The 42873-nt window shown below is 69.5% G+C and carries 28 protein-coding genes; 14 read left to right on the top strand and 14 right to left on the bottom strand.

All coding sequences use genetic code 11. From position 1 onward, the window contains the following. From F8M74_RS29315 to F8M74_RS29325, 3 genes are all read right to left on the bottom strand, one after another. Positions 1-3286, bottom strand: a 3286-nt coding sequence (locus F8M74_RS29315) for an exodeoxyribonuclease V subunit beta (protein WP_141257097.1), incomplete at its 3' end; no start/stop codon positions are given. Next, positions 3283-6522 (bottom strand): PD-(D/E)XK nuclease family protein, encoded by a 3240-nt coding sequence (locus F8M74_RS29320; protein ID WP_141257098.1) that lies wholly within the window; start codon positions 6520-6522, stop codon positions 3283-3285. The genes F8M74_RS29315 and F8M74_RS29320, both read right to left, overlap by 4 nt. Positions 6523-6684: 162 nt before the next feature. After that, entirely contained in the window at positions 6685-7506 is an 822-nt protein-coding gene (locus tag F8M74_RS29325; protein ID WP_141257099.1) for a GNAT family N-acetyltransferase, read from the bottom strand. A gap of 86 nt (positions 7507-7592) precedes the next feature. Here F8M74_RS29325 and F8M74_RS29330 point away from each other — a divergent pair, with 86 nt between their 5' ends. Next, positions 7593-8501 (top strand): phosphatase PAP2 family protein, encoded by a 909-nt coding sequence (locus tag F8M74_RS29330; protein ID WP_141257100.1) that lies wholly within the window; start codon positions 7593-7595, stop codon positions 8499-8501. Here the strand turns inward: F8M74_RS29330 and F8M74_RS29335 are convergent. Further along, positions 8498-9430, bottom strand: a complete 933-nt coding sequence (locus F8M74_RS29335) for a metallophosphoesterase (RefSeq protein ID WP_141257101.1) — start codon at positions 9428-9430, stop codon at positions 8498-8500. The two genes, F8M74_RS29330 and F8M74_RS29335, sit on opposite strands and share 4 nt — an antisense overlap. Positions 9431-9624: 194 nt before the next feature. Between F8M74_RS29335 and F8M74_RS29340 the strand changes: the two genes are divergently transcribed. Together F8M74_RS29340 and ogt are read left to right on the top strand one after the other, a co-directional pair. Next, positions 9625-11217, top strand: a complete 1593-nt coding sequence (locus F8M74_RS29340; protein WP_141257102.1) for an AlkA N-terminal domain-containing protein — start codon at positions 9625-9627, stop codon at positions 11215-11217. Beyond that, positions 11171-11698, top strand: coding sequence for a methylated-DNA--[protein]-cysteine S-methyltransferase (gene ogt, locus F8M74_RS29345; RefSeq protein ID WP_141257103.1), 528 nt, complete (start codon positions 11171-11173; stop codon positions 11696-11698). The genes F8M74_RS29340 and ogt overlap by 47 nt, the downstream gene beginning before the upstream one ends. Positions 11699-11759: 61 nt before the next feature. On the opposite strand, the gene F8M74_RS29350 is transcribed toward ogt, so the two are convergent. Further along, positions 11760-14705, bottom strand: coding sequence for a choice-of-anchor D domain-containing protein (locus tag F8M74_RS29350; protein ID WP_141257104.1), 2946 nt, complete (start codon positions 14703-14705; stop codon positions 11760-11762). 453 nt (positions 14706-15158) lie between these two features. Here F8M74_RS29350 and uvrA point away from each other — a divergent pair, with 453 nt between their 5' ends. Together uvrA and F8M74_RS29360 are read left to right on the top strand one after the other, a co-directional pair. Beyond that, complete coding sequence (gene uvrA / locus F8M74_RS29355) at positions 15159-18059, top strand: excinuclease ABC subunit UvrA (RefSeq protein ID WP_141257105.1); 2901 nt, start codon at positions 15159-15161, stop codon at positions 18057-18059. 354 nt (positions 18060-18413) lie between these two features. Beyond that, on the top strand, positions 18414-19868 hold the full coding sequence (locus F8M74_RS29360) for a POT family MFS transporter (protein WP_141257106.1): 1455 nt from the start codon (positions 18414-18416) through the stop codon (positions 19866-19868). Between the two features lie 157 nt (positions 19869-20025). Here F8M74_RS29360 and F8M74_RS29365 read toward each other — a convergent pair whose 3' ends face one another. The 4 genes from F8M74_RS29365 to F8M74_RS29380 form a co-directional block, all read right to left on the bottom strand. After that, a complete protein-coding gene (locus tag F8M74_RS29365; RefSeq protein ID WP_141257107.1) occupies positions 20026-21414 on the bottom strand; it encodes a peptide MFS transporter in 1389 nt (462 codons plus the stop codon). Positions 21415-21572: 158 nt separating this feature from the next. Then, positions 21573-24485 (bottom strand): ATP-binding protein, encoded by a 2913-nt coding sequence (locus F8M74_RS29370; RefSeq protein ID WP_141257108.1) that lies wholly within the window; start codon positions 24483-24485, stop codon positions 21573-21575. After that, a complete protein-coding gene (locus F8M74_RS29375; RefSeq protein WP_141257109.1) occupies positions 24482-25270 on the bottom strand; it encodes a methyltransferase domain-containing protein in 789 nt (262 codons plus the stop codon). Before F8M74_RS29375 ends, F8M74_RS29370 begins: the two co-directional genes overlap by 4 nt. Next, positions 25267-27681 carry a hypothetical protein gene (locus F8M74_RS29380; RefSeq protein ID WP_141257110.1) on the bottom strand — a complete coding sequence of 805 codons (2415 nt, stop codon included), beginning with the start codon at positions 27679-27681 and terminating at the stop codon, positions 25267-25269. Before F8M74_RS29380 ends, F8M74_RS29375 begins: the two co-directional genes overlap by 4 nt. A gap of 354 nt (positions 27682-28035) precedes the next feature. Between F8M74_RS29380 and nadA the strand changes: the two genes are divergently transcribed. From nadA to F8M74_RS29395, 3 genes are all read left to right on the top strand, one after another. Then, on the top strand, positions 28036-28968 hold the full coding sequence (gene nadA / locus F8M74_RS29385; protein ID WP_141257111.1) for a quinolinate synthase NadA: 933 nt from the start codon (positions 28036-28038) through the stop codon (positions 28966-28968). 78 nt (positions 28969-29046) lie between these two features. After that, positions 29047-29646, top strand: coding sequence for a hypothetical protein (locus F8M74_RS29390; protein WP_141257112.1), 600 nt, complete (start codon positions 29047-29049; stop codon positions 29644-29646). Between the two features lie 138 nt (positions 29647-29784). Next, on the top strand, positions 29785-30519 hold the full coding sequence (locus tag F8M74_RS29395) for a class I SAM-dependent methyltransferase (RefSeq protein ID WP_141257115.1): 735 nt from the start codon (positions 29785-29787) through the stop codon (positions 30517-30519). Here F8M74_RS29395 and F8M74_RS29400 read toward each other — a convergent pair. After that, on the bottom strand, positions 30512-30880 hold the full coding sequence (locus F8M74_RS29400; protein ID WP_141257113.1) for a metallothionein: 369 nt from the start codon (positions 30878-30880) through the stop codon (positions 30512-30514). The two genes, F8M74_RS29395 and F8M74_RS29400, sit on opposite strands and share 8 nt — an antisense overlap. 174 nt (positions 30881-31054) lie before the next feature. Between F8M74_RS29400 and F8M74_RS29405 the strand changes: the two genes are divergently transcribed. Next, complete coding sequence (locus tag F8M74_RS29405) at positions 31055-32623, top strand: hypothetical protein (RefSeq protein WP_171410435.1); 1569 nt, start codon at positions 31055-31057, stop codon at positions 32621-32623. Between the two features lie 92 nt (positions 32624-32715). Further along, positions 32716-33921, top strand: a complete 1206-nt coding sequence (locus F8M74_RS29410) for a hypothetical protein (RefSeq protein WP_141616950.1) — start codon at positions 32716-32718, stop codon at positions 33919-33921. 25 nt (positions 33922-33946) lie between these two features. On the opposite strand, the gene F8M74_RS29415 is transcribed toward F8M74_RS29410, so the two are convergent. The 3 genes from F8M74_RS29415 to F8M74_RS29425 all read right to left on the bottom strand — a co-directional run bounded on the left by F8M74_RS29415 (position 33947) and on the right by F8M74_RS29425 (position 38669). Then, positions 33947-34693 carry a hypothetical protein gene (locus tag F8M74_RS29415; protein ID WP_141256438.1) on the bottom strand — a complete coding sequence of 249 codons (747 nt, stop codon included), beginning with the start codon at positions 34691-34693 and terminating at the stop codon, positions 33947-33949. A gap of 219 nt (positions 34694-34912) precedes the next feature. After that, positions 34913-37366 carry a serine/threonine-protein kinase gene (locus F8M74_RS29420; protein ID WP_141256439.1) on the bottom strand — a complete coding sequence of 818 codons (2454 nt, stop codon included), beginning with the start codon at positions 37364-37366 and terminating at the stop codon, positions 34913-34915. A 205-nt stretch (positions 37367-37571) separates the two neighbouring features. Beyond that, positions 37572-38669 (bottom strand): hypothetical protein, encoded by a 1098-nt coding sequence (locus F8M74_RS29425; protein ID WP_228560876.1) that lies wholly within the window; start codon positions 38667-38669, stop codon positions 37572-37574. Positions 38670-39217: 548 nt separating this feature from the next. Here F8M74_RS29425 and F8M74_RS29435 point away from each other — a divergent pair. The 3 genes from F8M74_RS29435 to F8M74_RS29445 all read left to right on the top strand — a co-directional run bounded on the left by F8M74_RS29435 (position 39218) and on the right by F8M74_RS29445 (position 41432). Continuing rightward, a complete protein-coding gene (locus F8M74_RS29435; RefSeq protein WP_141256441.1) occupies positions 39218-40039 on the top strand; it encodes a glycerophosphodiester phosphodiesterase in 822 nt (273 codons plus the stop codon). 11 nt (positions 40040-40050) lie between these two features. Further along, entirely contained in the window at positions 40051-40788 is a 738-nt protein-coding gene (locus F8M74_RS29440) for a deoxynucleoside kinase (RefSeq protein ID WP_141256442.1), read from the top strand. Positions 40789-40913: 125 nt separating this feature from the next. Continuing rightward, positions 40914-41432, top strand: coding sequence for an acyl-CoA thioesterase (locus F8M74_RS29445; protein WP_011552660.1), 519 nt, complete (start codon positions 40914-40916; stop codon positions 41430-41432). A gap of 78 nt (positions 41433-41510) precedes the next feature. Here the strand turns inward: F8M74_RS29445 and F8M74_RS29450 are convergent, their stop codons facing one another. Beyond that, the gene (locus tag F8M74_RS29450) at positions 41511-41900 is read right to left on the bottom strand and encodes an iron-sulfur cluster assembly accessory protein (protein WP_141256443.1); all 390 of its coding nucleotides are present in this window, start codon (positions 41898-41900) and stop codon (positions 41511-41513) included. 81 nt (positions 41901-41981) lie between these two features. Here F8M74_RS29450 and F8M74_RS29455 point away from each other — a divergent pair. Then, on the top strand, positions 41982-42873 hold an 892-nt coding region (locus tag F8M74_RS29455; protein WP_205604102.1), incomplete at its 3' end, for a ThiF family adenylyltransferase.

The raw sequence follows: 42873 nt of genomic DNA on the forward strand, positions 1-42873 counted from the left end.
CCTCGACCCCCACCTCCCCCTCCAGGGCAAGCATGAAGGGCAGGCCTCGGTGAATTGTCTGTGACGGCGCCTGCGCCAGTTCACGTGCGAACGCCGACGTCAGGAAGCGCTCCACAGTGTTCAGCACCGCATCCATGCCCTCTTCGTCCGGAAGCGCGCCCGCGTCACGCAGCAGCGTCTCCAGGTGGGCCCGCCGCTCTGAAGCGTCTACATCCGGCGCCGCCAATCGGAGGTCGACGCCGCGAAGCAGCCGCTGCACCAGGTCCTCGGGACGCTCGACGGGAAGCCAGCCGTCAGGCTCCACCAGGGGCGGCGCGCCACGGGGCAGCACTTCCCAGGGCCACGGCGCACCGCGAAGCCCCAGCCGGTGCACGTAGTGGAAGCGGCGCGGACAGGCGATGAAGTCCTGCAACGCCTCCGCGGAAGCCACCGCGGCGCCCAGTGATTCCGATTGCGCGACACGCTGGCCCCGCACCCGCAGCAGCGCGGCTTCGACACGCGCCTCGGCGAGCAACAGGGCCTCCGGACCGGGCGGCTCCGGGTCCGCCGGTGGTGGGAGCGTGTCGACGTCCAGCTCATCGACCAGGCCACGCAGGTCCGCGTCCACATCCAGGCGCCCGTCGATGAGGTGCCACCAGGAGTCCTTGCCGCCGCGTGGCTCCGCGCCGCCCGCCAGCACCAACATGTCTTTAGCGCGCGTGAGCGCGACGTAGAGCAGGCGGCGGTACTCGGCGTCCTCGCGCGCCTTCAGCTCCGCGCGCACCGCGTCGAAGCGGCTGGAGGTGTAGTCGTCCAGCGAATCCGGAACCCACGGTCGCAGGGAGATGCCATGCGTGCGCTCGAAGTGGGCACGGCCCGAGGTGCCACGTCTCCGGCCGCCCATCGAGGGCACCACCACCACCGGCCACTCCAGTCCCTTGGCGCTGTGGATGGTGAGGAGTTGCACCGCGCGAGGGTCGCTCGCGTCCAGCAGGTCCGCCTGGGCCTCGGTGGGGTTATTCTCCGCCAGCATCCGCAGCTCGCGCGAGAAGGCGACGCAGCCGCCCGTGCCGCGCTCGTCCCGCCGTGACGCCAGCGCCAGCAGCTTCTCCACGTTGGCGCTGGCTTGCTCCGCATACGGCGAGCCCGCCAGCGCTTCGCGGTAGCCCGTCACGTCCAGCGCGGACATCAGCAACTCGCGCACGCCCAGCCGGTCGCGCTCGCGTCGCAAGCCGGGGAGCGCGGCGAGGAAACACCCCAGGCGCTGACGCTCTCGCTCGGACAACGACGCCAACACCTCCGGGTCCGTCAGCCGGGGCGACGAAAGGGACAGCGGTGCGTCTCCCGCCAGGAGGAACAGCGACGCGTCTTTCAGCCCCACCAGGGGTGAGCGCAGCACCGCCGCGAAGGCCAGCGCATCCTCGGCATCCGCCAGCAGCGCGAGCAGCGAGGCCAGGTCCAGCACCTCCTGTGCGCCGTAGAAGCCACGACCGCGCAGCACGCGGTGCGGGACACCATGGCGGATGAGCGCCTGCCGGTACACCTCCAGGTGTGTGAAGGTCCGGAAGAGCATGGCCACGTCACCGCCCCGCGCGGGGCGCAGCCCTTCGCCATCCTCGCGCGCCACGGACGGAGGTGCCCCCGGCGCCAGCAGGCACCGCAGCCGGCGGGCGATCGCATCCGCGTCCAGCCAGCGCAGGTCCGCCGCCGTGTCCGCTTCTTCCAGTTGAAGCCGCTCCACCACCGGCGCGTCCGTCAGCGACGACCTCGCCGCAGAGAGGTCATCCTGCTCCGGGACGTAGATGACCTCGAAGGGCCGAGGCGCCCCGGAATCGGCGGCGACGAGCACCCCCGCGAAGGCGCGGTTGAAGAACGACAGCAGCCCGGGCACCGAGCGGTAGTTGTGTTGGAGGAACCCGCGCGTGCCGCCCTCGTCCACCAGCTTCGTCGCCAGCACGGAGAAGACAGACACGTCCGCGCCGCGGAACTCGTAGATGGACTGCTTGCGGTCACCCACCGCGCAGAGGAAGGCCGGCTCCAGCGGCAGCGCCGTCACCAGGTCCACGTCCGGCGCCAGCTCGCGTGGGCCGTCCTCGCGCCGCTCCGCCAGCAACAGCACCAGCTCCAACTGGAGGCGGTTGGTGTCCTGGAACTCGTCCACGAGCAGCGCGCCGATGCGCTCCTGCACCTGGCGGCGGAACTCCGGGTGCGCGCGGAGCAGGTCGCGCGACTTCACCAGCAGGGACGTGAAGTCCAGCACGTTGCGGCGGGACAGCTCCGTGTCGTGCCGGGCCTCCACGCGCGTCAGCAGCTCGCGGAACGTCACCTCGAAGGGCGCGCTGCGCCACGCGGCCCAGGCGTCATCCAGCCGGGGCACGGAGCCATCGCTCTTGCCGAAGACGCGCCAGTAGAACTCTCGCACGGGCCCCGCGGCGCCCTTGCTGAGCCGCGCGAAGTTGCGACCGTCCGCCTTGAAGCACGCACGCAGCCACGGGAAGCGTTCGCCCTGCCCGAAGTTCTCAGGCGTCATGCCGTTGAGCGCGCGCTCCAGCCCGCCCAGCAACCGGCTCCACTCTCCCTTCGCGTCCAGGCCCCGCGCCTCGGCGCACAGCTCCAGGCACCGCGTGACGGACGACTCCAGCTCCGCGCGCGCTTCGGCGGCGTCACTCACGGCGGCCTTCTCCGCGCGCAGCCCTTCCTCACGCAGCTTGCCGTAGACGGACATCAACGCGGCCACGAGCCCGTCGGAGAAGCCCGAGCCGGAGAAGCCCAGCTCCTGGCACAGCTCCCGGACCTGCGCGTCACCGACCTCCAGCGCGTCCAGCACCACGCGCTCGCAGACGTCCTGTACCAGCCCCGCCGCCTCCAGCGAGTCCAGCACTTCGAAGTTCGGGTCGATGCCCACTGCGGGCGGCGCGCGCCGCAGCAACTGGCCGCACAGCGAATGGAAGGTGCCCACCGTGGCCGCGCCCAGCTCCTCACGCAGTTGCCGCCAGGCATCTGGAAGGGGGAAGGGCTTGTCCAGGCGCGCCAGCGACGCTCTCAGCTCCGCTTCCTGGTCCAGGCGCGTCTCGCCCTGGGCCAGCCCGTCCAGGCGCTGGCGGACGCGTGAGCGCATCTCCGCGGCGGCCTTGTCCGTGAACGTGAGCATGCACAGCCGTGACGGACGCACCGCCCCGCCGGCCTCGCGCGCGCCAGCCATCAGGTGCAACGTCATGGTGACCAGGCTGTAGGTCTTGCCCGCGCCGGCGCCCGCCATCAGGGCGAGGTTGCGCTCCAACGCGAAGAGGGACGGCTCGCTGCTCATCCCCCGTCCTCCGTGATGCGCCTGTCCGTAATCCGGCACACCGCGCGATAGCCACACGTCCCGCAGTCCTGGGGCCGCGCGGCGAACTGTCCCTGCCGCAGCGTGCCCACCAGCGCCTCCACGGCGTTGGGCAGGTTGAGGCCTTCCTTCTCCGCCACCTTCGCGCGGACCTCGGGGTCCTTCGACAGCAGTTCGTCCAGCTCCGCGTCGGAGATGACCTCGGACAGGCGGATGGCCATGCCCGTGCGCAAGGAGAACCACGCGGCCTGCCGCGCTTCCTTGTGGCCACTCTCGCGCGCCGCGTAGAGGTACAGCGGGAGCTGGAAGTCGGACGTCAGCAGCCGCTCCTTCAGCGAGCGCTTGTCCAGCCGGCCCGACTTGTAGTCGATGACGCCCACCTCGCCGCCCGACTTGTCGAGCCGGTCGATGGTGCCCTCGAAGTACACGGGCTCCTCACCCGCATGGAGGACGACGTTGCTCCACTTGTCGTCACGGGCGGCGGGACCGAAGCGGAACTCGAAGTTCTCCGGCGTCATCGCGTCGAAAGGCAGGCCGCGCCGCTCGTCCACGAGGATGCGGCGAGCCATCGCTCGGGCCCGCTCGTGCGCCAGCTTCCACAGCTCCGGATGCCCCACGTGGTGCACGCGCTCGAAGTCCTTGATGGCTGCCTTGAGCGCGGCGTCCAGCACCTCGTCCGGAACCTCCTCCGGCGCCTTGCCCAACAACTGCTTCTCCTTCAGGGCCGCGAAGACCTCCTCCACCACCTTGTGCCAGAAGGTGCCGCGGCCCCGGGCGTCGAACTCCTCGCCCGGTACATCCGGCTCGGCCACCTTCAGGCCATACGAAAGGAAGCCCTGGAAGCCGCAGTTGCCGAAGCGCGCCAGCGCAGACGCGGAGAGCGGCCGGGTGATGTCGAACCGGAACGTCTCGCGCAGGGACTCGCGCTGCGTGTCGAGGTCCACCGAGCCGGAGTACGGGCCGGGCTGCACTTTCGGATCGCCGAAGAAAAACAGGCGCTCCATCTCCACTTCCGACAGCTCGCGCGCGCCCGCGTACCAGGCTTCGGGTGCGAAGCGGCGCCGAAGCACCGCGGCCGCCGCATCGGGTTCGGTGACGCGCAGCTTGGGCTGGGACAGGGCTTCCAGCGCCACGCAGCGGCGCAGCTCGGACTCGGTGAGCACTTCGTCCAGCGGTGGAATGGGTGACAGCGAGCGCGGCTCCCACTTCAGCGCGGTGAGCCGGCGCACCTCTTCCAGGAACGCCGATGGCACCTGCTCCTGACCGCCCGCGGACTCCACCGCGAAGGACAGGCTGACATTCGCCTCGGCGGCAGCAAGTGCGCTGGCGAACAGCAGGCGGTCCTCGGTGAGGCGCCACGCCGCGCGCTCGTCGAACTCGCCGCCCGTGAGCCGGAAGACGTCGCGGCCCAGATGCTTGTTGAGCGCGGCGCGCTCCGCGTCCGCCAGCAACGGAGACGGTGCGTCACGCCCGGGGAAGCGGCCTTCCGTCAGCCCCGCGAGGAAGAGGTGCTGGAAGGAACGGCCCGGCAACTCGGCCACGTCGAGCACCTCGACGGCGGCGCCACGGGGCCCGCGCGGCGGAAGGTGCGCATCCGCCATCGCGTCACGCAGCCAACGGCCAAACGTCCGGCGGCGCATCTTCGGTCCGCCGCCCACCGCCTTCATCATCCGCGTCAGGCCCTGCACCCGCAGGCGGAGCGCTTCGCGCGCGGCATCGTCCCGAGCCCGCGCATCCGCCACGCGCGCGCCCACCCCACCCTCCTCGCGTGGCGCCAACGCGCCCTCCGAATCCACGAGGCCCAGCCGCTCCACCACCTGCCACCACACCGCGAGCAACTCCGTGGCGGTGCCTTCTTCGGGAATGCGGCGGCAGGCTTCCACCAACAGCAGACAGCGCTCACGCAGCAGCTTCACGGCGTCGACTCGGGTGCTGTCCTGCGCCTTGCGCGTACCGTTGAGCGCAAGCAGCCGCCGGGCCAGCCCGTCCAATCGCACGTCGTAGGCGCCCCGGCCTCGCACCGCGCCCAGCCGGTCATCGCGCACGGCGGCCTGGGCAAAGAGCGTCGCGGGCGCATCCGGTCCACCGCGTGACAGCTTGGGCGCATAGCGGCTGCCCATCAAATCCGCCATGCGCTCGACCGGGAAGCCATCCTCCACCAGCAGCGGCAGGTCCAGCGCCAGACGCACGGGCCCCGCGAGCCCCAGCGGCTCGCCCCAGGGTAGACGCACCGGCACGCCCAGCTCCCCCAGCGACTCCGCGAGCCAGCCGGCCTCGGGCCCCAGCTCGCGGTACGCCACCGCGATGTCGCCGGGCGCCACGCCTTCGGCCAGCAAGCGCCGCACGTCCCGGGCCAACAGACGCGCCTCGTCACGGGCCGTGGCCGCGTTCCACACGCGCAGGGACGGCACCGCGTCCTTCAACACGTCGCGCGGCGCCCGGGGTGAGAAGAGGTGGCGCCCCAGGTCGATGAAAGGCCGGCCTTCGAAGGTGACGTCCGCCTTGAAGAGGTCCACGTGCGTCATGGAATCGCCGCGGTTCTCGAAGGCGCGGAACAGCGCCGTCAGCGCCGCATCCGCCGCGGGAGAGCCACCCACCGGCGTCTCCACGCGCAACGTCACCCGACGGGACTCACACGCCGCCGCCAACGCCAGCAACAACTCCAGCCCCGAGGGCCGCACGTCGTACACGCCGTGCAGCACGAGCGTGCTCAGCCCCTCCCACCCGACGGGCCACGCGCCTCGGCCCAGTGCCTCGCGTGCGCCGCGCAGCACGTCCTCGCGGTCGGCGAGACAGAGCTCCGCCATTCGCTGTTCGTATAGGTGGTACAGGCGCGCAATCACGCGGATCCGCGTCCTGCGCTCCTGCGGCAGGATTTCCACCGCGTCCTGAAGCTCCCGAGCGGACAGGCGCCCGGCCTTCAGGTCCAGCACCACGTCCAGCGCGGCGCGCGCGAAGGCGGGCTCTCGCACATAGTCGCCGAAAGGCGTGGGCCCCAGCTCCAATCCCAGGGAGGCCACCACCGCTCGCGCCGCCACCGCCGGGCATGGTCGCCGGTTGAGCTCCCGCGCGCCGCCCATCGCCTGCAGCATCTCCTCCCAGGTCAGCAGGTGCGCGCCCACACTCAACCCGCTGGCGTCGCCCATCGCCCGCAACGCGGCCTGACGCCGGCCGGCGTCGGGGAACACGTGGAGGGTGCGGCCAGAGCGGAAGGGCATGCGGGGTGGAGTCTAGAACGACCGGGCGGGTGACGTTCATGCTCCATTCAAGGCCCGCCGCCCAGGTCATTTCCGTGCCTGCCCGGCCGCTGTCCGCGTATTCCCGGCCAGTCCATCGATATCCGCGCCAGGCCTCCCGGGTTTACAGCGAGTCACAGGGGCTCATGAGCGCGCCTCCAGTGGCAGCTCCAACTCGAGCTGTGTGAGCGGCGTCGCCCCCAATCCCGCGCCCAGGAAGAAGCGCGTCAGGGGACCTTCCGGCACGACGGCGCTCACGGCCAGCGCCTTCCCGGGCCACCGGGCGGCCAGGGCTCCCAGGAGCCTGCGGCCAGCGCCCTGCCCCCGGGCCGAGGGCTCCACCCCCACGGACCGGACGACCAGCGTGGGCGCCGACACATCCGCCACCACCGCCACCGCGGGGCCCAGTCGGAACGCACGCGCGGGCAACGCCAACCCCATGACCGTCGCGGGAGCCAGTTGCCAGGGCAATCCCTCGGGAAGCAGCCGCGCGCACTCCCACGCGTCCACTTCCTCCAGCGCGGATGCACCCACCAAGGGCTCGGGCGTCCCCATGAAGCCCACCAGCCGGCGAACGCGCTGGAACCCCAGCCGTTCGTAGAGCGTCACCGCGGGTGCGTTCTGTTCGATGACCTCCAGGAGCATCCGGGTGTCGCCACGCGCTCGCGCCTCCTCCAGCAGTGGGCGCAGCATGGCACCTCCCAGTTTGCGATTCCGCCAGGCGGGCGCCACCCCCATGCCCGCCACGCGGCTCTCCCGTCCCCGGCGGGCCATCAACACGAGGCCCACGGGCTCCCCGTCCACGCGCGCGACGCGGCTTTCCTCGAGCGAGATGTGCTCACTGCGCACGCGTGCGTCGAACAGGCCGGGGGCATCCGGCACGGTGACGAAATACCCCTCGAAGGCGCGAGCAAACAGCGTGGAGAGGGCGCGCAGCGGCAGTTCCGACGCGGGAGTCAATTGCATGAGGGGGCACGCCTCCAAAGAAATGCGGGCCGAGTCTACGCACGAAGTCATGGGACTTCGCTGGAACCCGAAGGGATTGCGCCCCTATGCTGCCAGCCGTGCGCCTCCCTTATCGAGCGTTTGCCATTGCCGTCCTGCTGACCGTCGTCCCCTTCTCCCCTGCCGCCGCGCAAGACGGCTCGGACGAGCCGCGGCTCCATGAGCTCCGCTTCGACTGGACCCGGGATGGCGTCAGCACCGGCGCGGCGGGCGTGCTGTGGATTTCCAGCGAGGCGCTCTTCAAAGACAACCTGGCCCCGGCGCAGTGCCGCTGGTGCGACCGCGCGCCGGATGGGACGGACCGCCTCAACCGGCTGGACCGCTGGGGACGGGGCATCGTCGGGTCGACGCCGTCCGCCCGCAAACGGGCCCACAACTGGAGCAACATCATCGGCTTCGGCGCGCTGCCGGCGGGAGTGCTCGGCATCCAGTACGCCATGGGCCATGGCTCGGGCGCTCCGACTCGCTACTTCGCCCAGGACGCCACCATCATCGTCCAGAGCGCGGTGTTCGCCTCCCTGGCGAACCAGACGGTGAAGTTCATCGCCGGCCGCGAGCGCCCCTTCGTCCACGTGCTGCCCGAGGACCAGAAGGGCCTCACCGACCACCCCAGCGACAACAACCTGTCCTTCTACAGCGGCCACACCAACCTCGCCTTCTCGCTGGTGGTGTCCGCGGGCACCGTCGCCGCGCTGCGCGGCTACAAGCACCAGGCGTGGATCTGGGCGGTGGGCCTGCCCGTGGCCACCTCCGTGGGCCTGCTGCGCATGGGCGCCGACAAGCACTACCTCACGGACGTAGCCACCGGCGCATTGCTCGGCTCGGCGGTCGGCGTCGCCGTGCCCCTGCTGCTCCATGGCCGGAAGGGCGAGGCCACGCCGAACATCCAGTCAGGGCAGATCCAGATGGCGCCCGTGGCCAGCGCGCGGATGATGGGCATCTCCGGCACCTTCTAGTTCCGCGCCGGCATCGCTTCTCCGAGGCCGAACTCCGCGGGGGCGCCCTCTCCCTCTGCGGCCAGCGGGGGCAGCGAGCTCATGTCCCAGCGCTGGCCGGCGGTCCACGATATAGCGCCCGACAGGCCCCAGCCCGCGCGCAGGGCCTGACGGTCCTCGTACTCCAACCAGAAGATGGACTCCTGGGCCCTGGCCGCCTGGTCCAGGCAGGCGATGCGGGTGGCCGGACGTCCCGGGCCCTCCAGCGTCACCGCGAAGCCCTTGTGCGAGTGGCCGCACAGCATCCACTTCGGCAACACCGTGTCCACGAGCCGCCGCGTCACGGGATTGCCAATCCAATAAGAGGGTAACGGCCTCGGCGGTGACGGGTTCTCCTCCCGCGCGCGCTGGACGATGCCTCGCGGCCATTCGTGGACCAGCATCAGGTCCACGTCGCCGAGCTCCGCCACCTGTTCGACCTCCGGCGTGCGGAAATAGCCGGCCTGCTTCACCATGTCCGGCGTGGAGGGTGGCTTCAGCGGCTGGTCGACGAAGCGCGGCGCGTGGATGCCCGACAGGTACGCCACCCGCAGTCCGCACAGCTCGCGAACCCCGGCTCGGCCCAGGTACGTCACGTTCGGCGCCAGCTTGCCGCCCAGTTGGAGGTCGTGCAGCGCCTCGAAGTCCTCGTTGTTACCCCCGATGAAGTACAGGGGCCGCTTCACTTGCCGGAGTCCATCCGCGTATTCCGCGAACTCGGCGGGCATGGCTCGCTTGGCGGCCTTGCGCCGGTGGTCATCCGCGCGGCGGAAGGCTTCGACGTCGCCCACCGCCAGCACCAGGTCCACTCGGCGGCCACGAGCCTGCTCAAGCGCGTCCAGCCACGTCTCCACACGGTGGAAGCGGCCATGGATGTCGCCCACGGCCGCGACAAGTAGGGGTTCCGGCATCTTGCTTGAAAGGCTGCACGCGCCGTACCGCCCTGTCGAGTCGAGATCATCTCATGTCGCCAATGCCTGACAGAACGCAACCTCCCCGGGCGGCCAAACCCCGGGCCCAGCGGATGACGCACCCCGTCCAACCCGTGCCATTGAAGTCCGAAAGCGGCCAGACAGCGGCCACCCGGTATGGGAGTTTGCCCTCCATGAACGGCCTGGACGCCAGCGCGTGCTACCGCGCGATGCAGACCCGAGATGCCCGCTTCGACGGCCGGTTCTTCACCGCCGTCCGGACGACGCGCATCTATTGCCGGCCCATCTGCCCGGCCCGGACGCCCCGGTTCGAGAACTGCACTTTCTATCCGAGCGCCGCCGGGGCCCAGGAGGCGGGCTACCGGCCCTGCCTGCGCTGCCGCCCGGAGACGTCACCGGACCTCGCCTTCTGGCGGGGCACCTCCAACACCGTCGCCCGGGCCCTGGCGCTCATCGCCGAGGGTGGCCTGGATGACGACGGCGCCGGGGTGGAGGAGCTCGCGGGCCGGCTGGGCGTGGGCGACCGGCAGCTGCGGCGGTTGTTCCAGCAGCACCTGGGGGCCTCGCCCGTAGCCGTCGCCCAGACACGGCGCGTGCTGTTCGCCCGGCAGCTCCTGCACGAGACGACCCTACCCATGGCCGAGGTGGCACTGGCCTCGGGGTTCCGCAGCGTCCGCCGCTTCAACGACGTGTTCCGCGCCCTGTATGGACGGGCTCCCAGCGCGCTCCGCCGGAGCCGAGGCCCGGTGGGCGATGCCGCCGCGGGTGTCACGCTCTTCATCCCCTACCAGCCCCCCTATGACTGGGAAGCGATGCTGGCGCATCTGGAGGCACGGGCCCTACCGGGCCTGGAGCACATCGAGGCCGGGCGCTACCGGCGGACCGTGGCGACCGCGGGCGGTCAGGGCGCCGTCGAAGTCTTCCGAGCCCCTGGACGCGACGGGTTGCTCGCGACGCTCCGCCTCCCCCAGGTTCAGGCCCTGCCCACGGTGGTGGGGCAGGTCCGGCGCGTCTTCGACGTGGGCGCGGACATGGACGTCATCCGGGAACACCTGTCCCGCGACCCGCACCTCGCTCCGCTGGTGTCCCTGCGGCCGGGACTGCGAGCACCGGGAGGCTGGGACGGCTTCGAGCTCGCGGTCCGGGCCGTGTTGGGACAGCAAGTCACGGTCGCCGCGGCGCGCGGACTCGGGGCGCGGTTGGTCGCGGCGTATGGCGAGCCCGCCCGTGTCGAATCGACGGGAGACGCCCGGCTGATGCGCACCTTTCCCCGGCCGGAAAGACTGGCGCAGGAGGATTTGAGCTCGCTCGGCATGCCCGCGGCCAGGGCCCGGACCCTGTCGAGCCTGGCCGCGGCGGCCGCAGCGGACCCGAGGCTGTTCCAGCCACGCGCCACGCTGGAGGAGACCGTCGAACGCTTCAAGCGCATCCCCGGCATCGGAGATTGGACGGCGCAGTACATCGCGCTGCGCGCCGTGCGCGAAACGGATGCCTTCCCTTCGGCGGATGTCGCACTGCTGCGTGCACTCACGGGCGAAGATGGCGTGCGGCCTTCTCCAGATGAAGCGCTCCGCCGCTCCGCGGCCTGGAGCCCCTGGCGTGCCTATGCCGCGCAGCACCTCTGGGCCGCGGATGCCGCCCGGCCCGGGCCCACACCCCACGTTTCCCGTTCCCCTTCGCGACAGAGAGATGACGATGCCCCCGCCGCTGCGTTTGCTCATGGACCGCGCCCCCACGCCCATCGGCTCGATGCTGGTCGTCTGTGACGAAGCGGGCAGCCTTCGCGCGGTCGACTGGGAGGAGTACGAGCCCCGGATGCTCCGGCTGCTGCGGCTCCACTACGGCGTGAACGGCTACGTGCTCGAGCCCGCGAGCGACCCCTTCGGCAGGACGACCGCGATGCAGACCTATCTGCGCGGAGACGTCAGCGTCATCGACTCGCTGCCCGTGGCCACCGCGGGTACGCCGTTCCAGCGAGAAGTCTGGCGCGCGCTGCGTGACATCCCCGCGGGCGCCACCACGAGCTACGGCCAACTGGCCCAGCGAATCGGCCGCCCCAAGGCCGTGCGCGCCGTGGGCATGGCCAACGGCGCCAACCCGATTGGCGTGGTGGTCCCCTGCCACCGGGTGGTGGGGGCCAACGCGTCGCTGACGGGCTACGGCGGTGGACTGGAGCGCAAGCAGTGGCTGCTCGACCACGAGCGCCGCCATGCATCGCACGGGACGACGCAGCCATCAACGCGCTGATGCCGTCGGGCGCCTCGTCCTGAGGACAGACGCCCGGCGGCATCACGCTCCGCACGCCGGTTCAGCCGCAGCCCAGCGGGTACGTCACCTCGACCAGCGAACCCGCCTCGGGCGCCGTGAGGCGGTCGAAGAGGATGGCATTCTCGCGGGCGTCGTACTCCCAGCCGGACGTCACGCGGACGCCGTCCACATCGACGACGATGCTGCCCGGAGCTTCCGGCGTCTCGGACAGGGGGAACTTGCGGTTCGCGCCAAAAGTGCTGTCGGACAGCTTCGCCAACGAGCTGGCCCAGTTCGGCGTGCAGATGCTGTCCACCACGCCGCCCGTGGCCTCCGCCAGTTGGATGTAGCGGCTGCCCGAGCTGCTGGACGTCGGGCAGCTGGCCAGGTCCGACGGCCCGACGATGGCATTGACGCTCAACTTCGAGCGGTCATTGCCCTTCAGCGCCAGCAGGTACGTCTCGTAAAAGGACACCGGCTGCACGCTGAAGTCTTCCTCGTCCGACACGAAGATGATGGCCAGGCGGGCGTCCTCGCGCAGGAAGCCGCCATTGCCGTCGTTGGGCTGCTCGGTGCGCGGGTCATCCTCGTTATAGAGCAGCGGGTCCGCCAACGCGCGGTAGGCGGCCTCCAGTCCCTGCTCGTTCCAATGGCAGACACCCACGCGGGTGTTGCTGGCGAAGACGCCCGCGGCATTCGGCGTCGCGGGGGTGATGATGCGCGGCCGGGAGCCGTCCACGGGGAACAGGCGGCCATTGTCTCCGCCCTGCGAGCCGCCCGGGCACTCGGACCAGCCGCCCGGAGACGGGTCCAAGCCCGTGGTGGTGACGCCGATGCGGTAGTCCACCGAGGCGCCGTCCGCCGCGCTCAGGAACGCCGCGAAGTTCTGCCCCAGGCTCGTCTGCTCCTCCATCATCGACCCCGAGTTGTCGACCACGAAGAGCACGTCCACCTTCGCCTGTGACTCCTGGAAGAAGCGGTCCGTCTGCTCCGCCTTCGTCACGCCCTGTCCCACCATGCCCACCGTGTAGACGGAGCCATCCGCCAGGGTGAAGCGCAACGCCGCGGTGTCAGCGCCGTCATCCACCGGGGCATAGGTCGCCGTCAGCGAGCGCGTGCTCTGGCTCGCCAGCGTCCACGGGGCGTTGCCGCCACCATCCACGGTGAACTCGCCCGCGCCCGCGTCGAACGCCACCTGGCTCACCTGGATGGGCCCGACGCACGCGTTCACGGCCACCAACTCCCGTGTGCGCGGGCCGCACGCCAGCTTGGTGACGCCGAAATCCACCGTGGTGGGCTGCACCGCGAAGCATCCCACGACGCCCTCGCCCTGCAGCTCCACCAGCGGGTGTCCCTGCGTGGGGCTGTTCACCCAGGCCTCGGCCAGCCCCGAGAAGCCACCTTCCTCGGACGGCCTGAAGCGGACCACCAGCGTCGCCTTCGCGCCCGGCTCCAGCACGCCGTTGCGCACGGGAGACGCGGAGAACACCCCGTCCGAACCCTGGGCGAGCTGCATCGACGCCAGGTAGCACGCCTCCGTGCCCGAGTTCCGCAGCGTCACCCCCAGTGCCACCTCCGCGCCCACCGGCACCTTGCCGAAGTCCAGGTGCTGGGGCAGCACGTACTGGCACGGCGCGAACACCCGGCTCCGCCCCTCCAGCGCCACCGCCTCCGTGGCCGCGGAGCCGCTGTCACGCACCGTGACGGAGAGCTGTCCCTGGCTGGCGCCCGTGTTCCCCGCCTTGGGCCGGAAGGTGACGCTCACCCGGGCATTCTGCCCCGCGGGCACCATCACGCTGGCGGGCGCCTGGGCCAGGGTGAAGTAGCCACCCTGGTGCGTGTCGAGCTGGAGGTCGGTGACGCTCACGTCCGCACGGCAACGGTTGTAGACGGTGACGTCGCGCGTCGCCGTCATGCCCTCCGCCACCGTGCCGAAAGCCAGCCGCCGGGGCAGCACCGTCACGCACGAGCCGCCACCTTCACCCACCAGCGACACCTTGGGGCCCGGCGCGCTGGAGCCCTGCTCGCGCACGCCAATCTCCACCCGCCCGTCACGCACCTTGCCCACCACCGCCGGCGTGAAGGCCACGCGCAGCTCCACCGCCGCGCCCGGTGCCAACTGCCCGTTGGCCACCACCGGCTCGCTGGCGATGCGGAAGACGCCCTCCGAGCTGTCCACCAACTGCGAGCCCGAGAAGCTCAGCGGCAGCGTGCCCTGGTTGCGCACGGTGATGACCTGCTCCGCCGTGGCCCCCAGCGCCACGCGCCCGAAGTCCACGCGCAGCGGCGTCACCTCCAACCTGGACGCCACGCCCGTGCCCGTCAGCGGCACCACCACAGGCACACACCCGTCACACACCACCACGTGCAGCGCCGCCTCGGCCGCGCCCAGCCGGCGCGGGGCGTAGGCCACAGGCACCACCAACGCCTCGCCCGGAGCCAGCGAGGAGGGCAGGCCCTGCCCGGCGGTGAACTGGTCGGCGTCCGCGCCCTGCACCGACAGCGTCAGCGGACTGTCCACATCCGATGGGTTGCGCACCGTCACCTCGCGCATCTCCACCAAGCCCATGGCCACGTTGCCGAAATCGAGCGCCTCCGAGGACACCTCGATGAAGGCCCTCACGCCGCGCCCGGACACCGGCACGCGCCCACCGACCTCAGCGTCGGTGATGATTTCCACCACGCCCTGAATCTCGCCCTCTACCTGCGGCAGGAAGTGGATTTCGATGTCCTGCTCGCCACCCGCGGACAGGATGAAGGGCTCGAAGGGAGGAATGTCGACGTTGGGCACGCTGGAGACGGCGCCTTCCACACGATAGGAAGCCCGGCCCGCGTTGGCGATTCGCAGCTTGAACGTCTTGGTATGCCCCAGCGCCGCGGGACCAAAATCCACGGTCTCTGGCCGGACGACGAAGGCGCTTTTTGCCTTCTGAGAGGCGGGCCGTTCACACGCCCCTCCCACCACCATCACCGCCACCAATGCCACCAGCCCAAACGCCCTGCGCATAACGTCCTCCCCGCCCCACCGGGAGACGCCAGGAACACACCCTGGTTCACCTCACGGCTCAGCGGGGGGCCCTTTGCAACCCCGGTGCCCGGTCCGCCCACAGAGAGGCGAGGGGCGCTCCCACGCGGCACCCCCCTGGCCTCGCAGGGAAACGCCAGAGCCCACCCGGGAAATGCAGGTGTCCTCTCGCAGGACACTCCTGAAATTCCTTCAGGAACTCCAGATGCCACACAGACGAATCCTCCGTCCGGGCGGGGCAGGCAGCCAGGCGTCACCTCTTCTCCCACTCGGAGTGGACCCGGAGGGGCTCGGGGATTTCAGGGACGCCTCCCCGCCTGAGGGGTCGCCAGATGTGGGATGCGGGGCGCAACCCAGGACGTTCCCCTGCATCCAGAGCGGTTCCGACGTGTTTCCCCCTACCGGAACACATATTCAGTGGTAGATCGCCCGCCCATGTCCGAGCCCGACGTCATTTCCCTCAGAGGCGCCAAGGAGCACAACCTCAAGAACGTCTCCTTGGACATTCCCAAGAAAAAGCTCGTCGTCTTCACCGGCGTGTCTGGTTCGGGCAAGAGCTCGCTCGCCTTCGACACCCTCTACGCGGAAGGCCAGCGCCGCTACGTGGAGAGTCTCTCCGCATATGCCCGGCAGTTCCTGGGACAGATGGAGAAGCCGAAGTACGACACCATTCGCGGCCTGTCGCCCACCATCTCCATCGAGCAGAAGGCGGCCAGCAACAACCCCCGCTCCACGGTGGGCACCGTCACGGAAGTGCACGACTACCTGCGTGTGCTTTATGCCTCCATCGGGGTGCAGCATTGCCCCAACTGTGGCGTGAAGGTGGGCAAGCAGAGCGCGCAGCAGATTGTCGATGAAATCCTCAAGGCCCCCGCGGGCACCAAGCTCCAGGTGCTGGCGCCGCTGGTGACGAACCGCAAGGGCGAGCACAAGGACCTGCTCGCCGAGGCCCAGAAGCGCGGCTTCTCCCGTGCCCGCATCGACGGCGCGCTCAAGAGCCTGGAGGAGCGCATCGAGTTGGACAAGAAGTCCAAGCACGACATCGCGCTCGTCATCGACCGCGTGGTGCTCAAGCCGGACGTGAAGACGCGCCTCACCGACTCCGTGGAGACGGCGCTGCGTGAGGGCAAGGGCACGCTCATCATCACCGACGAGAAGGGCACGCTTGCCTCCGACCGGGTGATGTCCGAGCTCAATGCCTGCTCCAAGTGTGGCCTGTCCTTCGGTGATTTGACGCCCGCGTCCTTCTCCTTCAACAACCCCCTGGGCATGTGCACGGACTGCAACGGCCTGGGCACCAAGCCGGAGATGGACCCGGACCTCATCGTCCCGGACACGTCACGCAGCATCCGCGATGGCGCCATCGAACCGTGGGCCGGCAGCATGAACCGCGGTGAGGGCTGGACGGCCGACTTCGTGGAGAGCCTGGCCAAGGCCTTCAAAATCGATCTGGACGTGCCCTATGCGAAGCTGACCAAGCGTGAGAAGGACACGCTGATGTACGGCGCCAATGGCAAGTCCTTCACCGTCGCGTGGGGCGAGGGCGGCAAGTACAAGATGGAATGGGAGGGTCTGGTCGAGCGCATGATGCGCAACTTCAAGACGACCACCTCCGAGGCGCGCCGCACCGAGCTCCAGAAGTACTTCAGCGACAAGCCCTGCCCATCCTGCAAGAGCGAGCGCCTGAAGCCAGAGAGCCGCGCGGTGAAGGTGCACGGGCGCAGCATCGTCGAGCTGAGCCGGCTGACCATCTCCGACTCGCTGGGATTCCTAGGCGACATGGCCCTGTCCGCGCACGAGCGGAAGATCGCCACCGAGCTGCTGAAGGAGATTCGCAGCCGCCTGTCCTTCCTGGTGGACGTGGGCCTGGGCTACCTGATGCTGGACCGGACCGCGTCCACGCTGTCGGGCGGTGAGAGCCAGCGCATCCGGCTGGCGTCGCAGATGGGCAGTGAGTTGACGGGCGTCATCTACATCCTGGATGAGCCCTCCATCGGCCTGCACCAGCGCGACAACGGCAAGCTGCTGCTGACGCTCAAGCGCCTGCGGGATTTGGGCAACTCCGTCATCGTCGTGGAGCACGACGAGGAGACGATGGAGGAGGCGGACTGGCTGGTGGACTTCGGTCCGGGTGCGGGCGAACTGGGCGGCCAGGTGGTGGCCCAGGGCACTCCGGAGCAGGTCATGGCGAACGAGGCCAGCTCCACCGGCGCGTACCTCTCCGGGCGGCAGGAAATCGAGATTCCGCAGGAGCGCCGCAAGCCGGACCCGAAGCGCAAGCTGGTCATCCAGGGGGCGCAGGAGAACAACCTGAAGGACGTGGACGCGGAGATTCCGCTGGGCGTCTTCAGCGCGATCACCGGCGTGTCCGGCGCGGGCAAGTCCACGCTCATCAACGAGATTCTCTTCCCAGCCCTGGCGCGGCACCTCTACGAGAGCCGTGAATCCCCGGGCAAGCACAAGGCCGTGCTGGGCATGGAGCACCTGGACAAGGTCATCGACATCGACCAGCGCCCCATCGGCCGCACGCCGCGCAGCAACCCGGCCACGTACACCAAGCTCTTCGACAACATCCGCGAGGTGTTCGCGATGACGCCCGAGGCGCGCGCGTTCGGCTACGGGCCGGGCCGCTTCAGCTTCAACATCAAGGGCGGCCGCTGCGAGGCGTGCGAAGGCGACGGCGTGAAGCTGGTGGAGATGCACTTCCTGGCGGACGTCTACGTGCCCTGCGAGGTCTGCGCCGGCAAGCGCTTCAACGAGGCCACCCTGCGCGTGCGCTACAAGGGGAAGAACATCGCCGAGGTGCTCGACATGAGCGTGCGCGAGGCGATGGAGCACTTCGGCGCTCACCGCGACATCATGCGCGTGCTGCAGACGCTCCATGACGTCGGCCTGGGCTACATCCGCCTGGGGCAGCCCTCCCCCACCCTGTCCGGCGGCGAGGCCCAGCGCATCAAGCTGGCCCGCGAACTGGCGCGCGTGGCCACCGGGCGCACCCTCTACATCCTCGACGAGCCCACCACCGGCCTGCACTTCGAGGACATCCGCAAGCTGCTGTCCGTGCTCAACCGGCTGGTGGAGGCGGGCAACAGCGTGCTCGTCATCGAGCACAACCTGGACGTCATCAAGAGCGCGGATTGGATCATCGACCTGGGCCCCGAGGGCGGCGCGGGCGGCGGCAGGATTCTGGCCGCTGGCACGCCCGAGCAGGTCGCCGAGGTCGAAGGCAGCCACACCGGCCGCTACCTGGGCCACGTGCTCACCAAGGCCCGCAGGGCCCGCGTGGGCGTGCGTGTGGACGACCCGGTGTCCGTGAAGAAGGGCGCGCGGGCCTGACGACGCACCGCGCAATGCCTCCTGGGAAAATGGAGCGGGGGGACGGGGGTGCCTTCATTCACCCCCATCCCCTCGCACCACCTTGGAGGAAAGACATCATGGGAAATGATAGGGATATTCCAATGCCTGTCAAACCCAGGCAGGCGACTTGAGTTGTATTAACAAACACACACGCCCACCGGAATGACGCAGGCAGTCGGGCGGGAGATTTCCGACGGGGGTGCGGCCAGGAAAGCGCTGGGTGGCGCGGCGGGGCCCTTTCGTTCGGTGGAGTCCCGGCGGCCCGTTGGGTAGGGTGCCGCTTCTCAGAATCTAGGAGCCCCCACCTTTCGTCACGAGGGAGCACCCCGTCGCATGGCCCAGGCAACCGCCGCGCAGAGCAACAAGTTCCCGCCGCAAATCCCCTTCATCATCGGTAACGAGGCGTGTGAGCGCTTCAGCTTCTACGGGATGCGGAACATCCTCACGGTGTTCCTCATCGACTACCTGCTGCGCACGCAGATACCGGACAACGCGCTGCGGGAGGCGGAAGCGAAGAGCCTGATGCACACGTTCATGGCGGGCGTGTACTTCTTCCCGCTCATCGGCGGCTACCTGGCGGACCGGTTCTTCGGGAAGTACCGCATCATCCTGGGCCTGAGCCTGATCTACTGCCTGGGCCACGCGTGCCTCGCCATCTTCGAGAACAACGTCACGGGGTTCTTCACGGGCCTGGCGCTCATCGCCATTGGCAGTGGCGGAATCAAACCCTGCGTGGCGGCCATGGTGGGGGACCAGTTCAACGAGTCCAACAGCCACCTGGTGAAGAAGGTCTTCGCCATCTTCTACTGGACCATCAACTTCGGCTCGTTCTTCGCGTCGCTGTTCATCCCCCTGCTGCTCAAGCACTTCGGGCCGTCGGTGGCCTTCGGCATCCCCGGGGTGCTGATGTTCATCGCGACGTTCATCTTCTGGGCGGGCCGTCACAAGTACGTCCGGGTGCCGGCCACGGGCGCCAACCCGCACAGCTTCTTCAAGGTGGTGGCCAGCGCGCTGCGCAACCGGGGCCAGGGCGGCAGCTGGCTGGACGGCGCGAAGCGGGAGCACCCCGAGGAGGCCGTGGACGGCGTGAAGGCGGTGTTCAAGGTGAGCGCGCTGCTGCTCCCCTTCGTGCCCTTCTTCTGGATGCTCTTCGACCAGAAGGCGTCCACGTGGGTGGTGCAGGCCCGGGCCATGGACCCGCAGGTGGGGCCGTTCACCTTCCAGGCCAGCCAGATGCAGTTCGTGAATCCGCTGCTGGTGATGATTCTCATCCCCTTCCTGACGGCCGTCGTCTACCCGGCCTTCCAGCGCTTCGGCTGGGAGCTGACGCCGCTGCGGCGCATGCCCCTGGGGCTGGTGGTGGGCGCGCTGTCGTTCATCATCGCCGGCATCTTCCAGGTCACCATGGAAGGCGGCACGACGCTGAACATCGCGTGGCAGATTCTGCCGTACATCGTGCTGACGCTGGGCGAAATCCTGATGTCCACCACGGGCCTGGAGTTCGCGTACACGCAGGCCCCTCGCGAGATGAAGGGCACCATCCAGAGCGTGTGGCTGGTGACGAACACGCTGGCCAACGCGGCGGTGGCCATCACCGCGAAGCTCAACGTCTTCACGGGCTCCGGGCAGTTCTTCTTCTACGCCGGCTTCGCCCTGGTGGCCGCAGTGGGAATGGCCCTGGTGGCCCGCCGCTACGTGGTGCGTGACTACTACCAGACGTCCGCGTCCATCCCCACCGAGGAGCGCTCCGCTGCCGGCGTGACGCCCGGCTCGGCGAAGTCCGCGTAGCCAGGCGGTCAGCCCGCGCAGTGAACGCCGGTGCACCCGTGAGGTGTGCCGGCGTTTGTGCTTCAGGCGTGGCGCCAGCAGCCCGCGAACAGAAACGCCGGCGCCCCCATCGGGACGCCGGCGTCTGGACTTCAATCAGGGGGGAGTCCGCGACCTCTCAGGCCGCCGCCACCGAGCCGCCCTGCTGCGCGGAGGTGGGCGCGGCGGGCTTCACCTCGTCCGTGCCGTGCATCATCCGCTTGAGGATGGGCGACACGACGAGCAGCAGCACGCCGGCGATGCCCGTTCCCACGGAGATGTAGAGGAACACGCTGAACTCGCCCAGCTTCTCCGAGTAGCCACCGAAGACACCGGCCAGCTTGTTGGCCGCCGCGTTCGCGAGGAACCACACGCCCATCATCGCGGAGACGATGCGCGCCGGCGCCACCTTGGTCACCATGGACAGGCCCACGGGCGACAGGCACAGCTCACCCATGGTGTGCAGCAGGTAGGCCATCACCACCCACCACGCCGCCGCCTTGCCCGTCGAGGCGCTCTCGCTGGAGGCGCCCAGCATGAAGAGGAAGCCGGCGGAGAGGAACAGCAGGCCCATGCTCATCTTCACCGGGATGCTCGGGTCCTTGCCGCGCGCGGCCAGCCAGCTCCACAGGCCGGCGAAAATCGGCGCCAACGTGACGATGAAGATGGAGTTGAAGTTCTGGAACCAGGTCGTCGGCACTTCCCAACCCAGGATGCCGCGGTCCACCTTCGCGTTCGTGTAGAGGTTCATCAAACCGCCGGCCTGCTCGAACCCCGTCCAGAAGGCGACGACGAACAGCGCCATGATGAAGATGACGAGGATGCGGTCGAACTCATCGCGGGTGAAGCCCGACTTCTCCGGGGTGCCCGGCTTCGCCTCGGCGGCGGCCACCATCCGCTCCGGCACCAAACCCACCTGGCCCAGCAGCTTGCTCTGCAGCGACACGAAGGCGATCAGGCCCAGGAGCATGCCCACGCCGGCGGCGCCGAAGCCCCAGTGCCAGCCCACGCGCTCACCCAGCGTGCCGCAGATGAAGTTGCCGAGCACCGCGCCCAGGTTGATGCCCATGTAGAAGATGGTGAAGGCGCTGTCGCGGCGGCCGTCACCGGGCGCGTACAGCCCGCCCACCATGGTGGAGATGTTCGGCTTGAAGAAGCCGTTGCCGATGATGAGGAAGCCCAGGCCCGCGTAGAACATCGTCACGCTGGGCAAGGCCAGGATGAGGTGGCCTATCATCATCAACACGCCACCGAGCACCACCGCCCGGCGCTGCCCCATGTAGCGGTCCGCGATGAAGCCGCCGGCGATGGGCGTCAGGTACACCAGGCCCGTATAGGTACCGTAGAGGCTGAGTGCGTCCGCGGTGGACCAGCCAAATCCTCCGTTGACCTTGCTCGTGAGGAAGAGCACGAGCAGGCCACGCATGCCGTAATACGACATGCGCTCCCACATCTCAGTGAAGAACAGGAGGTAGAGCCCTCGCGGGTGCCCCTTGCGGGCATCACCCGCGGCTACGGTGCCTTGCATGCAGGTCGTTTCCTTGAAAAAGGAGAGGTGCGACGAAAAAGTGGCGTGACTGTAGCAGACACGCGGGCCGTGCCCAGGAGGACACCTGAGCGGATAGGGAATTCCCCTTCTCTGCCGCCCGGACGCCGTGGGCCCGGGCGGGGCCTTTGCGTCCTGCGTCAGCCCAGGCGGCCGACGCGCGGCTCGGGCGCGAGGTCGGGCAGACCTCCCGTGACACGGGGCGCCACGGGGCGCAGCGGCAGGCGGACCTCTACCTGCGTGCCCTCCCCCGGAACGCTGCTCAGGCCAATGCTCCCGCCGTGCTGGATGATGATGCGGCGGCTGAGCGCCAACCCCAACCCCGTCCCCTCGCCCGCCGCGCGGGTGGAGAAGAAGGGCTGGAAGAGGCGCTCCATGTCCTCCGGGCGGATGCCCACCCCGTCATCACCGATGGTGACGATGGCCTCCTCCGCCGTGTTGGCCGTGGAGATGCGCACGCGGCCCTTGTCGCCCACCGCGCGCAGGGCGTTGTCCAGGAGGTTGAGCCACACCTGGTTCAGGGCGCCTGGGTTGCCCCGGATGGGCTCGCTGCAGTGGTACGCGCGCTCCACCTTGACGCCCGGCGGCACCTTCCACGCCAGCACGCTCAGGGTGGAGTCCAGCGACGAGTCCAGGGACAGCACCACCGGGGACTCGCTGGTGCGCGTGAAGGAGAGCAGGGATTCGGCCAGGTGGCGGATGCGCTGGCCACACTCCTCCACCACCTCCAGCATGGCCTTGCTCAGCTCCACGTCGGCGGAGCCACCCGTCAGCATGTCCTTGAGCGGCAGCAGCGCGTTCATCAGCCCGTTGAGCGGATTGCGCACCTCATGCGCGAAGCCAGACGTGAGCAGGCCGATGGCCGCCAGCCGCTCGTTCTCCGCGGCGCGCACGGCCGCCTCGCGCAGGCGCAGCTGGGTTTCGATGCGCGCCAGCAGCTCGTTCGGGCTGAACGGCTTGCCCAGGTAGTCATTGGCCCCAGTGCCCAGGCCCTCCACCTTGGCCGACACCTCCTGGCGCGCGGTGAGGAGGATGACGGGGATGTCCACCGTCTGCGGGTCATTGCGCAGGGCGGTCAGCATCTGCAGGCCGGACATGACGGGCATCATCACGTCCGACAGGATGAGGTCCGGCCGCTCGCGCAGCGCGCGCTGCCGCCCGTCGTCGCCGTTGATGGCCTCCAGCACCCGGTAGTGCTGGGCCAGCAACCGGGCGAGGAAGCTCCGAATCTCCGGGTCATCCTCCACCACCATGATGCGGGGCGCCTCGGGCCCCGGCCCCGCGTGGTCCCTGGCCGGCGGAGGCGCCGCGCCCAGGGCATCCGGCCCCGTCGGCTCCAGCGAGGGGAAGGCCCCGGAGATGCGGCGCTCGCGCCGCACGGGCATGACGGCCTGACGGCGCTCGCGCAAATCCTCGCGGATGTGCGCGGTGCCCTTGGGCAGCCGCACGTAGAAGACGGAGCCGTGCCCCAGCTCGCTCGTCACGGAGATGCCGCCGGCGTGCAGCTCCAGCGTCTCCTTCACCAGCGCCAGGCCGATACCCGAGCCACCAAAGCGCCGGGTGCCGCTGTTATCCGCCTGGGAGAAGCGGTCGAAGATGACGGAGATGTCCTGCGGGGCGATGCCCTGGCCGGAGTCCTCCACCTCGACGTGCACCTCCGAGTCGTCCTCGCGCACGCGCACCGTCACCCCACCCTTCTGGGTGAACTTCAGCGCGTTGCCGAGCAGGTTCTGGAAGACGATGTCGATGCGCTCGTGGTCCACATGGACGGGCGTCACCGTGGCGCCCTCCAGCCGCAGCGTCACGCCCTGCCGCTCCGCCATGGTGTGGAACGGTGGCACCACCGTGCTCAGGAAGCCGAACAGCTCCAGCGGCTGGTAGCGCAGCCGCGCCTTGCCCGACTCCAGCTGCGCCAGGTCCAGCAGGTTGTTGATGAGCCGCAGCAGGCGCTGCGCGCTGCGCTCCATGTTCGTCACCAGCGGAGGCACCTCCGATGGCAACGACTCCGCCTGCTTCGCCAGCGCCTCCAGCGTCAGCAGGATGAGCGTGAGCGGCGTGCGCAGCTCGTGGCTGACGTTGTCGAAGAACTCGCTCTTGAGCCGGTCCAGCTCCTGCTGCCGCGTGAGCGACGCTTCCAACTTCGTATTGGCCTCGGACAGCTCCTGCGTCCGCTCGGCCACGCGGTCCTCGAGCGCCTTGTTGGCGGCGAAGATCTCCTCGTTGCGCCGCTGCAGGTCCTCCAGGGACGTCTGCAGGCCCTGGTGCTGCTCCGACAGCTTCTCGTCCTTGCGCAGCAGGGCCGCCCGCGTGTCCAGCCATGCCCCCGCCGCCACGCCCACCATGCCCAGGGAGCTGACCGCGAAGATGGGAGGCGCCAGGTTCAACGTGCCCGACAGCAGGCCGGCCACCATGCCCGCCATGCCGCCCACGATGTAGCGCCACGCCAGGGGCGGCAGGCTCTGCCAGCGGATGTCGTACTCGCAGCAGTCCGCCCCATCCACCTGGCAGCGCAGCTCCTTCACCTCCGCCAGGGGCAGGTTCCAGATGGCGGGGAACGCGGACAGGTTGCCCTGGCGCGCGCGGCAGAAGTTGCGATCTCTTTCGCGGATGCGGCTGACGTAGCGCACCTTTACCCGCGAGTCGGTGAGCGTGTCGATGTGGAAGCCGCCCACGCGGTTGTACGTGTGGTCCAGCTCCAGCGCGCGCTCGTAGACGCTGCGCGGCGTGGCCAGCGCCTTCATCATGTAATAGAGGAAGCCCACCGCCTCTGGACTGGCGATGCTGCGCCCCGCCTTCGTCATGAAGTCCGGATCACCGGAGTCCTTGTCGAGCACGTCGAAGAGCCGCTCGGTGAACCCCACGGAGACGAAGTTGGTGAGCGTCTCCACGTACGCCAACGTCAGCGGCAGCTCCTCGCGCTGCCACACCCGCACCAGCCGGTCCCGGCCGTAGGTCCGCTCGTAGTACAACATCACGCTGCGCAGCATCCGGACACTCAGCTCGGGTGTGTCGGGGGCTGACGGTGCGGAGGCCAGTTCCGCGGGGACGGTCAACGCTTCACTCCTTCGGTCGTCAACACCATCGCATATTTGAGGGTGTCGGCGTCGTCCAGGAGTGCGAGGAAGCGTTCACAGAAAGCGTCATAGGGGCCGGCGCCCCCGAAGAAGGGCTCGGCGAGCGGGCGCAGCGTCCGGAAGCGGATGACCCAGTCCTCGCGGAGCCGCGCGTCCACCGCGCCCGCCGCCACGTAGAACGGGGAGATGTGAACGCGCACGTCCACCAACCCGGCCTTGCGGAACAGGTGGAACAGCTTGCGGCCCGCGTGCAGGTCGAAGCGCGCCGCGCGCAGGGCGGCGAGCAGCTTCTGGCTCTCCTCCTGGAGGTCCTCCGGAAAGGGCCAGTTCCACAGCCCCACCCCGTCGATGTCCGCCACCACCACACGCCCACCGGGACGGACCACGCGCACCAGCTCCGCCAGCGCGGGGCCCGGCTCTCCCAGGTACTCGAAGACGTACTGGCACCAGACGTAGTCGAAGTGGTCGGCGGGCAGATGTGTATCCGGCAGCGCGCCCTGACGCAGCTCCACATTGGGCCTGCCCGCCAGCAGTCCCCGGGCCGCCGCCAGGTGTTCGGCCTGCGGCTCGATGCCCACCACGCGGCCGTGCGGCCCCACCACGTCCAGCATCTCCGAGGTGATGACGCCGGGACCACAGCCCACATCCAGTGCGGCGTCCCCGGGCTTCAGCCCGGTGAGCCTCAGCCGCTCCGCGTAGGAGGTGGCGCTCGCCTGCGCTTGCAGGCGGTGCACCTCCTGGGCCGACTCCATCAGGTAGGTCATGCCGCGATGTCCTTGTCATCCACCCGGCTACCACCCCGGCCATGGGCCGCCAGCCGCTCGAAGACGGCGAGCAGGTAGGCATTCCAGTCACGCACGAGCCGGCGGTGGGCCGTGAACTCCATCACCTTGCCCAGGTTGTGGAAACCCAGTGTCTCCAGGGCGGGCAGGTCCGCGTCCGAGGCCAGGCACTCCGCGGTGGAGCGGCCGCGCCGGGCCGAGTCCGCCACCGCGTGTGTCACCAGCGCCTGGCGCACGGCATCCGCTTCCCGTGCATCCGGCTCCACCATGACGAGCGAGAAGGCGTTGTACCACTCCGCCCAGAAGAGACCGGGCGACGCGTCCTCCATGAGGACGAACCCCTGGGGGCCGTCCTTGCCCTCCACCAGGGCGATGCCGCGCGAGCGCCGCAGCCGCGCGTCCGAGTAGCGCCCGCCCAGCGTCCCCATGGTCATCTCGCCCTCCACCAGGTCCGAGCTGCGCAGCCGCACCACGTCCTGCGTCTCCCGCAGGTGCTGCTCCAGCCAGCGCAGGTCGGACGTCTCCGCGGGGCGCACGCGCAAATCGCTCCGAGGCGGCGGCAGCGCAGCGTCCACGGGGAGCCGGCACGGCGTGAAGGCATGCAGGCAGCTCAGGCCCGGGCGCTCCAACCGGCTGGCGATGGCGCCATAGATTCGCGACGTCCACCGGTTGCGGCAGCGCCACAGCGCGCGCAGGTACTCCACATCGTCCAGGCTCTCCGCGTAGTCGGCAGCGAGCGCCACCAGTTCCTGGGAGATGGATTCGTGCCGGTGGTAGCCCGGCCGCACCACCAGGTGCTGCGACAGCCAGGTGCGCGAGTAGATGCGCAGCCCGGAGATGTGGCCGTAGAGCCGGCCCTCACGCTGATAGACGATGGCCTTGGACAGGCCGTGGATGCCGCTACCCAGCCGCTGGTGCGCGTCCACCAGCGGCTCGGGCGTCACCGTCTCGTGGAAGGGGTAGTCGGGAAAGCGGACGTCCGCGGAGCGGAACAAGTCCCACACGTCGGAAAAGGGCAGCTCGGACGCATCACGCGCATCGGGACACCGCGCCTTGATGAAGGCGTCCAGGATGGCGGCGCGGGCCTCCGGCGCCAGCTCCAGGATGCGCAGGCCGCAGCGGCGCGGGCGGCTCATGCTGGCGCCCTCCTCCGTCACCGTGAGCTGCCCGGTGTCCTGCACCTGGGCGCGGCAGCGCGAGCGCGTGCCGTCCGGCAGCTGCAGCATCACGTCGTCCAGCACCAGCCCCGGCGGGAAGGCCTCCCGGCCCGCGTCGAAGGGAAAGGCGAAGCCGCCGGTGTGCAGGTCCAACAGCGGGCGGACGATGGCCTCCCCCGTCAGCGGCGAATTGAAGGACACCGCGAAGGGCCGCTCCGCGGAGGAGCGGAAGCGCAGGCTGTTGCGGCGGTGGTGCAGGCTCAGCGTGCGCGGCAGGGCCACCTCCACCTGGTTCGGCTCCGAGGCCAGCACCGCCGTGGTGCCCACATGACACACGCCGCCGAAGTCCAGGCACAGCCGCACCACGTCTCCTGGATGGAAGAGCGTGCCCGGCTGCGACTGCTCGCGCAGCACCAGGCGGGACTCCTCCGGCAGCACCTCCGCGCGGGAGAAGTCCACCAACCGGTTGCCTTCGTGCGTGCGCAGCCCGAAGCCCACCCCCGCGCGCACGGCGCGGCGCAGCAGGCCGCGGATGCGCACCGAGTCGTTGAGCAGCGGCGCGGCAGAGGAGCGAGCGTGCTCCACGGGGCGCTCCAGCGACACGCCCAGGTGGAAGCCCTGGCCTTCGTGCGCGCGCAGCGGGCGCACCATGCGCACCGTGGCATGGCCGGCGCGCAGCACCAGCGTGTCGCCCCGCAGCACCTGGAGCCCTTCCAGTTCCGTGCCCGGCGTGAGCCGCTCGATGCGCACGCTGGACTCCAGGCGCAGGCCCAGTCCTCCCGTGGCCACGTCGAGAAGCCGCGCGCGGAACGTCGTGCCATCCGCCGTGAAGCAGGCCTCCAGGACGCCGTGCGGCTCGCGGCGCTCGGACTCTCGCAGCTCCAGCAATTCCTGGACGGCGCGGCGAAGCGCCGGGCTGGGGTCATCCTCCAGCGTGAAGAACATGTGCCCCGCGGCGGCCACGTCCACCAGGCTGTGGTGGGCCTGCGCATTGTCCCTGGGGCAGAGCACCGCGCGGATCGAGCGCGGGGTGTAGCGCTCCAAATCCTTCAACAACCGGGGAAAGATGTCCGGATGCGTCAACACCAGCGCGGGAGCGGTTTTCGTGAGGAATTCGACCGCCTCCTGCCGGTTGGAGGCCTCGAGCACTTCGTAGCCATCCAGCAAGGCGCGGAGCCGTCCACGACGCTCCGCCTCCGGATGCACGACCAGCACTGCGCGCGTCGTCACGGTCATATGTCCTCCTCCACCGGGTCAGAGCCGCCTGCCCCCGGATGAACCACTTCACGGGTCGGAATGTGACCGCCAGCCTCCACCGCCCCGCCGGACCTTCCGACGGCGACCCCTCACATTCCCCCCGTGGTTCGAAGTTCCCAGATGCAATGGCCGAACCGCATGCGCGGCGTCCGGCCCGGCTCGCCATCTTACCGGACCTCATGGGGAAGGGAGTGCCCCAGCATGAGGACAGGGCGGATGTTGGAAAAGGGCCGCCCGCTTGATTCGGGGCCACCCGGGCATCAGCAAAGTGGGGCAAACCGCACCCTGGCCGGCACTTCAAGTCCCGGTTAAAGGTGGGACTCGGGAGGTGCCATGCGCGCCGAAGTCGACTACGCGAAGGAAATCCAGGAGTTCAAGCGTTCCATGAACGCAGTCATCCTGGCGCACTATTACCAGGAGAGCGAAGTTCAGGACCTCGCGGATTTCGTGGGCGACAGCCTGGCGCTGGCGCAAGCCGCGGCGAGCACGAAGGCAGACGTCATCGTCTTCTGTGGCGTCCACTTCATGGCGGAGACGGCGAAGATTCTCAATCCGTCCCGGCAGGTGCTGTTGCCGGATCTCAAGGCCGGCTGTTCGCTGTCGGACCGGTGCCCGCCGGGAGCCTTCAAGGCGTTCAAGGACAAACATCCGAACGCCTTCGTGGTGAGCTACGTCAACAGCTCCGCCGCGGTGAAGGCCATGAGCGACGTCATCTGCACGTCGTCCAACGCGGTGAAAATCGTGAACCAGGTGCCGAAGGACCGGCAGATTCTCTTCGCGCCGGACCAGCACCTGGGCCGCTACGTGATGAAACAGACGGGCCGCGACATGGTGCTGTGGCCGGGCAGCTGCATCGTCCACGAAATCTTCAGCGAGAAGAAACTGGTGCAGCTGAAGGTGGAGTATCCGGAGGCGGAAGTGGTGGCCCACCCCGAGTGTGAGCAGGCGGTGCTGCGCCACGCGGACTTCATCGGCTCCACCAAGGCGATTCTGGATTACGCGGTGCGTAGCCCGAAGCAGCAGTTCATCGTGGTGACGGAGGCGGGCATCATCCACCAGATGAAGCGGGCCGCGCCGAACAAGACGTTCATTCCCGCGCCGCCGGACAACGGCTGCGCGTGCAATGAGTGCCCGTACATGCGGCTGAACACGCTGGAGAAACTCTGGCGGTGCATGAAGGAGCGCACGCCCGAGCTGACCATGCCCGAGGACCTGCGCGAGGGTGCTCGCGCGCCGCTGCAACGCATGCTGGACTGGTCTCAGTAGTCCGCGGATAAACGGCAGCAGCGGACATTTGCCAACTCGCGTCTTGCACCCCGCGAAACACAATGCGATGGAGCCACCGTGGCCTTCCGATTCCTCGCAGTCCCCGCGCACCGACTGGTGAACTTCCCCCAGGCGTTGCCGGACGATGAGCGCCTCGAGCCGGAGCTGCCTCCGGTCCATGAGGCGGTGGAGCGCGCGCTCACCGGCGCTGAATTCCGAGACATGCGAGCCAAGGACAGGCTGCGCACCCTGCTACAGGGGGACCGTCCCCCGTCGCTGGGCGCGCCCGAGACGGGCTTCGGCCCGTCCGCCATCTTCGCGCATCCCCCCCAGGACCTCCCGGCGCTGCTGCGGTTGGCGGACGAGTTGGAGAACCTGGCGCGCCGCGAGGCGGGTGAGCGCGCCCTGGTGTGGAAGTGCGGAGATTGCGGCGCCCGGTACGCGGTGCCGGTGGCCCTGGTGCGCCAGGTGTCCATCCGTTGCGAGCGCTGCGGCACGCCGGTGGAGCTGGCGGCCACGCGCAGCCTGGGTGAGGAGTCCCTCATCGACCCGTTCCTGGGCGCGGTGAATCACAGCCGCCGGGAGCTGGCCGCCTTCTTCCGCGAGGCCATGGCTCGCGGCTGGCCGGTGCTGGTGGCCGAGGACAAGCGCGTGCCACGCACGCAGCCCTCGGCCTGACGGCGTCCGGCGGAAAACGGGTTCTCGCGCCGCACGGGGGACGGTAGCCTTGCCAGCCCCATGCGGCGCGCGCTCGTTCCCCTCCTGCGATGTCCCCGGTGCCGGCGTGGCGCCCTCCAGCCGGAGGTAGACGCCCCGGTGCTCTTCTTCGGCCCGCTGCGCTGCCAGGCGTGCGGCGCCAGCCACCCAGTGGCCGAGGGCGTCGCCGACCTGGTGGTGGACCCCGCCGCGTCCGGCCCGCTGCAGCGTGGCCTGGAGCAGCGCTGGGTGGCGCGCTCCTATGAGCGCTACATGCGCCCCGTGCTCCAGCGCGCCCTCACCCGCCAGCCGCTGGATGGCGACAGCGAATTCGTCCTCTACCGCAGCCTCCTGGGCAAACCCGAAGGCACCGTGTTGGACGTGGGCTGCGGCACGGGGCTGCTCGCGCGGCGGCTGGCACATGAGCCCGACGCGCCGCCCGTGGCCGCGCTCGACCTGTCCCGCGCCATGCTGGAAGAGGGCGTGGCCCAGGTGCGCGAGGCCGGCGTCGCCGTGGACTTCCTGCGCGCCGAAGCCCCCTACCTCCCCTTCCACGACGGTGTGCTGGGCGCGGTGTTGATGAGTGACGCGCTGCCCTTCGTCGCGGACCTGTCCCGGATGATGATGGAGGTCCACCGCGTACTGCGTCCCGGAGGCCGCTGGGTGGCCAGCACCTACGCTTCGCCGGGAGCGCCTCGGGCGCTGCTCCACCGCGGCGTGGGCCTGCATCCACGAGGGGAGGCCGAATTGCGCCGGGAGGCCGCGGCGGCGGGCTTCGTGCGCTTCGAGCGCGTGTCCCTGCCGTCGCTGCTGATAGTGAAGGCGGAGAAGGGCTCCGCCCAGACGCCTAGATGAAGATGCCCGCGGACGCGTCGTAGCGCGCCTCGTCAAGCTGCAGGTTCGCGGGCTGGCCGCGCAGCGCGTCCATCACCTGGCGCTTGGGCTTCTTGCACTTGCTGCAGTCGCACGAGCCCTTCTTGCACGTGCAGTCCGCCTTGCTGCCGCACTGGCACTTGGCGGCGATGAGCGAGTCCAGCACATCCAACGGGCGCTCCACGCCGCTGGTGGAGGGCTCGACAGCCTTCGGCGTGGCCTCCGCGGCCTTCGCTTCCGGGGCCGGACGCCGGTGGGCCTCGCAGGCCTCCGCCGCGCCCGGCGCCAGGAGCAGGCCGCTCGCCATCAGCCCTCCGGCCACCCACATTCCGATGCGCGTCATGTTGCTCTCCTTGGGGCACTCCAGGCGCCCCTGCTCAAACGGCGCCTATACCGCAGCCCTCCCCGACTGCCAAGGCCGACAGCCATACCTTTGTCTACCTGGAAAACAGGCGCTGGCCGGGTTGCAAGGACGGCTCGCCGTGCAGGGAGGCGCCGCGTACAGTCCGCGCCGTCCGTGACGCCCCGACACTCCCGCCTCGTCCATGCCGCCGCGCTCGTCCTGGGGGTGCTCCCCCTGTGGGTGTCGCGCCACCTGCCCCTGGTGGACCTGCCCCAGCACCTGTACCTCATCTCCGTCCTGCACCGGCTGGATGACCCCACCACGCTGTACCCGCAGCTGTTCGCCGCGCGTCACGCGCTGACGCCGTACCTGGGCTACTACTACCTGGTCAGCGGCCTCAACTGGCTGCTGCCGCTGGAGATGGCCAACCGCGTCTTCCTCTCCGCCTACGTGGTGGGCCTGCCGCTCAGCCTCGGCTTCCTGCTGCGCAGCCTGGGCCGACCCACGTGGCCCGCACTGCTGGCACTGCCCTTCGCCTACGGCGACAGCTTCAACTGGGGCTTCATCAACTACTGCGCCGCGCTGCCGCTGACGCTGCTGTGCTGCGGCCTCTTCGTGCGGACGCTGGAGGACACGCCTCGCCGCCGGACATGGGGCATCGGGTTGGCGGTGTGTCTGGTGGCGGTGCTCCTCTTCCATGTGCAGGCCTTCGGGTTCCTCGCCTTTGGACTGCCCTTGTTGCTGCTCACCACGCGCGTGCCCGAGGACGCACAAGCCCATGGGCTCGCCGCGCGGCTGCGGCCTCGCGTGCCCGCGCTGCTGGGGGTGGTGCCCGGCGTCGCGCTGTTCCTCGGCTGGGTGGTGCTTCGCTTCGGCGAGCCCGCGGATATCCAGCCCGGGGTGCCCTGGAAGGCGTGGGGCCCCACATTCTCCCCACAGAACCTGGCGTGGAAGGGCTTCGAGCAGAACCGCGCCGAGTTCTTCCAGGTGCTCGCCAACACCTTCCGGGATGGCTCGGACCGGTGGGCCCTGTATGCCGTGGGCGCGGTGGCGGTGGCGGGCTGGGTCGCGGGGCTGCTGAGGCCGGAGCGCTCCGGCACACAGGGCCTGGTGGCGCGCTCGCGGCTGATGGGGCTGGGCCTGCTGGCCCTGGCGCTCTACTTTCTGCTGCCCTTCGACATCCGCGGCTACGTCTACTACCTCAACACGCGCTACGCGCACCTGGCCGCCGCGCTCCTGGTGGCCACCGTCCCGGCGGCCATTCCCGCATGGCGAAGGCCCCTGCGCGTCGCCGCCCTGGGCTGCGCAGTGGTGCTGGCTTTCGTCATGGCGCGCGGCTACCGCGCCTTCTCTCGGGAGGCGCAGGCCGAATGGGGGCCGCTGGTGGCCGCCACCGCCCCGCGCCCACGTGTCATGGGGTTGATGTTCGACCCCGGCTCCCGGGTGGTGCGACAGCCCGTCTTCATCCACAGCGCGGCGGTGCTGGCCCGGGCGCGCGGTGGCGTGCCCAACTTCACCTTCGCGTCCACGCCGCACTCCCCGCTGCGCTACACCGGAGAGGAGCCCCCCACCTTCCCCTCCGAGTGGCGGCCGCAGCAGATGGACTACGAGCGGCAGGGCGTCTGGTACGACCACTTCCTCGTACGCGGTGCGTCGCCGTCGCGAGTGTTCGGTCCGCGGCTCCAATCCGAGCTGGCCGTGGTGGCGGAGCCCGGCAAGAGCGCGCTGGTGCGCCGGCGCTGAGTCCTCCGCCGCTCGCGGCACTGTGACCTGGTGGGCGCCATGCCCGCGCGGGGCATGCCCCGGGACGGGCGCCGTGCAGTAGAAGGTCCGGTATGAGTTCCTCCTCTTCGGACCCTCGCTCCCTGCTGGACGCCCTGCGCTCCGGCGCGCCGCTGCCCGCCTTTCCCGCCGAAGCGGTGGAGTCCGCCCGCGCCATGGCGCGCGACGTGTCTCAGGCCGCCCTCACCCGCGTGGAGGCCCTTCCGGAGCCCCTGGCCCTGGCCGTGCTCGAGGCCGCCGTGTCGGACGGGCACACCGTCCTGCCGGAGGCCCTGTCGTCCTCGTCGGTGAAGCCCCTGGTCAAGGCCGCGAAGAAGGCGCTGTACCAGCTTCGCTCGCGGGGCGTCGCCGTGGCCGGGCCCGCGCGTGCCGCCCCGGCCGAGCCGCCCCCCGCCGCCCCCGAGGCCCTCAACGCGCTCGCCAGCGCCGTCACCGGTGGCGGCGAGCGAGCGCTCGTGCTGGCACGGGTGCTGCGCGGCGCGGGCGTGGAGGTGGTGCAGATGCAGCTGTCCGACGAGCGCGGCGTGGTGGCGCTCCAGTTGGGCGACAGGAATCGCGCCACCTGGCGGAAGCTGGTGAAGGACGGGCTGGCCCACGGCGGCATCGTGGAGCTGCCGCGCGAGGAAGCCGCGGCCCTGCTGGCCGAGGCCGCCGGCACCAACCTGCGCACCCGCACGCCCTTCCCCAAAGGACTGGACGTGGTGCTGCGCCACTTTGGTGTCCAGCCGCAGCAGTCGCCCACGGAGCTGCCTCCGCCCGAGCCCGAGGACATCCGCCGCGCACAGGAAGCCGACGTCCTCCACGACACCGTGGAGCTGGCTTCGTGGCTGCCTCCGGAGCCCGACATGCAGGTCCTGGTGCAGAAGATGGACGAAGTGATGCACAGCCCGCTGTCGCTGAGCGACGTGCAGCGCCAGGAGCAGCTCCAGGCGGCGGTGCTCGGCGTGGCCCGGGACTTCTTCACCCCCGAAGTGCGCCAGCGCTACGCGCTGCGGCTGTGGCGGATGGCGGACTACTTCGAGCGGAGCAGCCGCTCACGCGAGGCGGACATCGCCCGGGCCGAGGCCCGCCGGCTCTTCCATGGGGCCCAGGAGCCCTTCTCCCGCTTCGCCGAGCGGCTCTTCGAGAAGGTGCTGGCCCTGGTGGCCGCCGCCGGGGCGCGGGCCGGTGCACGGCCCGGCGCGGACACCGGCCCCGCGGAGGCCGCGCCTGCCCCCACGCTGGAGCGGCGCAGCCCCGGCGGGCTCATCATCCCCTGAGCACAGGGGACCCACGCACGGCCACTCAGGCCGGCGTCACGCGGGCACGCAGGAGCAGGTCCAGGTTCTCCCGCTCCCACGCGAGGGCGCGGGCGTAGTCGTGGAACTGCTTCTCGTGCTCCATCAGCTCGGGCGGGTGGATGCAGCGCCGCCCGTCGTCGCCCTTCCGCGTCCGGTACACGTGGTGGAGCATCTCGTGGAAGACAATCCACTCCACGAAGTAGCGGGGCACCACCGGCTGGTCCAACGCCGGGTGGATGCGGATGACCTTCGAATCCGCGGAGTAGGAGCCCATCTTGATGCTCTTGCGAGGCCCCTTCACCCGCGGCGCCGGGCCGTAGGTGATGGCCGCGTCGATGCGACCCTCGAAGTAGCGCTCGTTCAGCCGGACGTAGATGCGCTCCAAATCGTGGTGCTGCCCCACGGGCTCCAGCCGGATGCGCTTGCGCATCTGCGCCGGAGACAAGCGCCGGATGTAGACGCGGTTGCGCTCGATGAACTTGTCCAGCAGCACGCTGGCGTCCGGGTCACCCTTGCGCACGAAGCTGGCGAGCGCCTGCACCACGTCGTCCGGAGCGACCAGGAACATGTGGTGCAGCCGAAGCCGCCACATGGCCCGCTGGCGTTGGAACGTCAGCATGGTGTGCGTGTTGTCGTGAATCTCCAACGCCACCTTCGCGCGAAGGCGCGTACGCAGCCGGCGTTCGAGCACGCGACGCCAGACCTTCAAGAGCCTGTTGGGCTCGGGGACGAGGGGAACCTGCCGGGCCACCCGGCCGGCCGTGTAACTCCGCTTCCTGATTACGTTTTTCTGACTCTTCGGGCGCGCCATAAGGGTTCCGGATTCTACGGACCCGTCTGACATGTGTAAACGCGCTCGGGGAGGCGAAAACCCTGGAATTCCAACGACTTAAGGCCACTCAAGCCCACCAGGGCCCACTTGTCCGCCGCTGGGGCAGGATGCCGCATACCCTTCAAACGCCCGATGTCACTAGCGTCGCTTCTTGCATGGAATCTGCAGGACGAGCGGCCCCTCGCTCGCCGGCTCTATGAGGTAGGGTTTTGTACCCTTCGGCTTCCGACGTCCCGGGCACTGGTAGCTCACCCGGATGGGGCCCGCGGGCAGTGAGACGAGGGTGTTGATGGGGAGGCGCTCGCCCCCCTCGCGCCGCAGCACCGTACGGGCGGGAGCATCGAAACGGACGCTCACCCGAGAGACTTCGGCGGTGGCCGCGGGCGGTGCGTCCGCGTTGGCCTCAGGGGACGTTGGTGCTCCCGGCTCCGGAGGCTTCGCCGGTTCAGCCGGCGCCGCCGCTTCCGGGCGTCCGTCGTCTTGCGCCACGGGGGGCGTGTTCGTGAGTCTGGCGGCAGGCAGCGCCTGTCCCGTGGCGGGCCGGACGACGGGTGACGCCGTTCCCTGCGGCTCCAGTGCGCCGACCGACAAGTCCTGAGGCGGCCTCGCCGATGCTCCGTGCGCGCCGACCAAGAACCACCACGTCAGGCCAATGCCCAGGGCGAGCAGCCCCACGACGCACGCCACCACCAGCGCCACCGGACGCTTGCGCTTGGGCGGCATGGCCCGCGTGTCGGCGGTGAACTCGCCCGAGTCCCCGCCATAGCCCATGGTGGACTCGTCATCGTCCGGATCATCCCGGAGCGTGGGCCGAGGGTCCGTGTACTCCAGCGAGGACCGGCTCAGGTCGGTATGGAGGAAGTCTTCGTCGTCCTCGTCCTTGTGCCGGGCGCCTCGGGACGGCGGCGGGCTCCGCGGTGGTGGCGGCCGCTGATTCACCGTGGCGGGAGTCAGGGAGACGGACTGGGAGAGCTCCAGGTCCAGCGAGAATGCGCGACGCGGAGGCACCGGCGTGATGGACACGGAAGGAGCTGCGTCCTCCTCCGGCGGAGGGGGCCGGCGCGAGGCCGCCACGTGGGAGGGAGACGACGGGCCGGGGCGACGCGTGCGGGACGGCTCCGCCACACGCGCCGGAGGAGGCGCCATGTGCGGCGCGGAGCGGCGAACCGGAGCCGGAGGTGTCGCGGCAGGACGGGATGGAATGTCCTTGGGTCGACTCCGCTGCGGCACGGTGGACTCACCGTCGCCCATGTCCAGGTCCTCCACCACCAGCGCGGCGGCCCGGTAACCCACGGGCGTGGTGGCGACGGCGGTGGACATCTCCGAATCCTCATCGTCGTCATCCGCCTGGAGGGCAGGCAGGTCGCGCGGGCGCGCCATCAGCGTGGCGGGCTCGGGCTCGTCGCCGGAGAAGGACACCGGCACCGAGTCCCGGGATGCGCGGCGAGGCGTAGGCCGGGCGGTGAGGCCGGGCGTGAGCTGCGCGCTGGGCACCGAGGCCAGGTCGGACTCGGGCGTGGTAGAGGACAGCGTGGGGGCGGTGGACTCCAGCGCGGACGGGCGCCGCGGCGGCTCGGCGTCCTGGGAGAGCCGCGCGCCTTGCAGTGGCACGGTGGCTTCACGCCGGCCGAGGCCCTTGGCCTCGGGGATGTGGAGGATGGTGCGCTCCTCCTCCTCGCCCAGCAGCCGGCCGATGTACTCCGACACGTCCAGACTCTGCCGAAGGGTGCCGGAGGCGAGGAAGGCCTCCAGCGCGTCGTGCACCTCCGACGCGCGCTGGTAGCGCAGGGCGCGGTCCTTGGTGAGGCAGCGCATGACGATGCGCGAGAGCGCTGGCGGGTAATCGTCGCGAATGAGGTGCGGCGGCGCTGGGTCCTCATAGCGGATGGCGTAGAGGATGCCCTCCGTCGTCGGCTTGGCGAAGGGCTGCCGGCCGGTGGTGATTTCGTACAGCATGGTGCCCAGCGCGAAGATGTCCGCGCGGTGGTCCAGCCGCTCCTGCGACACCTGCTCCGGCGCCAGATAGAGGAACTTGCCCTTGATGACGCCCGGCTTGCTGCGTTCCATGAACGCGCCCGCCTTGGCGATGCCGAAGTCGACCAGCTTGACGCGTCCGTCGTAGCCGATCATCACGTTCTGCGGGCTGACGTCGCGGTGGATCAACTCCAGCGGGCGCCCATCCACGCCGCGGCTGTGGTGCGCGTAATCCAGGCCGGCGGCCACCTGCGCGCAGATGCGCGCGGCCACGCCATAGGGCACCGTGGCGCCAAACTTGGACTCCTCGGCCATGACGCGCCGCAGGTCCACGCCCTCCACGTACTCCATCGCGATGAAGATGTTGTCGCCCTCCTTCCCCAGCTCGTGCACCTGCACGATGTTGGGGTGGTGGAGCTGCGCGGCGATGCGCGCCTCGTCCAGGAACATCTGGACGAACTCGGGCTCCTCCGAGAGGTACGGGAGGATGCGCTTGAGCACCACCAGCTCGGGGTCCGGCGGCCGCTGGGACAGGAACAGCTCCGCCATGCCTCCCACGGCGAGCCGCTTGATCAGCAGGTAGTTACCGAACGGAATGGCCGTCTGGGGCGAGCTCACGAAGAAAGGCCGTCTGTCAGAAGGTGAATGGACTGGACTTTTCCGGAGCTTACCCACAATCACCGGCTCCTGGGAGCCAGGGACCCGCTTCGGTGGGTTCCGGACACCCACCCCGCCTTCCGGGCCCAAAAAGAAGCCGCCCCTCCCCGGATGGGCGAGGGGCGGCCGAATCAACCGACGAGGGACACACCCTCGTCGCGGGCCCTTACTCCGTCTGGGCGCCGGGGGCGGCCGGACGAAGCGTCTCGGGCTCGGTGACCACACCCTGCAGGTCGTCACACCCCTCGGGGTAGAGCACCGTCGTCCACGTGTTCGTCGTGCCGGGGATCACGCCCGCGTCATTGAAGCAGCTGAACGTGCTGGTGCCACCGTCCATGCAGGGCGCGTGGGTGAAGGTGTCCCACACGCCGCGGATGCCATCCGGGAAGGTCACGGAGCCACCGTCGTTCACCATGACGCGGTAGTCGCAGCGCGGCGTGCCACCATCGGTCGTCGTACCGAAGGTGGTGAGGTTGTTCACGAGCACGCCGCCGGAGACCTCGAAGCCGAAGTGCATGTCGTCTTCGCCACCATCGGGAGTGGCGAGCCGCTTCATGGCCATGGGATTGGCGTCAGTCAGAGTCAGCGGCCCCTGGATGTGGACACGAGCGCCCAGGTGCTCCAGGTTGGGCCGGCCGTCGCCACCATCCGCGTTACCGAAGCCGTTGTCGATGCTGACCGCGATGTCGTTGGGCGGTGTCATCGTGCCCGTCTTGGTGATGACCATCGGGGTGGCTTCGCTTGCGCCGCGGAAGTCGAAGTTATTCTTCAGGACCTTGCGGTAGCCCTCGCGGTCCCGGAAGCGGCTGTTGTTCTGGACGTAGCCCTGGATGGTCACGATGTCGCCCTTCGCAGGCACGTACGTGGTCGGCGGATCCGTCCGGTACTTCTGGACGAAGATGCCGTCCTGAGCGTTGTTCGGATCAGCCACCCAGAAGTCCGCCGAAACGCCCGTGTCCTTCGAAGAGACGTAGACCACCGTCGTGACGACGACGCCCTCCAGGATGATCTGAGGACGGTCGCCCAGAAGGCGCGCCTCGCGGATGGTCACCGTCTGAATGCCCGCGTCACCCGTGCCCGCGTCACCCGTACCCGCGTCCCCCGTGCCCGCGTCGCCGGTCCCAGAGTCCGGGCTACAGGTGCCGAGGCAGCCAGCGTCCGGCAGCGGATCCGTATCGTCGTCACGGCCAGAACAGCCAGCCATGGATGCCATCGTCGCCGCGGTCACCAGCGCCGCCGCGCCTAGCGTCTTGCGCAGTTGCATTTCGAGAATCTCCATTCGTTACGGCGCCGCGGTTCGTGAACACCGACGCCTGTCGGCCAGGGGTTGGCGCCTTATACCGGTGCCTCGAGGGGGGCGGCAAGGAAGCCTCCTTGTCGGAGGTGTCAGTCTGGTGAAATCGCGACCCTTCCTGTTGCGCCGAGTGAACGATTCCTGCGACCGCTTGTCTGTCGTGAAATCCAGACTGCCGTGACGCACCGTGCGTGTTCGCGAGCCAGCGCGTGGCGCTTACGTCAGCGATCATCGCGGGCTGAGGGTCCATGCAGCCGGATTCCCGTCCGGCGATGGGAACACCACCGCCAGACGCGTGCACGTCAGGGCGTGGACCGGCGACGCCTGGCTGCCGCTTGGCCCTGCGCCCAGTGCGATTCCGGGGTCCAACGGCGCCGCCACGGTGTCGCTCCAGTTGGATACGGACGGCACCCCCTGGGTGGCATGGGACGCCAGCCCTGGCGGCGCCCCTGCACGAATCTTCGTCTACCGCTTCAACCGCTAGCCAGCCCCACGCCGCCAGTCGCTACACTGGAGGCATGGCATCCTCTCCCCTCCCCTTCCTCCGCGGCCTGCGGCCCACGCTGCACATCGCCCACCGTGGAGGCGCGGCCGTGGCGCCGGAGAACACGCTGGCGGCATTCCGGCAGGCCGTGGAGCGCTATCGCACGGACATGCTGGAGCTCGACCTCCACCTCACCCGGGACGGGGAGCTCGTCGTTGCCCATGACGCCACGCTGGAGCGCTGCACGGACGGCACGGGCCCTCTGGCTGCGCTCACGCTGGCCGAACTCCAGCGGCTGGACGCGGGCTTCCACTTCACGCCCGATGAAGGCCGCACCTTCCCGTTCCGGGGCCAGGGCGTGCGCATCCCCAGCTTCCGCGAACTGCTGCGCGCCTTCCCCAACCTGCGCCTCAACGTGGAGCTCAAGCCGGATGTCCCCGGCATCGAGGACACCTTCGCCCAGGTGATTCAGGAGGAAGGCGCCCTGGAGCGGGTGTGCATGGGCAGCGAACTGGACACCGTGGCCGAGCGGCTGGCGGAGCGTCTCCCTTCCGCCTGCCACTTCTATCCCCGCGATGCACTCGCGGCCTTCGTCATCGCCCTGCGTGGCGGGGACACACCGCCGGAGGACCCGCGCTACACCGTGCTCGACATGCCGCTCTACTTCGGTGAGGTCCGGCTGGTGGACACGGACTTCCTCCAGCAGTGCGCGGCCCGGGGCAAGTGGGTCAACGTCTGGACGGTGGATGACCCGGAGGAGATGCAACAGCTCCTGGCGGAAGGCGTCGGCGGCATCATGACCGACCGGCCGGACGTCCTGAGGCAGATCATGGACGCCCCCTCGAAGCCGGGATAAGCCCCGGATTCATGCCTCGCACCACCGCTCGCACGCGCTCGAAGCCCGTCCAGGCCGCCCCCGCCCAGGAAGAGGCCCCCGCGGCCACCCCGCGTTCCCGCAACACGATGCGCGTCAAGGTGCCCAAGGCGCGGCGCTTCGTGGCGCTGGCGGGCAACATCGGCGCGGGCAAGACGACGGCGGCGAAGATGATCAGCCAGGCCTTCGGCTACGAACTGTTCGACGAGCCCGTCATCGACAACCGCTTCCTGCGTGACTACTACGCGGACATGACGCGGTGGTCCTTCACGCTCCAGCTCGAGTTCCTCATCCGGCGCGTCGAACACCACGAGCTCATCCATTCATACCGCCGCAGCTGCGTGCAGGACCGCACCCTGTACGAGGACCCGGAAATCTTCGCCAAGTACCTCCACGGCCTGGGGCACCTGACGAACGCGGAGCTGGACCTGTACTACGAGTACTTCCAGCGGCTATCGCGCCACATCATCCGGCCCGACAAGGTCATCTGCTTCGAGGTCGGCAGCGTGGAGGTGCTCCTCCAGCGCATCCGCACCCGGGGACGCGAGGAGGAGAAGGGCATCCGCCACCAGTTCCTTCGGGGCCTCAACGGCTACTACGCCAGCTTCCCCCTCGTGCTGCAGGAGAAGTACGGCGTGGACTGCCTCACCATGGACGTGTCGAAGCAGGACATCCGGCGAGGCCGGGGACGCGAGGAGTTCCTCGACCGCGTCTCCACCTTCCTGGCCTGAGCGCCGCGCCCGCGCCTGTCACCTGCGCGGACATTGTCTGGCCCATCGCGTTAGAGCTTGGGATATCCACCGGATGAACCGGCGCGGCCCGGCCGCAGGCTCCGTCCGACAACCCAAGGTGCGAGATGACCGACCTGAGCGCGAAGAATCCGAAGGACACGGAGGTGGTGATGACCCAGCTCATCCTGCCTCCGGACGCCAACAACCTGGATGCTGCCTTCGGCGGCAAGGTGATGCAGTGGATTGACATCTGCGGGGCCGTGGCCGCGCAGCGCCACTGCCGGCAGGTCGTGGTGACGGCCTCCATGGATGATTTGCACTTCCACGCCCCCATCAAGGTGGGCTGGGTCGCGCTGCTGCACGGCCGGGTGCTGGCCGCCTTCCGCACCTCCATGGAGGTGGGCGTCACCGTGCACGCGGAGAACCCGCTCACCGGCGAGCGTCACCTCACCACCAGCGCGCTGCTGACCTTCGTGGCCATCGACAAGGACGGCCAGCGCGTGCCGGTGCCTCCCCTGCTGATGGAGACGGATGCGGACCGCATGGCCTTCCAGGAGGCCCAGACACGCCGGACGCTGCGTCTGGCCCGGCAGAAGGAGAACCAGTCCTGGTTGAAGGTGATGACGCCCATCGCGGGTGCCTGACGCACGAAGGCCGGGCGAGGCATCCGCCTCGACCCGGCCTTCCCGCCCGCGTCACGGGCGATACCGCGGCGGTGCGGCTCAGGTCGTGAACGACGTGCCGCAGCCGCAGGAGGACTTCGCGTTCGGGTTGTTGAACTTGAAGCCCGCACCGGTAATGGCGGAGACGTAGTCAATCTCCGTGCCCCCGAGGTACTGGCTGCTCATCGGGTCGGAGGCGATCTTCACGCCGTCCTGCTCCCAGACGATGTCACCGGCCTTGGACTCCTTGACGAGGTTCAAGTCATAGCCCAGGCCGCTGCAGCCAGCGGGCACCACGCGGATGGAAAAGAAGTAGCCCTCGAAGCCTTGGGCATTGATGACGCTCTTCACCTGCTGGATGGCTGCGTCCGTCAGGCGCACGGCCACCGGAGTGGCCTGGGAAGCCGGCGAGGCGGCGGGGGCGGCGGAAGTCGTGGGGGTGCTGTCCATGTCCATGTCTCCTCTGGAGGACTTATAACGCCCGGGCCCGGAAAATCCATGGGCCCAGCCCCTGGGTTATATGCATCCGACATGGCTCGGACCTTCCAGACGCTGCTGGCCGGAGTGAAACAGGAGATTCGAGAGGTCTCCGTGGACGACGTGAAGCGGCTGCTGGACGAACGGGCCTCCGTGCGGCTGCTGGACGTCCGGGAGGCGGACGAATACGCCGGTGGCCGGCTGCCCGGCGCCCTCCATATTCCCAGGGGTTACCTGGAGTTACGCATCGAAAGCCAGGTCCAGCGTGACGAGGAGCTGGTCGTCTACTGCGCCGGGGGCACCCGCTCCGCCCTGGCCGCCAAGACGCTGAAGGAGCTGGGGTACGAGCGGGTGGCCTCCCTGGCCGGCGGCTACAACCGGTGGAGTGACGCCGCCCTGCCGGTGGAGAAGCCCTTCGTCCTCACCGCCGAGCAGAAGGAGCGCTACCGCCGCCACCTGAGCCTCCCTGAGGTAGGTGAGGCCGGCCAGGCAAAGCTGCTTCAAGCCCGCGTCCTGCTGCTGGGGGCCGGCGGGCTGGGCTCGCCGGCGGCGCTGTACCTCGCGGCCGCGGGCGTCGGAACGCTGGGCATCGTCGACTCGGATGTGGTCGACCTGAGCAACCTCCAGCGGCAGGTCATCCACACCCGCGAGCGCCAGGGCCAGCCCAAGGTGGCCAGCGCCCGAGCCGCCATCGAGGCGCTCAATCCGGACGTGAAGGTGGTGGGCTTCGAGGAGCGCCTCACCTCGCACAACGTGTTGACGATTCTGGAGGGCTTCGACCTGGTGCTGGATGGCGGGGACAACTTCCCCACGAGGTACCTACTCAATGACGCGTGCGTCATGCTCGGCAAGCCCAACGTCCACGGCTCCATCTTCCGCTTCGAGGGACAGGTGACGTCCTTCGTCCCCGGCCAGGGCCCCTGCTACCGCTGCCTCTACCCCGCCC

It is taken from the genome of Myxococcus sp. CA023 (assembly GCF_010998615.1).
GTDB lineage: Bacteria > Myxococcota > Myxococcia > Myxococcales > Myxococcaceae > Myxococcus.

What these genes read in the sequence shown, in the direction of transcription:
- F8M74_RS29320 (WP_141257098.1), bottom strand. Translation starts at nt 6,522, where the DNA reads ATGCCCTTCCGCTCTGGCCGCACCCTCCACGTGTTCCCCGACGCCGGC.
- F8M74_RS29325 (WP_141257099.1), bottom strand. Translation starts at nt 7,506, where the DNA reads ATGCAATTGACTCCCGCGTCGGAACTGCCGCTGCGCGCCCTCTCCACG.
- F8M74_RS29330 (WP_141257100.1), top strand. Translation starts at nt 7,593, where the DNA reads ATGCTGCCAGCCGTGCGCCTCCCTTATCGAGCGTTTGCCATTGCCGTC.
- F8M74_RS29335 (WP_141257101.1), bottom strand. Translation starts at nt 9,430, where the DNA reads ATGCCGGAACCCCTACTTGTCGCGGCCGTGGGCGACATCCATGGCCGC.
- F8M74_RS29340 (WP_141257102.1), top strand. Translation starts at nt 9,625, where the DNA reads ATGAACGGCCTGGACGCCAGCGCGTGCTACCGCGCGATGCAGACCCGA.
- ogt (WP_141257103.1), top strand. Translation starts at nt 11,171, where the DNA reads ATGGACCGCGCCCCCACGCCCATCGGCTCGATGCTGGTCGTCTGTGAC.
- F8M74_RS29350 (WP_141257104.1), bottom strand. Translation starts at nt 14,705, where the DNA reads ATGCGCAGGGCGTTTGGGCTGGTGGCATTGGTGGCGGTGATGGTGGTG.
- uvrA (WP_141257105.1), top strand. Translation starts at nt 15,159, where the DNA reads ATGTCCGAGCCCGACGTCATTTCCCTCAGAGGCGCCAAGGAGCACAAC.
- F8M74_RS29360 (WP_141257106.1), top strand. Translation starts at nt 18,414, where the DNA reads ATGGCCCAGGCAACCGCCGCGCAGAGCAACAAGTTCCCGCCGCAAATC.
- F8M74_RS29365 (WP_141257107.1), bottom strand. Translation starts at nt 21,414, where the DNA reads ATGCAAGGCACCGTAGCCGCGGGTGATGCCCGCAAGGGGCACCCGCGA.
- F8M74_RS29375 (WP_141257109.1), bottom strand. Translation starts at nt 25,270, where the DNA reads ATGACCTACCTGATGGAGTCGGCCCAGGAGGTGCACCGCCTGCAAGCG.
- F8M74_RS29380 (WP_141257110.1), bottom strand. Translation starts at nt 27,681, where the DNA reads ATGACCGTGACGACGCGCGCAGTGCTGGTCGTGCATCCGGAGGCGGAG.
- nadA (WP_141257111.1), top strand. Translation starts at nt 28,036, where the DNA reads ATGCGCGCCGAAGTCGACTACGCGAAGGAAATCCAGGAGTTCAAGCGT.
- F8M74_RS29400 (WP_141257113.1), bottom strand. Translation starts at nt 30,880, where the DNA reads ATGACGCGCATCGGAATGTGGGTGGCCGGAGGGCTGATGGCGAGCGGC.
- F8M74_RS29410 (WP_141616950.1), top strand. Translation starts at nt 32,716, where the DNA reads ATGAGTTCCTCCTCTTCGGACCCTCGCTCCCTGCTGGACGCCCTGCGC.
- F8M74_RS29425 (WP_228560876.1), bottom strand. Translation starts at nt 38,669, where the DNA reads ATGCAACTGCGCAAGACGCTAGGCGCGGCGGCGCTGGTGACCGCGGCG.
- F8M74_RS29435 (WP_141256441.1), top strand. Translation starts at nt 39,218, where the DNA reads ATGGCATCCTCTCCCCTCCCCTTCCTCCGCGGCCTGCGGCCCACGCTG.
- F8M74_RS29440 (WP_141256442.1), top strand. Translation starts at nt 40,051, where the DNA reads ATGCCTCGCACCACCGCTCGCACGCGCTCGAAGCCCGTCCAGGCCGCC.
- F8M74_RS29445 (WP_011552660.1), top strand. Translation starts at nt 40,914, where the DNA reads ATGACCGACCTGAGCGCGAAGAATCCGAAGGACACGGAGGTGGTGATG.
- F8M74_RS29450 (WP_141256443.1), bottom strand. Translation starts at nt 41,900, where the DNA reads ATGGACAGCACCCCCACGACTTCCGCCGCCCCCGCCGCCTCGCCGGCT.